At 35.3% G+C, this 57,671-nt stretch carries 32 protein-coding genes (2 of these 32 cut by a window edge); 20 read left to right on the forward strand and 12 right to left on the reverse strand.

Going from position 1 to position 57,671, the window contains the following annotated elements; all coding sequences use genetic code 11:
* The 6 genes from ACNFIH_RS13630 to ACNFIH_RS13655 all read left to right on the forward strand — a co-directional run.
* Window positions 1-400: the 3' portion of a TraB/GumN family protein gene (locus ACNFIH_RS13630; RefSeq protein ID WP_426483561.1), read on the forward strand. Its footprint begins 464 nt before the window's first position; only the last 400 of its 864 coding nucleotides appear in the window; its start codon lies off the left edge, out of view; its stop codon occupies window positions 398-400.
* 7 nt (window positions 401-407) lie between these two features.
* Window positions 408-911 carry an RNA polymerase sigma factor gene (locus ACNFIH_RS13635; protein ID WP_426483562.1) on the forward strand — a complete coding sequence of 168 codons (504 nt, stop codon included), beginning with the start codon at window positions 408-410 and terminating at the stop codon, window positions 909-911.
* The gene (locus tag ACNFIH_RS13640) at window positions 901-1,518 is read left to right on the forward strand and encodes a hypothetical protein (RefSeq protein WP_426483563.1); all 618 of its coding nucleotides are present in this window, start codon (window positions 901-903) and stop codon (window positions 1,516-1,518) included. The genes ACNFIH_RS13635 and ACNFIH_RS13640 overlap by 11 nt, the downstream gene beginning before the upstream one ends.
* A gap of 175 nt (window positions 1,519-1,693) precedes the next feature.
* Window positions 1,694-2,311 (forward strand): dethiobiotin synthase, encoded by a 618-nt coding sequence (bioD, locus tag ACNFIH_RS13645; RefSeq protein ID WP_426483564.1) that lies wholly within the window; start codon window positions 1,694-1,696, stop codon window positions 2,309-2,311.
* 99 nt (window positions 2,312-2,410) lie between these two features.
* Complete coding sequence (gene bioA / locus ACNFIH_RS13650; protein ID WP_426483565.1) at window positions 2,411-3,682, forward strand: adenosylmethionine--8-amino-7-oxononanoate transaminase; 1,272 nt, start codon at window positions 2,411-2,413, stop codon at window positions 3,680-3,682.
* 146 nt (window positions 3,683-3,828) lie between these two features.
* Window positions 3,829-4,998: a beta-ketoacyl synthase N-terminal-like domain-containing protein gene (locus tag ACNFIH_RS13655; RefSeq protein WP_426483566.1), complete on the forward strand. Its 1,170-nt coding sequence runs from the start codon at window positions 3,829-3,831 to the stop codon at window positions 4,996-4,998.
* Between the two features lie 68 nt (window positions 4,999-5,066).
* Here the strand turns inward: ACNFIH_RS13655 and ACNFIH_RS13660 are convergent, their stop codons facing one another.
* Window positions 5,067-11,228 (reverse strand): T9SS sorting signal type C domain-containing protein, encoded by a 6,162-nt coding sequence (locus tag ACNFIH_RS13660; protein ID WP_426483567.1) that lies wholly within the window; start codon window positions 11,226-11,228, stop codon window positions 5,067-5,069.
* 484 nt (window positions 11,229-11,712) lie between these two features.
* On the reverse strand, window positions 11,713-12,183 hold the full coding sequence (locus ACNFIH_RS13665; RefSeq protein ID WP_426483568.1) for a regulatory protein RecX: 471 nt from the start codon (window positions 12,181-12,183) through the stop codon (window positions 11,713-11,715).
* A gap of 285 nt (window positions 12,184-12,468) precedes the next feature.
* Between ACNFIH_RS13665 and ACNFIH_RS13670 the strand changes: the two genes are divergently transcribed.
* From ACNFIH_RS13670 to ACNFIH_RS13685, 4 genes are all read left to right on the forward strand, one after another.
* Window positions 12,469-18,858 carry a T9SS sorting signal type C domain-containing protein gene (locus ACNFIH_RS13670; RefSeq protein WP_426483569.1) on the forward strand — a complete coding sequence of 2,130 codons (6,390 nt, stop codon included), beginning with the start codon at window positions 12,469-12,471 and terminating at the stop codon, window positions 18,856-18,858.
* A 151-nt stretch (window positions 18,859-19,009) separates the two neighbouring features.
* Window positions 19,010-22,864, forward strand: a complete 3,855-nt coding sequence (locus ACNFIH_RS13675) for a T9SS sorting signal type C domain-containing protein (protein ID WP_426483570.1) — start codon at window positions 19,010-19,012, stop codon at window positions 22,862-22,864.
* Between the two features lie 607 nt (window positions 22,865-23,471).
* Window positions 23,472-28,814 (forward strand): fibronectin type III domain-containing protein, encoded by a 5,343-nt coding sequence (locus ACNFIH_RS13680; RefSeq protein ID WP_426483571.1) that lies wholly within the window; start codon window positions 23,472-23,474, stop codon window positions 28,812-28,814.
* A 474-nt stretch (window positions 28,815-29,288) separates the two neighbouring features.
* A complete protein-coding gene (locus ACNFIH_RS13685; RefSeq protein WP_426483572.1) occupies window positions 29,289-33,029 on the forward strand; it encodes a T9SS sorting signal type C domain-containing protein in 3,741 nt (1,246 codons plus the stop codon).
* Between the two features lie 70 nt (window positions 33,030-33,099).
* Here ACNFIH_RS13685 and ACNFIH_RS13690 read toward each other — a convergent pair whose 3' ends face one another.
* The 5 genes from ACNFIH_RS13690 to ACNFIH_RS13710 form a co-directional block, all read right to left on the reverse strand.
* Window positions 33,100-33,966 (reverse strand): cupin-like domain-containing protein, encoded by an 867-nt coding sequence (locus tag ACNFIH_RS13690; RefSeq protein ID WP_426483573.1) that lies wholly within the window; start codon window positions 33,964-33,966, stop codon window positions 33,100-33,102.
* A gap of 81 nt (window positions 33,967-34,047) precedes the next feature.
* Window positions 34,048-35,136: a biotin synthase BioB gene (gene bioB / locus ACNFIH_RS13695; protein WP_035652916.1), complete on the reverse strand. Its 1,089-nt coding sequence runs from the start codon at window positions 35,134-35,136 to the stop codon at window positions 34,048-34,050.
* A gap of 172 nt (window positions 35,137-35,308) precedes the next feature.
* Window positions 35,309-35,746 carry a hypothetical protein gene (locus tag ACNFIH_RS13700; RefSeq protein ID WP_035652919.1) on the reverse strand — a complete coding sequence of 146 codons (438 nt, stop codon included), beginning with the start codon at window positions 35,744-35,746 and terminating at the stop codon, window positions 35,309-35,311.
* A gap of 164 nt (window positions 35,747-35,910) precedes the next feature.
* Window positions 35,911-36,558 (reverse strand): hypothetical protein, encoded by a 648-nt coding sequence (locus ACNFIH_RS13705; RefSeq protein ID WP_426483574.1) that lies wholly within the window; start codon window positions 36,556-36,558, stop codon window positions 35,911-35,913.
* A gap of 14 nt (window positions 36,559-36,572) precedes the next feature.
* A complete protein-coding gene (locus ACNFIH_RS13710) occupies window positions 36,573-37,502 on the reverse strand; it encodes a bifunctional riboflavin kinase/FAD synthetase (RefSeq protein ID WP_426483575.1) in 930 nt (309 codons plus the stop codon).
* Window positions 37,503-37,697: 195 nt separating this feature from the next.
* Here ACNFIH_RS13710 and ACNFIH_RS13715 point away from each other — a divergent pair, with 195 nt between their 5' ends.
* Window positions 37,698-40,370 carry a reprolysin-like metallopeptidase gene (locus tag ACNFIH_RS13715; protein ID WP_426483576.1) on the forward strand — a complete coding sequence of 891 codons (2,673 nt, stop codon included), beginning with the start codon at window positions 37,698-37,700 and terminating at the stop codon, window positions 40,368-40,370.
* Window positions 40,371-40,441: 71 nt separating this feature from the next.
* Here ACNFIH_RS13715 and ACNFIH_RS13720 read toward each other — a convergent pair whose 3' ends face one another.
* Window positions 40,442-41,125, reverse strand: coding sequence for a ComF family protein (locus ACNFIH_RS13720; protein ID WP_426483577.1), 684 nt, complete (start codon window positions 41,123-41,125; stop codon window positions 40,442-40,444).
* A gap of 98 nt (window positions 41,126-41,223) precedes the next feature.
* On the opposite strand from ACNFIH_RS13720, the gene ACNFIH_RS13725 reads away from it, so the two are divergent.
* The 5 genes from ACNFIH_RS13725 to ACNFIH_RS13745 all read left to right on the forward strand — a co-directional run bounded on the left by ACNFIH_RS13725 (window position 41,224) and on the right by ACNFIH_RS13745 (window position 47,175).
* Window positions 41,224-42,765, forward strand: a complete 1,542-nt coding sequence (locus ACNFIH_RS13725; RefSeq protein WP_035652929.1) for a glycine--tRNA ligase — start codon at window positions 41,224-41,226, stop codon at window positions 42,763-42,765.
* A gap of 253 nt (window positions 42,766-43,018) precedes the next feature.
* Entirely contained in the window at window positions 43,019-43,918 is a 900-nt protein-coding gene (locus ACNFIH_RS13730; RefSeq protein ID WP_426483578.1) for a LytR/AlgR family response regulator transcription factor, read from the forward strand.
* Window positions 43,919-44,096: 178 nt separating this feature from the next.
* Window positions 44,097-44,333 carry a hypothetical protein gene (locus ACNFIH_RS13735; protein WP_426483579.1) on the forward strand — a complete coding sequence of 79 codons (237 nt, stop codon included), beginning with the start codon at window positions 44,097-44,099 and terminating at the stop codon, window positions 44,331-44,333.
* A 96-nt stretch (window positions 44,334-44,429) separates the two neighbouring features.
* Entirely contained in the window at window positions 44,430-46,487 is a 2,058-nt protein-coding gene (locus ACNFIH_RS13740) for a tetratricopeptide repeat-containing sensor histidine kinase (protein WP_426483580.1), read from the forward strand.
* Window positions 46,477-47,175 (forward strand): response regulator, encoded by a 699-nt coding sequence (locus ACNFIH_RS13745; protein ID WP_426483581.1) that lies wholly within the window; start codon window positions 46,477-46,479, stop codon window positions 47,173-47,175. Before ACNFIH_RS13740 ends, ACNFIH_RS13745 begins: the two co-directional genes overlap by 11 nt.
* An 89-nt stretch (window positions 47,176-47,264) precedes the next feature.
* Here the strand turns inward: ACNFIH_RS13745 and thiL are convergent, their stop codons facing one another.
* Both thiL and ACNFIH_RS13755 read right to left on the reverse strand, forming a co-directional pair.
* Window positions 47,265-48,311 carry a thiamine-phosphate kinase gene (thiL, locus tag ACNFIH_RS13750; protein WP_426483582.1) on the reverse strand — a complete coding sequence of 349 codons (1,047 nt, stop codon included), beginning with the start codon at window positions 48,309-48,311 and terminating at the stop codon, window positions 47,265-47,267.
* Window positions 48,312-48,443: 132 nt separating this feature from the next.
* Window positions 48,444-52,418, reverse strand: coding sequence for a choice-of-anchor L domain-containing protein (locus ACNFIH_RS13755; protein ID WP_426483583.1), 3,975 nt, complete (start codon window positions 52,416-52,418; stop codon window positions 48,444-48,446).
* Between the two features lie 327 nt (window positions 52,419-52,745).
* On the opposite strand from ACNFIH_RS13755, the gene ACNFIH_RS13760 reads away from it, so the two are divergent.
* Window positions 52,746-53,225 carry a DinB family protein gene (locus ACNFIH_RS13760; protein ID WP_035652942.1) on the forward strand — a complete coding sequence of 160 codons (480 nt, stop codon included), beginning with the start codon at window positions 52,746-52,748 and terminating at the stop codon, window positions 53,223-53,225.
* A 46-nt stretch (window positions 53,226-53,271) separates the two neighbouring features.
* On the forward strand, window positions 53,272-53,772 hold the full coding sequence (locus tag ACNFIH_RS13765; protein WP_426483584.1) for a DinB family protein: 501 nt from the start codon (window positions 53,272-53,274) through the stop codon (window positions 53,770-53,772).
* A gap of 47 nt (window positions 53,773-53,819) precedes the next feature.
* Here ACNFIH_RS13765 and ACNFIH_RS13770 read toward each other — a convergent pair whose 3' ends face one another.
* Window positions 53,820-54,782 (reverse strand): helix-turn-helix transcriptional regulator, encoded by a 963-nt coding sequence (locus ACNFIH_RS13770; protein WP_426483585.1) that lies wholly within the window; start codon window positions 54,780-54,782, stop codon window positions 53,820-53,822.
* 186 nt (window positions 54,783-54,968) lie between these two features.
* Between ACNFIH_RS13770 and ACNFIH_RS13775 the strand changes: the two genes are divergently transcribed.
* Window positions 54,969-55,487: a hypothetical protein gene (locus ACNFIH_RS13775; protein ID WP_426483586.1), complete on the forward strand. Its 519-nt coding sequence runs from the start codon at window positions 54,969-54,971 to the stop codon at window positions 55,485-55,487.
* 16 nt (window positions 55,488-55,503) lie between these two features.
* The gene (locus tag ACNFIH_RS13780; protein WP_426483587.1) at window positions 55,504-55,998 is read left to right on the forward strand and encodes a hypothetical protein; all 495 of its coding nucleotides are present in this window, start codon (window positions 55,504-55,506) and stop codon (window positions 55,996-55,998) included.
* Between the two features lie 73 nt (window positions 55,999-56,071).
* On the opposite strand, the gene lepA is transcribed toward ACNFIH_RS13780, so the two are convergent.
* Window positions 56,072-57,671 carry the 3' portion of a translation elongation factor 4 gene (gene lepA, locus ACNFIH_RS13785; RefSeq protein ID WP_035652957.1) on the reverse strand. It continues 197 nt past the right edge of the window, so the window shows 1,600 of its 1,797 coding nt (coding positions 198-1,797); the start codon falls outside the window, past its right edge — the gene reads right to left on this strand; the stop codon is at window positions 56,072-56,074.

Raw genomic sequence — 57,671 nt, forward strand, 5'->3', positions numbered from 1 at the left:
GGAATTTATAGAGATGGCTAAAAAAAGAAATATTCAGGTTGGCGGTTTGGAAACGGTAAAATCTCAATTTGAAATGTTTGAAAACGCATATTCAAATGATGAAATGATTGATATGTTAGGACAGACAAATCAGGAAGAAACTGCTAAATTAGTAGCTGCATATAAAAGTGAAAATGTTGAAAATTTGTTTGATATCGTAACAGACAAGAAAATTACAAGCGAGAAAACAAGAGGAATAATTCTGGACCAGAGAAATTTAAACTGGGTGAAAGAAATGCCACAATTGATGAAAAAGGAAAGTGTATTCTTTGCAGTTGGTTCGGCACATTTGGGAGGTGAATTTGGAGTGATTAATTTATTAAGAAAAGCAGGATATATTGTAAAACCAGTAATGAATTAAAACTATTTTGAAAGAGAAAGAACAAGAGTTTTTAAATCGGATAGAAAGTCACAAAGGAATTCTGTACAAAGTCTCGAAAATGTACATGGACAATTATGATGATCAGCAGGATTTATTTCAGGAAATTGTCTGCCAACTTTGGAAATCGTATGATACGTTTCGAAACGAGAGCCAATTTTCGACCTGGATGTATCGAGTGGCCGTTAATACCGCTATCGTTTTCCTTAAAAAAGAAAAACGAAAGGTTGACAAATATGAAATTGCTTCAGAAAATATTAAAGATGACGAAGGCGACTCGCATATAAAAGAAAGTCAGCTGGATCATTTTTATAAAGCAGTTCAGAAATTGGAAAAAATTGACAAGGCCATTATTTTCTATCAGTTAGAAGGCTTTTCTCATAAAGAAATTGGCGAAAATCTAGGAATTTCTGAAGGAAATGCGAGAGTGAAATTAAATAGGGCAAAAGAAAAATTAAAAGAAATAATTAAAAATCAGGGATATGGATTTTAACGATATACAAAACGCATGGAAAAATGAACCAATAGAAAATGTTGTTCTTCCAAATAATTTAGAAAAAATTCAATCGGTTAATATGCCTTTGGATAAAATTAGAAAAAATTTAAAAAAAGAATTCATCGTTCAGGTAATTTCGATGATTTTAGTCCCGATAATTCCGTTATTTATCAATTTGAAATATAGTTTTTTTCTTGCTTACTATTTGCTGTATGCAGTTTCAATAATAATCTCAATTGCATTTGCAATAAGATTACATATCTATTATAAAAATTTTGCAAATGTTGCGGCAACAACCAAAGATAATTTATATGAAATATATTACAATATAAGGTTGTTTATTGAGACCTATAAATCTGCTAGTTATACCTTTTTTCCTTTTGGATTGTTTTATATGTTTTTATTGCCTTTAGGTAAAAAATCAGGAAAACTGTTAAATCTTATTTCAAATACAAATCAAGAATATGTGTTAGTAATAGTTATTTTGATTGTATTTGTATTTGTCATTTTGATGTGGTTTATGACTGAAGGACATACAAAATTATTTTACGGAAAATATGCGAAGGAAATTAGAAAAGTTATAGACGAATTAAAAGAAGAATAAAACAGAACCCATCGTAATTGATGGGTTTGTTGTTTTTATTGGTATTTTTGCATGACAGCCCACAGATAAAACGGATACTACGGATTTACACGGATTGTCAAGTAGCTGATTGATTGAAAAATAAAAAAAATCCGCGATAATCGGTTTAATCTGTGTTATCTGTGGTCTATTAATTATGAAAATATTTATTACAGGAATCTCTACTGATGTTGGTAAAACAGTGGCTTCGGCAATTGTTGTTGAAGCTTTAGAAGCTGATTATTGGAAACCTATTCAAGCTGGTGATTTAGATCTCAGTGACACACATAAAGTAAAATCTAAAATTTCGAACTCTAGATCTCAATTTTTTCCAAATGCATATGAATTAAATACACCTGCAAGTCCGCATTTTGCTGCTGAAATTGATGGAATTGAAATTGACCTGAAGAATATTCAGGAGCCAAAAACTGAAAATCATTTGGTGATTGAAGGAGCGGGAGGGTTTTTTGTTCCGTTAAACGAAAAAGATACTATTGCCGATTTGATTCAGAAAGATTATAAGATAATTGTAGTCTCAAGGCATTATCTCGGAAGCATCAATCATACTTTACTAACTATTGAAGCAATTCAGAATCGAGGTTTTAAAGTTGACGGAATTATATTCAGCGGAAGCGAAAACAAATCGACCGAAAGTTTGATTTTGAATAAAACCGGAATTAAATCCATTGGAAGAATTGACGAAGAACCTTATTTTGATCAGAATGTAATTAAGGAATATGCTGATTTGTTTCGCGAAAATCTATTGAATTTATAGAGTAAAGAATATAGAATTAAGAAAATAGACTTTCTTATCTTTGTAAAAACTATAGAGTTTAGTCTTTTTTCTATACTCTATTTTCTATCTTCTTAAAAAATGACTTTACAAGAAAAAGACAGCCAATACCTTTGGCATCCATATACACAGCACAAAACTTCACAAACACCAATTGCAATTTCAAGAGGCGAAGGCGCGTTGCTTTGGGACGAAAACAATAAAGAATATATAGATGCAATTGCATCTTGGTGGGTAAATCCGTTTGGGCACAGTAATAAATTTATTGCCGATGCGATTTACAAACAACTGACGACTTTGGAACACGTTTTATTTGGAGGTTTTACTCACGAACCTGCAATAAAAGTGGCTGAAAAACTGATGGAAATTTTGCCTAAAAATCAGCAAAAAATCTTTTTTTCAGATAATGGTTCAACCGCAGTTGAAGTTGCAATTAAAGTTGCCTTGCAGTATTTTTTTAATAAAAATGAAAAGCGTACTATAATAATTGCTTTTGAAAATGCTTTTCACGGAGACACTTTTGCGGCAATGGCGGCAAGCGGAATCTCATTTTATACGCAAGCTTTTCAGGGAATGTTTATTGATGTTGTCCGAATTCCGGTTCCGGTAAAAGGGCAGGAGGAAGCAAGTTTTAATGCATTGAAAAATGTAATTCAAAAACATAATTGCGCTGGATTTATTTTTGAACCTTTGGTACAAGGCGCAGCCGGAATGGTTATGTACGAGCCAGAAGCATTGGAAAAGCTGATTGAAATTTGTAAAGAGAACAATGTTCTAACAATTGCAGATGAAGTAATGACAGGCTTTGGTAAAACAGGAAAAACCTTTGCAATGGATTATGTAAATGCTGATCCTGATATGATTTGTTTGTCGAAAGCATTGACGGGAGGAACAATTCCAATGGCGATTACAACTTTCACTCAAGAAGTTTTTGACGCTTTTTATGATGACGACATTAATAAAGCTTTATTTCATGGACATACTTTTACTGCAAATCCAACAGGTTGTGCAGCAGCTTTAGCAAGTATTGATTTATTGCAGACGGAAGAAATGCAGGATAATATCATCCGAATAAATAAAAACCATTTAGCGTTTCAGAAGAAAATTGAAAATCATCCAAAAGTAATTACTGCGAGAACACTCGGAGTTATTTTTGCGGTCGAGATAAAATCAGATTCTGAGGAAAGTTATTATGGTTCAATGCGTACCAAATTGTATAATTTCTTTATTGAAAAAGGAGTTGTTTTAAGACCGGTTGGAAATATTGTTTACATATTACCGCCTTATATAATGACAAACGAACAACTTCAGAAAGTTTATAAAACAATCGAAGAAGCAATTGAAATGGTTTAATTTTGCCTACAGATAACGCGGATTAAACGGATTTTCACAGATTAATCTTTTTAAATCCGTTTAATCCGCGTTATCTGTGTGCCATTTTTTATAATTCTTTTGCGACCTTTGTGGTTAGAAAATGCAATAGGCATAAAATCAATATTTTGAATACAAAGAAAATCTCCATAACCGCTTTTTCATCTATTTCGCCATTAGGAAATAATGCTGAAGAAGTTTGGACAAACTATCTGAACGAAAATCATTGCTTTTCAAAACAATTTTTGGATCAGCAGGAAACTTCAACGGCAGCACTTGGTGCGAAATCAAAAAAAATTATCGCCGAAATCAGGGAATCAGATCCTAAATATAATTTTTTGGATGACTCTGTTTTATTCGCTTTAGCGGCTTCTCGACAAGCTGTGAAACAAGCAAATTGGAGTTCGGAAGATGTTTTCGGAATTAATATTGGTTCTTCGAGAGGAGCAACAGATTTATTCGAAAAACATTATAAGGAATATATCGACACAGGAAGAGCACAGACTTTAGCATCTCCAACCACAACTTTAGGGAATATCTCTTCTTGGATTGCTCATGATTTGCAAAGTTCTGGTCCCGAGATTTCACATTCTATAACTTGTTCAACGGCACTTCATGCTTTATTAAATGGAGTTGCGTGGTTAAAATCTGGAATGTCAGATAAGTTTTTAGTGGGTGGAAGTGAAGCACCTTTAACGGACTTTACGATTGCTCAAATGAGAGCTTTGAAAATCTATTCGCGTATTGATCAGGATCAGGAAGCCTGGCCAAATCTGGCTTTTGATTTTGAAAAAACACAAAATACAATGATTTTGGGCGAAGGCGCGGCAGTTTGTTGTTTAGAGACCGGAGAAAAAGATAATGCAATTGCGTATGTAACAGGAGTTGGCTATGCGACTGAAGTTTTGGAACATAACATTTCGATTTCTGCAGAAGCAACCTGTTTTCAAAAATCGATGAAAATGGCTTTAGAAAATGAAGATTTAGAAAGTGTTGACGCAATCGTAATGCATGCGCCAGGAACGATAAAAGGAGATTTAACAGAGTTGCGTGCGATTGAAAAAGTTTTTGGAATCAATTTACCATTACTAACAACAAATAAGTGGAAAATCGGACATACGTTTGGAGCTTCAGGGATTTTGAGCTTAGAATTGGCGCTGTTGATGATGCAACATGATACTTTTATTGGAGTTCCGTTTGGAGAAAAACAAAAACAAAGCAAACCAATAAAAAAGGTTTTAATCAACGCTGTAGGTTTTGGCGGAAATGCTGTTAGTGTTCTGATTGAAAAACGATAATTAAAATATACTTCTAAAAAAAAATCCAGTCTGTTTTAGACTGGATTTTTTTTGAAACTTATATTTATCTATTGAAAAATAACCTTTTTAGAAACTGTAAAGTCATTTTCTAAAGTCACCTTTACAATTAAAACCTGATTACTTGACTGTAGGTTTGAAATTTGTAAATCGGTAGAATTTACTTTTGTTTTGTTGTAAAGTATTCTGCTTGAAACGTCATAAATTGAAATTTCTTTTAAGTTTTCTTTAGATGATAGCACTTTTACAGTTTTATCTTTTACAGAAATTAAAACGCCGTTTTCGATGTTTTCAAAATCACCAGTTCCTAACGATTTATTAGTGTAGCGCAGAACGAAACGATCTGTAAAAGTTCCTATAGCTGTTGTAAAAGTATAATTACTCTGCGTTAAGTCATGAATTGTATTTGTTGTTTTGTCTTCCAAATAGATTTTCTGAGTAGCTAATTCTCCATCGGCCTCATCAATAGCAATCGTGAAATCTCCTGCAATTGTTGTTTTATATCCTAAAGGAACTGTATCTGTGTCTGAAAAAGGTAAAGCTCTTCCTTGAATTACTAGTTTACTACTTTGACTAATACTGTAAAAGTCCAGATATTTATTTCCGTCAAAAGTTGCGCCATCAAAACCAGGTTCTACATCGTTAGTTGCACCGTCTATGTATCCAACTAATAATTGCTTGAAGGCTCCACCAGCATTCGTCATATTCAGCCATACGCGATGTCTTTCAAAACTCTCTGATTTAGAAGTTTTTCCAGGTTTGAAAAATTGACCGTTGTTGTCTGCTCCTGATCGCATTGTATTGTTGAAAGTAATAGTACCTGCAGCTTTTGTGCCAACAAAAAACGATTGACCTGCTGCAATTTGACCGCTAGGTTTTTCATTGTTATTTGAAGCATTTCCGCTTAGTGCCGCCGTTCTTACACCTCCACTAACATTGTAGCTGGCATAATCATCTGTATTATATTGATATGCACCACCTAAAACTACTGGAGTGTTATGCGTCCAAAAATATAAGGTTCCTTTTAATATATCTTTATTGTTAACATCAAGTATAAATTTATTAGCATCTAAAGCTGATGGATATGGATTTCCAACTAAATAATACTTACTAGCTGCTACTGTTTCGCCAGATAGTGTTCCGTTATTAGGTGTTCCAATAAATGTTGCAGGGTAAGCTTGTCTAGCTGTATTAGAGAAGTATTCAGGACCGCGAATAATATAACCTTTACCAACGGTCATTACAGTTGCTCTTGGCACAGCTACCCATTGTGAACTATTGTATGTTAAATATTTGTCAATATAAGTCGCTGGTGAAATGCCACCAAGAGTTTGACCTTTTACTGGTGTCGACCAATATACATAATCGGCTTGACGAATAGGAAGGGTTGTTCTTAGATATGTGATATTTCCACTGTTAATATTTGGATCGGTATCAGTTTGAATTAAACTTGAACTGTTTTTAAATAAAAGTGTTCCTGATGTCGTAGCAGATGAAAGAACTTTCACAGCACCGTAAACTCTTAGAGTAGTTGCAGATTCAACAGTTAAAGAGGCTTTGTCATTTACAGTAAGTGTATAAGCATATGATGGTAGGTTTACATCTGAAATAACTGGGCTATTTGCTACACCTGTTGGTATGATAACACAGTCAGTTGCAGTTGGAATTCCCGAAGGACTCCAGTTGCCTGCTAAGTTCCATACAGTATTTGTGGCTCCTGTCCATGTTTTAAATACAGGTATGTTGACTTGCAAAGAAGTGCCCGGTTGTGAAATACAGCCTGAAGCGTTTTTAGCAGTTACAATATAAGTTCCAGGATCTAGAGATCCAAATACAGTCTGATTGTAATAGTCTGTTCCGTTAATGCTGTAAGTCAATCCGCTTACTCCAGTGATTGTAATAGTACCTTTGACTCCAGAGCAAGTTGGTTGTGTAGTAACGCTTGCAGTTGGAGCTGTTGGATTTGCATTTGTAATAAAAGCTCCTGAAACAGCGCTTGTTGCAGTACTACAATTCCCTGTAACAATACAATAATAATAATATGATACTCCGGCAGTTCCTGCTTGTGGAGTATAAGTATTAGTTTGTGCTCCATTTGCAGCAACTAATGATGTACCACCTGTAGTGCTGTTTGTTGTATTTCTGTACCATTGATATTCAACAGAAGATTGTCCTCCTCTTGGAGTTCCTACTGCAGTAACAGATATTGGAGTAAATGCTGTCCCGCTACATACTGACTGACCAGCTGTTGACTGACCTGTAATTGCAGTTGTTACGTCGATATCTATTGCACTGTATATAGATGTGTCGGTGCATGTTCCATTATCAACCATAACTCGATATTGTCTGGTTGTACCTGAAATTGCTGATGGCGTATAAGAAGTTAATCCGGCTGTACCTGGGATGTCTTGATAGTTAGTGTTGTTTCCATCACTATATTGCCATTTTACAATTACGGATGTATCTGGATAGCGAATACTAGAATTAGCATAAGTATTAAATGTTAATGTTGGCATTGTATCACCAGGACAAATATGTTTTCCTCCATTAACTTGGCCTTTGTCTAAAATTACAATTTCTGTTGTGTATGTACCTGGAGCAGAAGTGCTGCAGCCAGAAGGATTAGTATAATTAACACTTACTGTTTTTGATCCTATAGTTAACCATTCAATCACAATATAATTGTCAGTAGCGGTACCTCTGTCAATAATTTTATAATCCGTATTAAGCACACCTGAAACAGACCAAATGTAATTCGATTTTCCTCCTTGAGTAGAATATGTCACATGTCTGTTTGCACAGGTTTTGGCTTGTGCTGCATTAGTAATTGTGGGAGCATATACGGTTACTGTTCTGGCAGTTGATGTTACTGCTGAGGCACAAGTTCCAGTTACAACTACGTCATAGCTTCCTGCGTCAGCAGTTGTAGGGTTAGTTAAGGTTAGAGTTGCTGATGTTGCCCCGCTTATAACACCTCCGTTTGTAATTGGAGTTAAGTCTTTTCTCCATTGATAAGTTAATCCTGTTCCTGTAGCTACAACAGTCATTGACTGTGTGCCACTTCCTGAACAAGTTGCTGCAGGAGTTGCTGGATGTGTTGTTATTGATGGTGCTGTGTTTATCGTTACTGCTACTGGGGTTGAAGTTACAGCTGGTGTACAAGTGCCACTGATATCTACAGTATAATTTCCTTGATTTGCTGTTGTAGGATTAGTTAAAGTAAGGCTTGCTGATGTTGCCCCGCTTATAACACCTCCGTTTGTAAGTGCAGTTCCGTCTTTTTTCCATACATATGCCAAATTAGTTCCAGAGGCTACAACAGTAATTGTTTGTGTGCCGCTTCCTGCACAAGTTGCTGCAGGAGCTGTTGGCTGAGTTGTTATTGATGGTGATGTGTTTATCGTTACTGCTACTGGATTTGAAGTTACAGCTGATGTACAAGTACCACTGATATCTACAGTATAACTTCCTTGGTTTGCTGTCGTAGGATTAGTTAAAGTAAGAGATGCTGTTGTTGCCCCGCTTATAACACCTCCGTTTGTAAGTGCAGTTCCATCTTTTTTCCAAACATAAGCCAAATTAGTTCCAGAAGCTACAACAGTAATTGTTCGCGTTCCAGTTCCTGAGCAGGTTGCTGCCGGAGCTGTTGGCTGCGTTGTTATTGATGGTGCCGTGTTTATCGTGACTGTTACTGCAGTTGAAGTTATAGCTGGTGTACAAGAACCACTTATGTCTACAGTATAATTTCCTTGGTTTGTTGTCGTAGGATTAGTTAAAGTAAGAGATGCTGTTGTTGCTCCGCTTATAACGCCTCCGTTTGTAACTGCTGTACCATCTTTTTTCCAAACATAAGTTAGGTTTGTTCCTGTAGCAGTAACAGTCAGGGTTCTGGTGCCATTGCCGGAACAAACTGCTGCTGGAGCTACAGGTTGAGTAGTAATTGCTGGTGCAGAATTTACAGTGATTGTTCCTGTCGCATTTACTGCGTTTGAGCAACCAGTTAATGGAATGCTATATGTGAAAGTTCCAGTTGCATTAGGTGTTCCACTAATTGTTATCGTATTATTATTCCAACTTGCAGTTATTCCGGCAGGTAAGCCAGTAATACCGCTGCTATTTATTCCGCTCGCATTTATTGTTGTGTGAGTAATAGATGTCATATTAACTCCAATACATGTTGTTGGCGTTGAAGAAGCGGCGCTAACGATGTTACCAGCATTGACGATTACTTCATTAGAAGTTACAGTACAGCCACCATTTGTTGATGTGCAGACTACATACCATGTCCCGACTCCTAGTGAAGCAGTTGTTGGGGTGTATGTTGTAGAAGTTGCTCCCGAAATTGGAGTTATTGTTCCTCCTGAAACCGATCTTTTTCCCCATTGTCTTGAGGTTATAGTGCCTCCTGATTCAGTAACAGTTAATAGGTTACCTGTTGTACAAAAATTTTGAGTTGTTGTTGGAGCTATTGATACAGATGAGATTTGAGCAGATACAGTGACAGTTACAGGATAGGTTACGCTCGTACAAGATGTAGAATAAATAAATACTCTAACAGTTGCATTATAGGTACCGACAGCTACGCCATAAGGCACATTTATGGCAATTGTCCCTGCACCAGCGGTAAAGGAACCACCCTGATCTCCAAAGCCAGCCGACTTAGCTGCACTGTCAAAAACTAATGCATATCCATTTGGAGAGCCGGTTGTGGCGCTATAAGTTAAAGTACTACTTACGCCATTTTTACAAACTGGAGAGTTGGTCGAATTAAATGTTACAGTTAATTCTGGACGTATTTCGACTTGTAGAACGCCTGTATAAACTGTCCCACAGTTAATATCTCCAACCATTACTCTATATTCCCAAGTTCCTGCAGTTGCAGGTGTTTCTGTGTATGAATTAGTTGTGTTAGCAATAGTTGTCCATGTAGTGGATGGACTTAATCTTTTTTCCCATCTAACAACTTCTCCTACAATAGTTCCTGTTAAGTTGATTGTAATTGGAGAATTAAAGCAAGCTGGGGCAACATAAGCTAAATATCCAGATTGTGGTGAAGGAGGTGTTTGTAAAGTTGCTGTATTGCCACTTGAAATTGTATTACTACATGAGTTACCACTTGAGCCACTTGCTAAATTTGTAATTGTTATTGTGCTAGAGTTAACTGTGGTTAAATCTGTAGTTGTAAAAGTTCCACTTCCAGTTGTATTAACAGTCATTGTTGCTGTTTTGGCTGTTGCGGATGGATTAGTTGTGTTATAGGTTACAATGTAGGTTCCAATCGGTAAACCAGATGCGGTTGAATTTAAGGTAACAACGGGAGTCGTTGAAGAAGTACATTTTACAGCAGTTACTGAAGTAATACTAAAAGCTTGACTTACTGCTACAGTAATTGTGCTTGTACTTGTATATAAATCGCTTCCATAGTATGTTGTACAAGTTAAGATTGCCGTATAATTACCTGTCTGACTTGCAGTCAAATTATAATTTTGTGCATTACTTGTAGTTGTAGTTCCATCAGGTGCTTTCATGCTCCAAGAGTAATTTACGCCTGCTGAACCTGATGAAGTTTTTGTTCCTGCTGAGCCTGAGTAAGAACCGATTAGATTAATCGTACCATTTTGACAAACTGGAGAATTTGAATTTGCAATTGCATTCATTGTTCCACCACCACTATTAAAAGCATCAAAATCATACACTGTACCGCCACCATTTCCTGTACAAGCTGCAATTTTGGTACTTCCGATATAAATGGCGACATTGTTTGAACATTTACTTTTATCAACTTTTCCTGGAGAATTAATTTTTACGGCCGTGCCAGATGGCAGGTGTATATTACTATTGTTGTCTGCAAAACTAAGTAAACCGTTAATTGTTACTTGAGTTACTGAGTTAAGCGTCACAGTGTTAGATACTATAAGATTCCCGTTGATTGTCAGTGTCTTAGCGTTAATGGTTCCGGCACTGGTTATTGTCGCGGCACTAGCTATTACAACATCATCTGTTGCTGTGGGAACTACGCCACCAACCCATGAACTAGCATCACTCCAATTTCCTCCTGTACTTGTAGAAGTTATTGTGCCTGCGACAATGGAAATTTTGTTGGAAAAGTAATTGGCTCTAAGAGAGGTGATGTTGAGTGTTGATGTATTTTTTCCAAAAGTAAAAAGTGACAACAGGAAAAATAAAAAACTTAAAAGTAATTTTCTAATCATAATTAAATCGTGGCATTTAATTTTTAAAAACTGTTTTTTTATTTTGTTTTGTTTAACGTTCGCATGCCATTAATTACTTAAAAAAGCAACATCCAAAAGAAGCCAAAGTAGTCATGTTAAGTGGTTTCTATCAGGATGTTATGCTGGCATAGGATTTAACCCAACAAAGATATAGACATATACGAGTTAGGAAAAAGGATGGTTTTAGAATGGCCGAATAATCGATGAAGTGTGAAAATTACTCGTTGAAATGCATGAAGAAAATCGTGTTTTTGTGGAAATTCTTATAAATACGAATTTTTAAATATAAGAAAAATCGCAAAATATAATGTCTATTTTACAATTATTTAAATTTTTTTATATAAAAACGCGAGTTGAGCCTATATATTCGCAAGAAAACGACATTTGTATAGGAAAGTATTTTCTGATGTTTTAGAGGTGTTTGAGAATGATTTAGGTCTATAGTTCTCAAAAAAAACGGAGCTTATTCTAGCTCCATCAATTTTACTTTTTCATAAACAAAATTGCTTTCATATCCACGACGAAGAAGATAGTCGCAGAACTTTTTTCTTTTCTTTAAAATATTATTTTCATGAATACTATTCCAACATCTTTCAGCAAGATTATTAAAAGTGTTTTCGTATTCTTCGGCAGAAATTTCTTTAAGCGCCAAAGTGATATTTGTCGAAGAAATATGTCTTGCTTTGAGTTCGTTTGTAATTCTGATTTTTCCCCAATGTTTGATTCTGTGTTTTCCTCGGGCAAAACTACAGGCAAAACGTGTTTCATTGAGAAAGTTATCCTCGATTAATTTTACTACTATAAAATCAATTTCTTCAGAAGTCATTTTTAAACTTTGCAATTTCGCAATTACCTCATCATGGCAACGCTCCTGATAGGCGCAAAAGTGTTCTAATTTCTGTAAAGCTTCTTTTGGAGTGTAACTTGGATTCATGAGTTTTTTCTTGCTTTTTAACTATAATTGCTAAAAATAGTTATTTTGATGTTAAATTTTAACCGATTTTTACATTATTTCTAAAAAAGAAATTACCTAAAATGTTGTGTGTGTGCGGAATTATAATATTTTTGTACGATAATATCGCAAGTTTAAAGCCGTTTGAAAAACAGTGTTTTAACATAAAAAATCAAAGTTTAAAAGCCAAAATTAAAGTATTGCCCCAAAAAATGCTATACCATTTAGTTTTCTTTTAACGCCAAAAACAAATATAATACCACGCCTATGCTTCGAAAACTACTTTTATTCGTTCGTTCTTTATTTTGTTCTGATGAAAAAAGCTACAATGCAGTTTATACTAAGAAAGATTTTTCTTTTAAAGTGAAAACTGTTAAGGTTCTTTACGCAGCTTTTTTTACATTTTTATTTGTGAATTTTGCTGAAGCACAGACTGTAGATTTATTTCAATTTAATTTTGAGAATACAACTGCTCCAAACATTAATAATACGTTGGGTACCCCTACTTTTAGTTCAAATGGTTTGACCGCTGCAAGTTTAGGGTTTAGCACAACAACTCCTTGTGGAGGTTCATATATGTATACTGGAGCAGGTTGGGATACGGGGGATTATTATAGATTTACTGTTAACACAACAACTTATTCTAATTTGAAACTTACTTTTTGTAGTAGGAGTAATACCGGAGGTATTGGAGAATTTCATGTTAGGGTTAGTACTGATGGTACTAATTGGACAGTTGTTGATGATTTTGATGCAGTGACCGGCAATTTAACACAGACAACAAGTATTTTTCCTGCATTTGCAAACAACAAAACAACGCTTTATATTGATATATATAAATCTGAAGCGAGTGGAGGTAGTACAAGAACATTTTTAATTGATAACGTAACTTTAACAAGTTATGCAATACCAACTATAACTAGTTTTACGGGCTCACCAGTTTGTAGCGGGGCTACTCCTACAGTAGTAATAACCGGTACAAATTTAACAGGAGCGACGGCAGTTAATTTTAATGGTACCCCTGCTACATCTTTTACAGTAAATAGCAGTACTCAAATAACAGCGACACTACCAGCAAGTGCATCAACTGGATATATTACTGTGACAACGCCAGGAGGTACTGCAGCTAGTTCAAATGCATTTGTTGTAAATCCGCTTCCTACAATTACAGCATCTGCTTCGCCCACTTCAGTAATTAGTGGAGGCGCTTCAACATTGACGGCAAGTATAACCGAAAAAACTATACTGCTTCAAGAAGGGTTTAATGGACCAACTAATAGTTGGAACCCCTTAAATAGTTCAACTGGAGGAAGTACGACCGAGAATGCAAATGCTGCTTGGATGTTACAACCAGCAGGATATTACTACTACTATGGAGCTGGTTATCCTGGATACCAATTCAAATCTAATGATAACAGCCAATTTTATTTAACTAATAGTGCTATCCAAGGAAGTTCGGGGAATACGCTTACCTATTTGCAGTCACCTGCAATGAATACTACAGGATATACTTCACTTTCTTTAGAATTTTATCAATTTTTCTTGAAGTTTACGGATGGTACGGATAATAGTTATGTTGAGGTTTCTACCAATGGAACAAGTTGGACACAGGTATTAAGTAATACCTCAACTCAAGGTGGACAAAGTGCCTTTGCGGTAACTACCGTTTCTTTGAATAGTTATATTAACCAGCCAACACTTTATATAAGATTTAGATATGTGGCTAAGTTTGACTGGTTTTGGGCTATTGATAATGTTACAGTTTCTGGTAATAAAGCTATTTCTGGTAATTACAGTTGGTTAGCATCTCCGGCAGCTACAGCAGGCTTACCGGCAAATGCAGGAACAGCTCTTTCAACAAATAATAGTATAACTGTAAATCCAACTCAAACAACAAATTATACGGTAACAGCAACTAATACTACTACCGGATGTAGTACAAGTGGAACTCCAGTTACAGTTACAATCTTGCCACCAACAATTACTAGCTTTACTGGTTCTCCAGTTTGTAGTGGAGCAACTCCTTCAGTAGTAATTACAGGAACGAACTTCATTGGCGCAACAGCCGTAAATTTTAATGGTCTTGCAGCGACTTCTTTTACAGTAAACAGTAACACGCAAATTACCGCGGTATTGCCAGCTACTGCAACCACGGGAACAATTACTGTAACAACAGCTGGAGGGACAGCAACTAGTGGAAGTAATTTTGTAGTAAATCGTGCTCCAGCCAGTTTAAGTTACACGACTTCAACAGCAAGTTATTGCAGAAATGCGGTGATTACAGCAAATACACCTTCATTTGGAACTGTAGGTTCACCGGCTCCTACATTTGGTGTTTCTCCAGCATTGCCTACAGGATTAGCATTAAATCCTACAACGGGTAATATAACAGGTACACCTAGTGTTGCTACACCTGCTGCAAACTATACGATTACAGCTACAAATTCTTGTGGAAGTACATCAACTATTTTAAACATTACGGTAACTGTCGGAGCAGTAACGGCTACAGGAACAATTACAGGAACTTCTGCTGTTTGTCAAGGCGCTTCTGGAGTTTCTTATTCAGTTCCCACAATTGCTAATGCCACAGGATATAATTGGACTTTGCCATCGGGCGCAACTATTGTATCTGGAGCAAATACAAATAATATTACTGTTGATTTTTCTGCATCAGCTTCTTCTGGAAATATTACTGTTCAAGGTACAAGTGGATGTGGTAATGGGCCAGTTTCTACGAATTACGGAGTTACTGTTGTTGCTGTTCCAGTAGGTCCGGTAATTGCGAAGAGTTCAGGTGCATCTGCAGCGACAGTGTGTGCAGGTACGACACTTACTATGACGGTAACCACAGCAGGGACTGGGGGTACAGGAACATCACAGGATGAATATCGTTATAATAACGGATCCGGCTTTACAGCATGGAGCACAACAGTTCCAAGTTTTACAGCACTTGTTGGAACCAATACCATAGAATCAAGAAGAACCTCAACAGGAACGGGCTGTACAACAGCATCAGGAAATACATTAAGCTGGACAGTTGTTGCAGCTCCTGTAGGTCCGGTAATTGCGAAGAGTTCAGGTGCATCTGCAGCGACAGTTTGTGCGGGCACAACATTAACAATGACTGTCACTACAGCAGGGACTGGGGGTACAGGAACATCACAGGATGAGTATCGTTATGATACTGGTTCAGGTTTTGGTTCTTGGAGCACAACGGTTCCAAGTTTTACAGCAGTAGTCGGAACAAATATCATAGAATCAAGAAGAACATCAACAGGAACAGGCTGTACAACAGCATCAGGAAATACATTAAGCTGGACAGTGGTAGCTGTTCCAGTAGGTCCGGTAATTGCGAAGAGTTCAGGAGCATCTGCAGGGACTGTTTGTGCAGGTACAACACTTACCATGACTGTTACTACAGCAGGGACTGGAGGTACAGGAACATCACAGGATGAATATCGTTATAATAATGGATCCGGCCTTACTGGATGGAGCACAACAGTTCCAAGTTTTACAGCAGTAGTTGGAACCAATACCATAGAATCAAGAAGAACCTCAACAGGAACAGGCTGTACAACAGCAGCCGGAAATACATTAAGCTGGACAGTTGTAGCTGTTCCAGTAGGTCCGGTAATTGCGAAGAGTTCAGGTGCATCTGCAGCGACAGTGTGTGCAGGTACGACACTTACAATGACTGTAACTACAGCAGGAACAGGAGGTACTGGTACATCACAGGACGAGTATCGTTATGATACTGGTTCAGGTTTTGGTTCTTGGAGCACAACGGTTCCAAGTTTTACAGCAGTTGTTGGAACCAATACTATAGAATCAAGAAGAACCTCAACAGGAACAGGCTGTACAACAGCATCAGGAAATACATTAAGCTGGACAGTTGTTGCAGTTCCGGTAGGTCCAGCAATTGCGAAGAGTTCAGGTGCATCCGCAGCGACAGTTTGCGCAGGTACGACACTTACCATGACGGTAACCACAGCAGGGACTGGGGGTACAGGAACATCACAGGATGAATATCGTTATAATAACGGATCCGGCCTTACAGCATGGAGTACAACGGTTCCAAGTTTTACAGCAGTAGTTGGAACCAATACCATAGAATCAAGAAGAACCTCAACAGGAACAGGCTGTACAACAGCATCAGGAAATACATTAAGCTGGACAGTTGTAGCTGTTCCAGTAGGTCCGGTAATTGCGAAGAGTTCAGGTGTATCTGCAGCGACAGTGTGTGCAGGTACAACACTTACCATGACGGTTACTACTGCAGGAACAGGAGGTACAGGTACCTCACAGGATGAGTATCGTTATGATACTGGTTCAGGTTTTGGTTCTTGGAGCACAACGGTTCCAAGTTTTACAGCAGTTGTTGGAACCAATACCATAGAATCAAGAAGAACTTCGACAGGAACCGGCTGTACAACAGCATCAGGAAATACATTAAGTTGGATTGTCAATCCACTACCAACTATAACAACATCCTCAACACCAGCAGAAGTTACAGTAGTATGTGCAAGTACATCAGTTCAAACTACAGATTTAGTTTATACGGCTTCAACACAAAATGGAACTAGTTACAGTATTGATTGGGCAACATTAACTGATCAGGGCTCTACTTCTTACACTTTTGCTACAAGTGGTGGTTCTGTAACAGGAATAAATGTTCCAGCTAATACTGCCGCAGGGACATATACTGGAGTTATGACAATTACAAACGGAAATACTTGCTCTGTTAATTTAAATATTACTCTTACGATAAAACCAAATTATCCAGCACCAACTGTTGGCACAATAGTATATCCAAATTGTACTACAGCAACGGGAAGTGTAACACTAACTGGTTTGCCAGCTTCAGGAAATTTACTTCAATCTGATGGTACAACAACAACAACAATTCCTTTTTCAACAACTACTTTAACAATTTCAGGACTAGCTTTTGGAACTTATAGATTTGGCGTTGATAACGGATGTATTGTGACTTATTCAACTCCTGTAACAATTGGAGCTAATACTTGGAATGGAACTGCATGGTCTTATACTACAAATCCAACATCAACTGAAATGGTTAATTTCGCTAGTGGTTATACTATTAGTGCAGATGTAACATATTGTTCTGTTACAGTAAGTAATGGTGCAGCAGTAACAGTTGCATCAGGAAAAACATTGACAGTTACTAATGGAGTTCATGTTGTTTCAGGAAGCTCGTTAACTTTTGAAAATAGTTCAAACTTATTACAAACTAATACAAGTAATACTTTAAATACGGGTAATATTTTTTATAATCGTATAGCGCCAAAAATTCGTCAGGCCGATTACGTGTATTGGTCAACACCAGTTAAAAACCAGACGTTGGCAGCGCTTTCACCATTAACTTCTATTTCTAAACTGTACGCATATGATGGTAACCAATGGGTATTTACACCTAGAACTACTATTATGGCTACAGGTAAAGGATATATTGTACGCGGACCAGAAAACTATTCCAATACAAGTAAAGCTGATTTTCCAGCAAGTTTTTGGGGAACACCTCAAAATGGAACTTTTACAGGTGAAGCCATGGTTGGAGGGAAATATTATTTACTTGGAAATCCATATCCTTCAGCATTAGATGCTACCACATTTATAACTGATGTTGATAATAGGGATTTATTAAGTGGAACACTTTATTTCTGGACACATAATACACCGGTTGTTCTTACAGGCAAATATCAATATAAAACAGATGATTATGCCACATGGAATTTAAGTGGAGGAACAGGAACACGTCCCGCTATTTCTGCATCTGATCCAGATCTTAGTGGTGATGATCCTAACGATGATACGCCGAGCGGTCAAATTGCATCAGGACAAGCTTTCTTTACAGGTACTGTCATGTCAGGTAATGTGACTTATAAAAATTCAATGAGAATTGGAGGGAATTCAAACGGTCAGTTCTTTAAGCCTGGCAAAACAGCTAAAACTGCCGAGGTAGAAAAACATCGTGTATGGCTGAATATGACAAATGCAGGAGGTGCTTTTAAGCAATTATTGGTAGCATACATTGAAGGAGCAACTAATGGTTATGAAAGATTGTATGATGGAAAAACGTTTGACGGAAATAAATTTGTCGATTTTTATAGTATTAACGAAGATAAAAAATTAGTAATTCAAGGACGTGGTTTACCATTTACTGATGTTGATGAAGTACCATTGGGTTATCGTACAACAATTGCAGGAGATTTTACAATCGCTATAAATAAAGTTGATGGAAATATGAAAACTCAGGCGATTTATCTTGAAGATAAAAAGACGGGTACCCTTCATGATTTAAGAGCAAGTAATTATACTTTTGCAACAGAAATTGGAACCTTTGCTGATCGTTTCGTACTCCGATATACTAATAAATCTTTAGGAACGGGTGATTTCGAAAATATTGAAAAAGGTATTACGGTTTCTGTAAAAGATAAAGTAGTTAAAGTAGTTTCATCAAACGAAAATATTCAAGATGTTTCGATTTTTGATGTCGCAGGGAAATTGCTTTATAATAAAAAGAAAGCAGGAACATCAGAATTACTGATTTCAAATTTGCAATCTAGTAATCAGGTTTTATTAATTGATATAACATTTGAAAACGGATATAAAACAACAAGAAAACTTATTTTTCAATAAATAAAAAATAAGTTTAGCACTTAAAAAGCCATTTCTCTCTTTGAGAAATGGCTTTTTGTTTTTTACTAAATATCACCAAAAGTGGGTATTGCACACATATGAAGTTATTTATAATTTAGGAAAATTCGTATAATTATTTATTGACTTTATTTTGATTAGAAAATTACTTTATGCAGTGATTCTGACTGTGTTTTTTGGAAATTTTGAATTTTATGCACAGCAAGGAAAAATTGATGTTACTTTTAATACTCTGGATGACGGTTCAATTGGAGATGGATTTGACGGTCCAGTACAAACGTTATCTTTACAATCGGATCAAAATCTTATCGTTGGTGGGGAATATTTAAATCTTAACGGAATATCTTCTCCGTATTTCACTCGCTTAAAACCGGACGGTACAATCGATGAAAGTTTTCACACAGGAAGTGGTTTCAATGGAAAAGTATATGCAACGTATATTCAGCCAGATGGAAAAATTATAGTTGGAGGAAGCTTTACTACTTACAACGGCATAAATGCAGGACGACTTATTCGCTTAAATACAGACGGAAGTTATGATGCATCATTCAATACTTCAATTGGTGCGACAACAGGTATTATATACGATATTACGCTTCAGTCCGATGGCAAAATAATTATCTGTGGAAGCTTTACAAAATATAATAATGTAACAACAAATCGTATTGCAAGAATTTTATCCACGGGGGCTTTAGATACTTCTTTTTTAATAGGTTCAGGTACTACTTCTAATATTAATAATGCAAAAGTTTTGGCCGACGGAAAAATATTGCTTTCAGGAAATTTTACTTCTTTCAATAATACTCCGCACAATAGATTTGTTCGTTTAAACAATAATGGAAGTGTTGATTCAAGCTTTAATATTGGGGCAGGCTTTGATGATGATGTAAATGCAATGGAAGTTCAGTCCGATGGGAAAATTATTTTAGGAGGAAAGTTTGTCACTTTTAATGGAAATAGCGCAAACAGAATTATCAGAATAATGCCCGACGGAACTATCGACTCTTCTTTTTTTACAGGATCTGGATTTAATTCGGGAGCAGTTTTAGCCTGTAAAATAGATTCTGTTGGAAATATCATGCTTGGAGGATCATTCACTGGAAACTATAACGGAATTAGTGTCAACCGAGTTTGTTTTTTAGATAGCTCAGGTTTCCTAAAAGATGAAATTGATTTTGGATCAGGTCCGGCTACGGCATCGGTTTTTGCCTTGGAAAACGATGCTGAAGGCGCATGGTATATTGGAGGCTCATTTTCAGTTTTTGATGGTTTAAATCAAGGACGATTGGCAAAAATTGATTCCGAAGGCGAATATGATACAAGTTATTTAACATCCGGAATCGGGTTTGATAATTCAGTCTATAGCATACTGTCTTTAGAAAATGCGAAAACAATGGTATTTGGCAATTTCAAAAAGTTTAATGGAACAAACGCTTTCCGAATAGCTAAGCTTTTAGAAGACGGCTCATCAGATCCAGAATTTAATTTGAGACAGGCAGGTGCAAATAATTTAATAAAAACTGCAGTTTTGCAGCCAGATGGCAAAATTATACTCGGAGGAAATTTTACAAAATATAATGAAACGTTGATTAATCGCATTGTAAGGATTTTGCCTGATGGAACTGCAGATGCTTCTTTTAATATAACCTCTGGATGTAACAGTCAGGTTTATGCGCTCGCTATACAACCAGATAGGAAAATAATTGTAGCGGGAGGTTTTACGAAATATAATGATATAAATGTTGGTCGAATTGTTAGGCTTACTTCAGATGGTTCAAGAGACACTAGTTTTAACCCAGGATTGGGTGCTGATGCGATTATTGAATCGATTTTGATTCAGTCTGATGGAAAAATTTTATTAGGTGGACGATTTACAACTTTTAACGGCATTCCGTTTTCGCATCTCGTTCGTTTAAATAGTGATGGCAGTATTGACTCAACGTTTACGATCGGCGACGGATTTGATAAAAATGTCTATACTATAGCATTGCAATCTGATCAAAAAATAGTTGTCGGCGGTAATTTTTTGAGCTTTAATAAAGTACCACAAAAAAGAATTGTAAGGCTTAATCCAAATGGAAGTTTAGATAATGCGTTTGATTCAGGTTCTGGTTTTAGTAAAGGAGATGTGCGAAGTATTTTAGTGCAGCCTGATGATCGTATTTTAGTGGCGGGAACTTTTTCCGGAACATATAAAAATACCTCAGCTTTAAGATTGGCAAGATTATTAAAGTCGGGTGGTTTAGATAATTCTTTTAGTGCTACGCTAAATAATAAAGTATTTTCGATTAGTTTTTCATCAGATCATAAACTTTTGATTGGTGGAGATTTTAATTCCGTTTCTGGGATTTCCAAACATAGAATTGCGCGCTTGAAACTCTGCTTAGAATCAACAACATGGAATGGAACTTCATGGTCAAATGGTTTTCCGTCAGGCGGAAAAGAGTTATTTTTTAAAGAAGACTACGCTACTTTGACAACAGCAAATATTTGTAGTTGCACTATTGATGAAGGTAAAAAAGTTACTTTGCAGAGCGAAAATACTTTAAGTATCGAATTTTCGTATTCAGGTTTAGGAACTTTAGTTTTAGAAGATTCGGCAAATTTATATCAGTCAGATGATGATATTGTGAATACAGGAATTATCCATTTGAAACGAAATTCATCACCTATTTTAAAATCAGATTATGTGTATTGGTCGTCTCCAGTTGAAAATCAAAAGTTATTTGATCTTTCGCCAAATACAATATCGGATCGCTTTTTAACTTATAATCCCACAATAAAAAATTGGAAAGTTGAAAATGTAGCTAATACAATGGCAACTGGAATTGGTTATATTATTCAAGGCCCTAGAGATTTTTCCGCGGTAACTCGCGAATCTTATCCTGCAACTTTTAAAGGAGTACCTCATAATGGAAAAATAGAAGTGAACTTAGGACCAGCGAATAGTTTTAATTTAATTGGAAATCCCTATCCATCCACATTAAATGCTGATGTTTTTTTAAAAGAGAACTCATCAAAAATTAAAGGGACAATATACTTTTGGACTCATAATACTCCGATAACAAATAATAAATATGCATCGGATGATTATGCTGTTTATAATTTGCTTGGAGGAGTAGGAACTCGAGGCGCTTTGTCAAGCGGTGTAAATGAAATTATACCTGATAAAACAATTGGCGCCGGACAAGCCTTTTTTGTAGCGAGCCAAAATTCGGGTGTGATTGAATTTAATGACAAGATGAGAATGAAGGAACGTAATACGTCCTTTTTTAAACCCGCAAAAAGTAAAGATTTTGAAGAAAACGACATAAAAAAACGAAGAATTTGGCTGAATCTTAAAAATCAGGAAGGCCTCTTTAAACAAATCCTGATTGGATATATAGAAGGCGCAACAAACGAATATGATATAAGTTTTGACGCTGAATCTTTTAGTGGAAATAAATTTGCAGATTTTTATAGTATATCAGAAAATAAAAACCTGGTTATTCAAGGCAGGGTTTTTCCTTTTGAAAGAACGGATTCCATTATACTTGGGTATATGTCAAAAATTGAAGGTAATTTCAATTTAAGTATTGATCATTTTGATAATGAATTTTCTGAAACAAACATTTATCTTGAAGACAAGGAATTAAAGATATTACATAATTTAAAAGAGTCACCTTATATTTTCAAAACAGAGAAAGGGACTTTTGATAACAGATTTGAATTAAAGTATGTCGACAATGAATTAAAAGTTGATGATTTTAAAAATGATTCGAATGTCATTTTAGTTGCAGTAAAAGACAAACAAATTAATATTAATGCTTCACAGGAATCAATTAAAGAAATTGAAGTTTTTGATTTGACAGGAAAAGTTCTTTACAAAAAAACTAAAATTAATGCACCTCATTTTTCTATTCAGAATCTGAATTGTGGAAATCAAATTTTATTTATAAAAGTTACTTTAGAAAATGGTTCTGAATCTACAAGAAAAGTAATTTTTTAGAAGCGTTTTTTCACCAAAAAAAAATCCGTTTAATTCTTTTAAGCGGATTTTTTTTTGAATTTTTTTTCTTGAAATAACCGTTTGCCTGACGTTTTTTTTCCTCAATTTTCTTTAACCGATTCAAAATTTTTTAAAGTTGTTGAAAAACTCAAAAAACTCAAATTTAGTTATTCAGACGATTAGCAAAATTTAAAAGACCAATTACATCAAAAAATATAATTCATGAGAATTTACTTAAATATTTGTGTTTTAGAAATAAAATCAAATTATAACGGTCTGTTTTTTAGATATTTATTAAAAATTTGTAAATTGTTTAAGGATGTTTTCAAATAATTTACACTATTATTTTATACTTCATTTTATGCCTTTTCAATTGAAAGCAGACAAAAAATAATTTGTTTTTCTAGTGCCCCTCTGCCAGATTTAAATACTGAGTGTTACAACTTTAAAATACCAGATTTAAGGAACAGAATTACTTTTATACGACTTCTTTTTTCTCACTACTCAGGCCTGTTAATCAAGTTCCTGCAAATGTGGTATTTATTAATTGCAGAATAATTTTTCAGTTGAATCTGAATTTAATTTTTGTCATTTAAAATGCTACAGTATGAAAAGAACATTACTTATTTCGGTATTAGTTTGCCTTCCTGTTTTTCTTTTGGCACAAACTACAGCAACATTTACATTAGGAGGTACACAAACATTTGTTAGTCCAGCAGGAGTTACGAGTATTACAGTGCAGGCATGGGGTGCCGGTGGAGCTGGAGGAAGCTCAACAAACCCAGGTTTTAATGGTGCATATGCTGGTTCAGGTGGTGGAGGTGGTGCTTTTGCAAGTTCTGTTCCTTTGACTATCACTTCAGGAGAAACTTTGACCGTTAATGTGGGTGTTGGCGGAAAAGGTGTAGCCAGTGCAAATGGTGGTGCAGGTGGATCATCTGGAATAACAGGATACTCTATTTTGGCAGAAGGTGGAAAAGGAGGTTTGGTAAATAACGGAAGTTTGGTTTTAGGTGGAGCTGCAGGACTTGCTGCAAATTCTACAGGAGCAACAAGAATTTCTGGTACTGCAGGAGGAAATGGCGAGTTCGGATTTACTGACGACACAGGTTCAATTATTAGTTCTGGTGCCGGAGGAAATGGAGCCAATGGAGGAGGAACTGGTGGAGCTGGTATTGCAACGGCTTTTACTTCGAGTGTTGGAAACGCTGGAAACGCTCCGGGAGGTGGAGGAAGCGGAGGAAGATCTTCTTTTTTAGCAGCAGCAAGACGCGGAGGCGATGGTGGTGATGGAAAAGTTACTATAACTTATAACTGCCCTACTTATAGTTTGACCAACACAACGGCAACAGCTGTAAATGTTTGTTCTGGAGATGCTTCTGAAGTAACATTGACAGGAAATTTGCCTATTGGACTCTACTCTGTTTCATATAATATTCAGGGCGCCGCTCAAACTCCAGTTTCTATGAAAGTGACGACAGCAGGAACAGGAAGTTTTATTGCTTCAGGTTTTACTACCGTAGGAACAAGAACGATTGTAATAACTGCTTTATCATCAGGATCAAGTTCTGTAGCTTCTGAAAACTGTACTTCAACAATTAATACAGGTAATTTCACAACTGTTACAGTAAATTCATCAGGAACTGCTCCAGTAGCGACTGCAGGAACTAATGCTACTTGTAATCAAATTACAGCAAATTGGCAAGCTGTTGCAGGAACAGTTTATTATGAACTTGATGTTTCTACAGCAAGCAATTTTTCTAGTTTTGTGACTGGTTATAATGCTTTGAATGTAGGTAATGTATTAACTTATAATATTACAGGCTTAACAAATAATACTTATTATTATAGAGTTAGAGCGTATAACGGAAATTGTATTAGTGCTAATTCTAATACCATAACTTATGCAACGGCTGTAACGCCTGGGACAGTAACTTCTTTAACGGGAACAGGCGCAATTTGTACTGAATTTATTGCACGTTGGAATGCATTGACAGCCGCAACAAGTTATTTATTGGATGTTTCTACTACGTCTACTTTTAATGCGGGAACTTTTGTGGGGAGTTATAATTCTTTAGATGTAGGTAATGTAACAACATATGATGTTGTAGGTTTGAACGCTAACACACAATACTATTATAGAGTAAAAGCAAAAAATGGTTGTGGGCAGAGCGTAAATTATTCAGCAGTTCAACCCGTTACAACCTCGAATACTCTTCCTGGAGATGTAACGTCCAATACGGCTAACAATATTCTTTGTAATTCATTTAATGCTAGATGGAATTCGACAACACAGGCATCTAATTACTTGTTGGATGTTTCAACGTCATCAACTTTTGCAAGTTTCTTACCGGGGTATCAATCTTTAGATGTAGATAATGTTAATGTTTATACAGTTACGGGATTAAACGGTGGTACACAATATTATTATAGATTGAAAGCAAAGAATGGATGTGGTGTAAGTGCAAATTATTCAGTAACTAGGATGGTAACAACTTCAAATGCAGCTCCTACAGCTCCTGTATTGTCAATTTCCTCGGCCTTATGTAACCAAATCGCTGTGACTTGGACGGCTCCTAATGGAACACTAACCTATACAGTTCAAATGTCAACATCTAATACTTTTCCAGCAACTACAGCAACTCAGACAGTAACTGGGCTTACAGCTACTAATTATACTTTTACAGGCTTAACTTCTGGGCAAACTTATTATTTTAGAGTTTATGCAAAAAATGGATGCGTAGCAGGAAATGGAACTGTTTCTACTACAGTTACAAGTGCTACTTTAACACCGACGGTGGCACCAACAATCAGTCAAGATGGAGCATTAACATTTTGTCAGATAGATGGAGTGAATCTTACTTCTAGCACAGCTCCACCTGGTTATGGTTATCTTTGGTCAACTGGAGCAACCGGTTCAAGTATTTTTGTAACTGCTGCGGGTAGTTATACGGTTCAATTTACAAGAGCTGGTGGTTGTAATAGTGCTTCATCAGCTGCTAAAGTAGTTGTAGTTGAGGATTTACCAACAGCAACAACACCAAGTGGAGCTGTAACAATTTGTTCAAATGGTTCAGCAACGGTAAGTGGAGCATCGGCTTCTAACGGAACTATTAAATGGACTTTTAGTGGAGGTTCAGGAACCTTAACAGGAGATACTTCCCTTACTCCAACTTATACTCCAACATTAGGAGGTGCAGCGCGAACCGTTATTTTAACGATGACAGTAACCAGTAATAATACATGTGCACCACAAATTGCCACTGCTACTTATACAATAAATATTCAGGCAGCACCAACAGCATCAATTACGGGATCTAAAATTATTTGTTCCAATGGTTCAGCTACAGTTGGAGCGGGAGAAGCAAATGCTGCAAATGGTACAGTTTCCTGGACACACGACGGACTTGGAACACTTTCAAATAGTACAACTTTGACGCCAACTTATACCGCAGTGGCTGGTGATGCAGGTAAACAAGTTACTTTAACACTAAATGTAACAGCTTCCCCAGCTTGTGCAACAGCTTACACCGTGTCTGATGTTTATACTATTGCTGTTCGTCCGGAAAATACGGTAACTGCAGCTTCATCATCACCTGTTTTGTGTGTGAATACTTTGATGCCAAATATTACGCATACAACAACAGGAGCAACAGGAATAGGAACTCCGTCAGGTTTGCCGACAGGGGTTACTGCCTCATGGGCTTCAAATACTATTACAATCAGTGGTACTCCAAGTAATACAGGAACATTTAATTACAGTATACCTTTAACAGGAGGTTGCGGAACATACAATGCCACTGGAACTATAGTCGTAAATTTAAACACTGCTGGAACAGCATCTTCTTCTCCAACAGTTTGCAGTCATACTGTAATGACAGATATCACACATACAACAACTGGCGCAACAGGTATTGGTTCGCCTAGTGGTTTGCCGCCCGGAATAACAGCAAACTGGTCTTCAAATACTATTACCATCAGCGGAACACCAACAAATGTTGGAACTTACAATTATACTATTCCGTTAATCGGCGGTTGCGGAACAGTTAATGCTACCGGAACTATAACAGTCAATCCTTTGCCTGTAACTCCTGGTTTAGGAACTATTGTTCAGCCGACCTGTGCTAATCAAAAAGGTAGCATAACATTACAAGGTTTGCTTTCGGGAGTAAATTGGACTATTACTCAAACAGGAACAGTTTCGCAGACTTATAATACGACTGATACAGATTTTACAATTTTAAATTTAATTCCGGGAACTTATAATTTTACAGTTCATGAGGGTGCTAATTGTCCATCAATGGCAACTGTAAATGTTGAAATTAAAGCACCAGTAACAAATATTTGGAGCGGTAGTTGGTCAAATGGAAATCCAGTTAGTACAGATATAATTGAATTTGCAGCTGATTATCAATCAACAGGTGATTTAAGCGGATGTTCTTGTAAAGTAGATGCCGGAAAAAAAGTTACCATTAATTCTGGTCATACCTTGACAATCGAAAATGATGTTGTTGTTGAATCTGCTAGTGGCGCATTATTGACATTTGAAGATAGTGCAAGCCTTATCCAAGTGAATAATGTAGCTAATACCGGAAGTATAATTTATAAACGTAATAGCATCCCAATTCGTCAGGCTGATTATGTTTATTGGTCTACACCTGTGCAAGGTCAAACTCTTGGTGGCGTTTCACCAGCGACTTATATTGATAAATATTTAGCCTACAATGGTTCACAATGGGTAGCTGTGCCAAGAGCAACTGTAATGACTATTGGTAAAGGTTATATTATTCGCGGACCAGAAAATTATTCAAACACTGTTCGAACTGCCTTTACTGCTTCTTTTAAAGGAGTGCCAAATAATGGTGATATAAATGGTGAAGTTGTAAGTGCAGGTAAATATTATTTAGTTGGAAATCCATATCCTTCAGCACTGGATGCTGATGATTTTATTAATGCCAATAGCATTTTAGAAGGAACGCTGTATTTTTGGACACATAATACTCCTGTCGTTTTAGGCGGTGCATACCAATATGCGACAGATGATTATGCAACTTATAATTTGAGTGGAGGTGTTGGAACTGCTGCTGCTCCATCAGGTACCCAAGCTCCAGGTAATAATGCAAGTGTTCCAAGTGGTCAAATTGCAGCTGGACAATCTTTCTTTGCAGAAATGTCGGGTTCTGGAACAATTAAGTTTAATAATTTAATGCGAAATGGGGGCAATAATAATGGTCAGTTTTTTAAACCGAAAAACAACTCAAAAGCTAACGCTTCCGAAAAACACCGTGTATGGCTGAATATGACTAATGAAGGAGGAGCTTTCAAACAATTAATGGTTGGATATATTCAGGGAGCTAGTAATGATTTCGAAAAAAAATATGATGGTGTAACTTTTGATGGAAATAAATATATTGATTTTTATAGTGTAAATAATGAAAAACATCTTGCAATTCAAGGGCGTGCACTGCCATTTTTAGATATTGATTTGGTTCCTTTGGGATATCGAACTACAATTGCTGGAGAATTTACAGTCTCAATAAGTCAGGTAGATGGTAATATGAAAGATCAGGCAATATATTTAGAAGATAAAATGACGGGAAAAATTCATGATTTGCGCGAGAGCAATTATACATTTAAAACAGAAGCAGGAACTTTTACAGACCGTCTCGTATTACGCTATACTAATAAATCTTTAGGTACACCTGATGTTCAAAATACAGATAGTAAAGTTTTAATTGCAGTAAAAGATAAAGTAATCAAAATCACTTCGACAGTTGAAATACTTGAAAAAGTCTACATTTTTGATGTTTCGGGAAAACTTCTCTATGAGAAATTGAATATTGATGAAAAGGAATTACAAATTGATAACCTTCAGGCATCTAATCAGGTCTTATTGATAAAAGTTGCTCTTGAAAACGGAAGTATAACAAATTCGAAAGTTATTTTTTAAAAAACTAAAAGTTATTTTGGTAAAGAATCCATTCCATATCCGGAGTGGATTTTTTGCGTTTAGAGGAATGCATAAAATTAAAATGAAGCTTTAACATCTTACAATTCTTTTTTTAGAATTTGAATAATTTGTAAGTGCGAAATGTTAAAGTGCTGATTTCTAAGTTAAAATTTTTAATTGATGTAAATAAAATCGTACCTTGTTGTTGTTTTGATTCGACAAACAACATAAAAGCCCGTTGTAATACGATTTTTAGTTACTTCTGCAGAAAACTAATCAAGTTTTTTATTTGCCAAAATTTCGATAATTAATTTAATTCCTCGTTTTGAAAACGCGAGCCAGTGGCTTTTGTTTTCGAAATTCGATGTACATTTCTGTATATAAATTTGTATTCAGGCTTGGTTTGAGGTTTTAAAAAGTTGGAGATAATTCTAATATCCGCAAAAATCTTTTTTTAATTTAAAATGCCGGTGTATGAAAAAAATTCTACTTAGATCACTACTTGCTTCGATTTATTTAAAACAGCAAAATATGCATGTTTGGATAAAAAAAATACAGTTTTTTGGGCTGATGTTGTTTTTTTGTAACTCATTGTGGGCACAGCCACCACACACTTATTTATCAGATGGTTGTTTGTATGTTCCTGCTGGAGTCACTTCAATGACTGTTGAGGCATGGGGTGCAGGAGGTTCAGGAGGAGGAGCAAAAGAATCTATTTTAAATGGTCGAAGTGGCGGTGGCGGTGGCGGCGGTGCTTATGTAAAAGGAAAAATTACAACAGTGGCAGGATTGACATTAGCAATAAAAGTTGCTGGCCTCACAGCTGTTGGAGCTGCAGGTGGAAATACTACTATTACAGGATATGAAACTATTCTTTTTGCTGCAGGTGGAAAAGCAGGTATTGAAAATAATTCTGGAGGAACTCCTGCAGGTGGTAATGGTGGATTAGATACTGATTCATATGGTTCAATCACAAAAACTTCAGGTACAAATGGTGGCGCTGGAAGTACAGGTGCTATAGGATTATTGCAAGGATCTGGCGCTGGAGGCAAAGGTGGTGGTGCCGCCGGAGGCAATGGAGGAGCAGGTATTCAAAGTGTAGTTTTAGGAAATGCACCAGGTAATAACGGATCACCACCGGGTGGTGGCGGTGGCGGGGCAATGAATTCATTAATTGGTATTATTTTGGGAGGCCCGCAAGCAGGAGGAACTGGTGGAGCTGGTCAAATGATCATAAGTTATACATGTCCAACATATAATATTACAGGAGTATCTGCTTCTCCTGGATGTACATCATCTGGAAATTCTACTATTACACTTACTTCATCCCAAACTTCTCTGCCTATTGGAGTTTATAACGTAACCTATAATCTTACGAATCCAACAAGTAATGGGCTAACAACTACAATGACTGTAACTACAGCAGGTACAGGAAGCTTTATATTATCAGGCTTTAATACTGCTACTACCAGAGATATTACAATTAGTAGATTGACATCTGGAGCTTGTTTTGCAGATATAACTTCAAATAATACGGCAAGTATTGTCATTTCTTCACCATCTGTTGGGGGAACTGTTGGAGGAGGAACAACAATCTGCAGCGGTTCACCAAGTGGTGTCTTAACTTTGACTGGAAATACAGGAGCTGTTTTGAATTGGGAATCTTCAGTTAGTCCATTTTCTGTTTGGACTCCAATTTCAAATACATTGACTACTTATACTTCAGGGACGTTGACACAAACCACACAATTTAGAGCTGTAGTGCAAAATGGGGCATGTTCTTCGGCAAGTTCTGTTGCAACTACTGTTACGGTCAATCCAACTCCAATACCAACTTTTTCTGTTCAGCCAGCTTCTTCTGTTTGCGTTAATACAGATGTTACTTATACAACTCAATCCGGGCAAACAAATTATATTTGGAATGTTCCTGGAACTGTAGGAACCGATTATACTATTATTTCTGGCGGAATTGCACTGACGGACAATACCGTCACATTGCAATGGCTGACTAGCGGAAATAAAACGGTTACAACCAAATATTCCTCAAATGGCTGTCCTGCAGTCATAAATGCCAGTAATACAACAACAGTAACAAAAACGGATCGTGGCACAGTAAACGGAGGAACACATATTTGCCAAGGAAGCCCAAGTCCTTTATTAACATTCAACAATTATGTAGGTACAATTGTGAGATGGGAATATGCTGAAGCAATACCTTATGTTTGGCAACCAATTAGTCATACCGGAGTTACTTATCAACCTGGAGTATTAACAACAAGTACTAGTTATAGGGCTGTTGTTAAAAATGGAACGTGCCCTGAAGAATTTGCAATAGAAACTAGAATTGATGTAGATCCTATTCCGCCAACACCAACTATTTCAAGTTTTGTGCAGCCCAATTGTACTGTTCCTACCGGAAGTATTGTATTGACAGGATTGCCAGGTTCAGGTAATATTTTGCAATCAGATGGTGTAGTTATTTCTCCTCGTCCTTACTCTGGAAATTCAATAACTATTTCAGGATTGATTCCCGGCAAATACAAATTTGCAATCGATAATAACTGCTCGATAATATATTCGAATGAGATTACAATACAAGCAAATACATGGAACGGAACAAATTGGTCATACGGAACTGCACCAACAATAGACAACCTTGTAGATTTTCAGGAAGATTACAATGTAAGTGCTGATGTAAATGCCTGTTCTTGTACAATAAGCAATGATGCTGCGGTTATGATTCAGCATGGAAAAACGTTAAATGTAGTAAATGGAGTTCATGTTGATTATGGCACTTTGACTTTTGCTGATGGAGCAAGTTTGTTGCAGACAAGCCCTGATAATAATTTGAATACCGGAGTTATTAAATACAAAAGAAACAGTCAGCCCATTCGTCAGGCAGATTTTGTTTATTGGTCATCACCAGTTAAAAATCAGCGGTTAGTTGATGTTTCTAATCTAACGGCAGATGATAAATATTTTAGCTTTGATGGAACAAAATGGGTAGGAGTTCCTAAAACAAGCGTAATGATAACCGGAAAAGGATATATTATACGCGGACCTGAGAATTTTTCTAATACGGTTCGATATCCTTTTGCTACAACTTTTATAGGAGTGCCGAATAACGGAGATATTACGGGCGAAACAGTAAATGCAGAGAAATTTTATTTGATAGGAAATCCATATCCATCAGCTTTGCATGCCGATGATTTTATAAACGGGAATTCAGTTCTTGAGGGAACTCTGTATTTCTGGACACATAATACCCCAGTCGTTTTGGGAGGAGCTTATCAATACGCAACTGACGATTATGCAACTTATAATTTATCAGGAGGTGTTGGTACCAGTTCATCAGCTCCTTCAGGGAATAATTCTGGTAATAATAACGCCCCGCCTTCTGGTGATATAGCTGCTGGACAGTCCTTTTTTGCAGGAACAGTTGCATCTGGTACAATTGTTTTTAACAATTCAATGCGAAGAGGAGGAAATACCAATTCTCAATTTTATAAATTCGATAAGGAGTCTAAAGAATCAGCACTTGAAAAAAACAGGATTTGGTTAAATATGACCAATACCGAAGGGGCTTACAAACAATTGATGGTTGGATATATTCAGGGAGCTACGGATGAATACGACAGAAGATATGACGGAAATAGTTTCGATGGAAATAAATATCTGGATTTTTATAGCATAAATAAAGAACATAAACTTGCAATTCAAGGACGTGGACTGCCTTTTAAAAATACTGATGCTGTTCCGTTAGGATATCGTACTACAATTGCAGGCGATTTTACGATTTCAATATATCAAGTAGATGGCTCGCTTACTGTACAGCCTATTTATTTAGAAGATAAGATGCTAAATAAAATTCAAGACCTGCGTGCAGGCAATTATACATTTAAAACTGAAATCGGAACTTTCTCAGATCGATTCGTACTGAGATACACCGATAAATCTTTAGGTATTGACGAGGTTGCGAATGATGAAAATAAGATATCGGTTTTAATAAAATCAAACGACATGAAAGTAATATCAACTAAAGAAGCAATAAGTCAAGTCGCAGTTTTTGATCTTTCCGGAAGACTTCTTTTTGAGAAGAAAGACATTAATGCAACAGAATTGCAAATATTGAATTTCCGCTCTGCCAATCAGGTTTTACTGGTAAAAGTGACTTTAGAAAACGGAAATATAACAACTAAAAAAGTTGCCTTTTAATAATTATGGAGAATAAAAAAAGCAGTTAGAGTTTGATTCTTTAACTGCTTTTTTTATTTCTAAATCATTTTTATGCACTCTTTCGGAGATTCTCATGCGTATTTGTGATTGCTTTTTCATTCTTATAATCAATCCATTTCTGTCCTTTAAATTTTCGCATTAAAATATCAAAATAACGCATAATAAAAACATTGTAAGCTGCTTTTGATAAGTTGCCAATATTTTTTGGAAAAGAACGCAGGCTCATAGAAAAACCTGGAGTTAAATATTTCATGTAATGCCAATATCCTTCGGGCATATAAAGCATTTCCCCATGTTTCAAATTAGTGATATAACCTTCGGCATTTTTTAACGCCGGAAATTTTTCATAATCAGGATTGTCAAAATCAATATCTTCTCTCGAAATCAAGGCATGAGGAACCTTGTACATATATTTGGATTGATCTGGAGGAAAAAGCATGCACTGCTTTTCTCCATGAAAATGAAAATGCAGAATATTCGAATAATCAATATCAAAATGCATAAAGACTTTCGAGTTTTCTCCGCCAAAAAACAACATTGGCATTTGCTTGACTAATCTTAAGCCAATTTCAGGCCATTTAAAGTCATTATTTAACGCAGGAACTTCTTTCATGAAATTATAAAGGAAGATTCGGTAATTGGTCGGTTTTGATTCTAAAAGAGCGATATAATCACTCATTTTCATTTTCAGATGTGCTTCATTGAAACCTTCTTCATGATTGACAGGTCTGTTATCATACAATGGTACTGTAATGTCGCCTGCTATTTCATTGATGTAGGAAAATTTCCATTTTTCATAAGCAGGCCAATCTTCAGTGAGTTGCTCAACAACAACGGGGATTTGTTTTTTTACATATTGGGAAATAAAATCAGTTTTGGAGATTTTTTTTACCCTTTCAATTTGTTTTAACTTCATCTTTCTAAATAAAAAAATTGCTTATAACTCAGAGTCATAAGCAATTTATGTGTATTTATTAAGATGGATGAACTCTAAAAATTAAATTTTTGATTTAATCGAATGTTCAACGTTTCTTTCAATTGTGTGTCCTGGTCTAGACCATTTTGGTTTTTCGCCAAGTGGAGCAAATTGTGAATCTTCTGCTTCAACTGTTTTTGGCTGCGAAACTTTTGTAAATGGTTTTTGAGGATTCAAACCTAAAAGTTCAAACATTTTCATGTCTTCATGAACATCAGGATTTGGTGTTGTAAGCAATTTGTCTCCGGCAAAAATTGAATTTGCCCCAGCAAAAAAGCACATTGCTTGTCCTTCGCGACTCATATTTGTTCTTCCTGCAGATAAACGAACCTGAGTTTCTGGCATTACGATTCTGGTTGTAGCAACCATACGAATCATTTCCCAGATTTCAACCGGTTTTTCGTCTTCCATCGGCGTTCCTTCAACTGCTACTAAAGCATTAATTGGCACTGATTCTGGCTGCGGATTTAAAGTTGAAAGCGCAACAAGCATTCCTGCTCGGTCTTCAATACTTTCTCCCATTCCGATAATTCCTCCACTGCAAACCGTTACATTAGTTTTACGAACATTTTCGATGGTTTCTAAACGATCTTCAAATGCACGTGTCGAAATAACATCTTTATAATAATCTTCAGAAGTATCTAAATTATGATTGTAAGCATATAAACCAGCTTCTGCCAAACGTTGTGCTTGGTTTTCAGTAATCATTCCAAGTGTACAGCAAACTTCCATATCAAGTTTGTTAATAGTACGCACCATTTCTAACACCTGATCAAATTCTTCGCCGTCTTTTACATTTCTCCAGGCAGCTCCCATACAAACACGAGAAGATCCATTTGATTTTGCACGCAAAGCCTGAGCTTTAACCTGACTTACACTCATTAGATCATTTCCTTCAACTCCTGTGTTGTAACGTGCCGCTTGCGGGCAGTAACCACAGTCTTCAGGACAGCCTCCGGTTTTGATTGATAATAATGTAGATACCTGAACAACGTTCGGATCGTGTTTTTGCCTGTGGATACTTGCAGCTTCATAAAGAAGATCCATCATAGGCTTGTTATATATGGCGATTATCTCGTCTTTGGTCCAATTGTGTTTTGTAATGCTCATTGATACATTGTTTTTGAAGCTTCAAAAGTAGTTAAATTGTTCTAATCAACCAATGATGTATTCTGCAAATGAATATATGGTAACTATTTTCAAAAAAGAAACACCCTAAAATCATTAAAATATCTAATTCTATGATTTTAGGGTGCTAAAATGTTTGATTTATTTTGAAATATTAATCGGCAGCATATTTATTGTTCCAATAGAGCATCATCATTAAAGTAACAATGACCGAAGAAGCAACGCCTTCAAAAAGCAGGCAAATACAATATGTTGGAACTGAAGGATTTCCTCCAAACATAAAAGTCTCAGATAAGGTTTTTACATAGGCATCTCCGCCTCGTGCATAGCTATAAACTAATAATCCGAAAACACTCATTGACACGCCAACTACTGAAGTTGCCATGGCAGAAACGGCATTCGACACAAAATTGGTTTCTCCTTCACGCAAGTTCATTTGCATGGTTCTGTTCACGCCATAAAAGATAAAAAAGACATTTAGGGTACGTAAATAAAACAAATTTGCTAGTCCTAATACATTCATCAACAAAAAATAAATGCCTATTCCGAGAAATATCAGAAACCCGTTGGTAATTTCTTTAGGTAATTTCATAGTGGTTATTTTTAAAGAAGTTAATAGTAAATGTTTGGAAAACAATGTTCTATATCAAATTTACTAAAAAAATAACTACGATGATTTAAAAAGGCCGAAAAGTATTTCTTTGTAAGTTTTAAATTTGGTAATCTTGAATTGTTGTAGTAATGCTCTTAGTGTTTTTACAAAAATTTTGGATTGATTTTATATAAGCTACTATAAATCTTTCCGTTTTCGATTATTTGGAATTCGGGCATATAGCAGACAAGTGTAATTATCGTTATAATAAATATAAATATTGTAATTATATCAAACGGAATTGGATAACGCTTGCTGTTAAAAGTATAATAAGGTCTTTTTTTGAAGAATTGTACTATTATGCAAATAGGAATCATTGGAATGAATAAATATCCAAAGAAATAAATTACTAATCCGCGATTTGTTTCTGCTTTGGCAAAATCGAGATAATCATAATTGTTTTTGGATAAAGAGTGAATTTTAGTCAAACTTCTGGAAATGTCTAATGTATCGCCAGATTTAATATTTTGAATAAAATTGTTGTAGCGCAAAAAATTATAGTCGATACTTTCAATTCTATACTCGCGATTATCTCCTTTGAAATTTAATTTTACGAAATAATGCGTTGTTTTTCCATGATTTTCATGATCAAAAACAGGATTGGTACTTAGAATTACAGTTTCTTTTACAAAATTTTCTTGTGAAGTATTAATCTTATTTCCAGGGAAAATTAGAGAAGCAAATACAATAATTGAAGAAACTATTAACCCAGTTCTAAATTGTTTTTTAGTTTCTAACCATTCATCATACATCTTCTTGCAGATTTTTAAAGCTGGCTAATAAATGCTTTCGCATTAATTTTATCCTGATTTAATTGTTCTTTCAACAAATCGACTGAACCAAATTTTTGTTCTTCACGCAAATATTTCAATAAAGAAACTTCAATCTGTTTTCCGTAAATGTCTTCATCAAAATCAAAAAGATTGATTTCAATAGTTTGTTTTTGACCATTTACTGTTGGATTAAATCCAATATTCATCATTCCGAAAACTTCTTTTTGATCAACGATTGCTTTTACGGCATAAACTCCGATTTTCGGAATTAATTTGTAATCTTCTTCAATTTGAATATTTGCAGTCGGAAAACCAATCGTTCTTCCTAATTGCTTTCCTTTTACTACTTCTCCAGATAAAAAATAGTCATATCCCAGATAATCATTGGCCAAAGTCATATTTCCTTCGTCCAACGCTTTTCTGATTTTAGTAGAACTTACAGAAACATCCTGAATTTCCTGAGCTGAAATTTGCTCAACCTCAAAACCATATTCGGCACCAAAAGCAATTAAATCATCAATATTGGCAGTTCTGTTTCTTCCAAAGCGGTGATCATGTCCAATAATTATTTTCTGAATCTGAAATTGATCAACTAAAATGGAATGCACAAACTCTTCGGCTGTAAGTCGTGAAAAACTTTCGTTAAACGGATGAATAATAAGATTTTCAATTCCTGTTGCTTCTAGCAGTTTTGTTTTTTCAGCAATTGTATTTAAAAGTTTTATTTCTGATTTTTCTTGCAAAACCATTCTTGGATGCGGAAAAAAAGTAAGCACTAAACTTTCATATTTGCCATTTTCAGTATTCTGCGTAATTCGTTCGAGAATTTTTTTATGACCAATATGCACGCCATCAAAGGTACCAAGCGTTAAAATAGTTTTCTTGGTTGAATGGAAATCGTTTATAGAATGAAAGAGCTTCAAAACAAATAATTTAAGATGCTGCAAATTTATACTATCTATTTTGAATTTGGCACCAAGCCGAATTGATTTTTTTGAACTAACATTACTTCTTTTTGTGAAAATCGGCCAACTCGTCGACTAAAAAACGTTAATTGTCGTTTATATGTAAGAATTTGATTTAATTAAATTAATTTTGATACATCAACGCCCACAAATATGAAAAAACAATTACTCTTTTTATTTTTTACTTTTTACTGCGCTATTTTAAATGCCCAAAACAATGAATTGTGGCAAAAAGTAAGCGCAAATTCTGTGTTGAGTAAAAGAATAAATACTTCAGACGCTGATAAATTATACTATAAATTAAATTCAGAACGTCTTCAGATTCAACTGGCTTCAGCGACAGGCAAAGGTTCAAAAAGCAACACTGCAGAAATCACAATTCCAAATACTTCCGGAACTTTAGAACGTTTCATTGTTTGGGAATCTTCGAATTTTGAACCGGAACTTCAGGCTAAATACCCAGAAATCAGAGCGTATGAAGGAAGTGGTTTAGACGATAAAGCCGCTAAAGTACATTTTAGTGTTTCACCACTTGGATTTCAGACAATGGTATTTCGTGCCAACAAATCAACTGAATTTATCGAAGAAAATCCAGATGATAAAACCGAATATGTTTTGTTTGCAAAAAATACTTCGACTTCAAAAAGACTTGTTTGTAAGACTGATGAGGTAGTTTCAAATCAAAATATTAGCGGGAAAACAGCAAAAGAGGCATCAAGTGCAAAAATTTTCAAAACAATGCGTCTCGCTTTGTCATGTACAGCAGAATATACAGCTTATTTTGGAGGAACAAAAGCACTTGCGCTTGCAGGAATGAATGCAACAATGACTCGTGTGAACGGTGTTTTCAATAAAGACTTGGCCGTAAAATTAGTTTTGATTGATAATAATGATGCCATAATTTATACTGATACACAGACGGACCCATATTCTGCAGCTAAAGAAGGAGCTGATGGTGCATGGAATCAAGAAGTTCAGACTACTTTGACAAATGTTATTGGAAATGCAAATTATGATATAGGACATTTATTTGGTGCTTCTGGTGGTGGCGGTAATGCCGGCTGCATTGGGTGTGTTTGTACAAACCCGACGACAAATGTTCCTTTAGGAAAAGGAAGTGCATATACATCACCATCTGATGCAAAACCACAAGGAGATACTTTTGATATTGACTTTGTTGCGCACGAATTTGGTCATCAATTAGGAGCAAATCACACTTTTTCCTATGATTCTGAAGAAAGAACAAGTGTAAATGTTGAACCAGGAAGTGGTTCGACGATTATGGCTTATGCAGGAGTCACTGGTGATTATGATATTCAGAATACTTCTGACGATTATTTTGCTTATGTTAGTATCAGACAAATTCAAAATACTTTGGCAAATAAAAGCTGTCCGGTAAATACCGCAATTTTAAATAATCCACCAATAGTCGATGCTGGTAATGACTTCACAATTCCAATAAGTACCGCTTTTGTCTTAACTGGAACAGGTTCTGATCCCGAAGGAGATTCAGTTACGTACACTTGGGAAGAAAATGATAATGCGATAACTACTTCAGGAAGTACAAGTATTGCTTATCCCACAAAACCTGACGGGCCTTTGTTTCGATCTGTAATTCCATCAACGAGTACAGTGCGTTATATGCCAAGTTATAATTCTGTTCTTCAAAACAAACTTACAACAACTTGGGAATCTGTTTCCTCAATTGCAAGAACATTGCATTTTACTTTAACAGGACGTGATAATGCAGCGCAAGGAACGGCGCAGACGTTTACAGATGACATGACTGTAAATGTTGTGTCAACTGCAGGACCTTTTGAAGTAACTTCTCATACAAATGACAATGTGAGCTGGTGGCAGGGATTATCTGAAACTGTAACGTGGAGTGTAAACAATACAAACACACTTGCAGGTTCATCAGTGGTTAATATTAAATTATCTATAGATGGAGGTTTAACATTTCCTATTATTTTGGCTTCAAATACACCAAATGATGGTTCTGAAACAATTGTGCTTCCGACAAGTGTTCCTTCATCAAAAAATTGCCGAATTTTGATTGAGCCAACAGGAAATATTTTTTATGCAATAAACAGTAAAGCATTTGCAGTTGGTTTTACATCGACTACAAGTTGTGATACTTATAGTTTTGGAAGTTCATTTTCGATTCCAAATACAACGACTTTTGTTACAAGAACGATTACTGTTCCTGCATCTGACGAAACGGTTACAGATGTAAATGTTTCTGTAAATATTACACACGATAAATTTTCTGACATTGAACTTCAAATAGTCAGCCCTGCCGGAACTGTTGTTCGATTGTTTAATAGAAACTGCGGATCGACAAAATCTACATTAGCAATGCAATTTGATGATTCCGGTGCCACTCTGAATTGTGGCATAACGACTGAACAAATTGTTTTGCCAATTGATGCTTTGAGTGTTTTTAATAATGAAAATGCGCAAGGAACCTGGACTTTCAGAGTTAGAGATGCTGTTGTTGGAAATTCCGGAATATTAAATTCAGCTTCAATCAATATCTGTGGACAAACGTACACTTTAGCAACACCAGATTTTGAAAGTATCGATTTTAGCCTTTATCCAAATCCGAACAAAGGAAATTTCACAATTCAGTTTGAAAGTCAGTCTGAAACAGGAGTTAAAGTTTTTGTACATGATATTTTAGGAAAAACAGTTTATTCAAAAACTTTTGAAACTTCTTCAAGTTTTAATCAAAACATTCAGTTGCCTAATAGCGCTGCAGGAGTTTATCTGGTAACGGTTATTGACGGAAATAGAAGAACAGTGAAAAAAATAATTGTGAATTAAAAATTCAAAAACTTCAAATAAAAAAATCCAAATTCCAAAAGCTAATCAATTGGAATTTGGATTTCTTCTTTTTATGAGTTCGCCATCGCCATACAAACAATACTAATTTTGGCGCCTGGAATTTTCAAAAGTGCTTTTGAGCAAGCTTCCAAAGTTGAGCCTGTTGTCAGGACATCATCAACAATTAAAAAATGTTTGTTGTGATTTTCTTTAGAGAATTTCACATCAAAAATGTTTTCTATGTTTTCAGTTCTTCCTAAAAGATTCTTTTTTGATTGTGTTTTAGAGTATTTCTTTCGAAACAAAACACTATCATCAAAAGTGAGATTTAATCCTTCTGAAAGTGCTTTTGCAAAAGTCGTGACTTGATTATAACCTCTTTCTTTAAATTTTTTTGGATGAAGCGGTACTGGAATAACAACTTCAAAAGGATTATCCAGTTTTAATTCTTTTAGATCTTCGGCATACCAGCTGCCTAAAACAGTGCCAATTTCTTCATGTCCTTTGTATTTCAAATTGTGGATCAATTCCTGAACAATTCCCTTTTTTATGAAATACAATAAAGCTGATGCATGCTGAATTTCAACTTTTCCATAAAATTTTTTAGTCGCTTCGTTTTCTGAATCAAGATGATATTGCGTCAGAGGCAATTCATGACGGCATTTAGAACAAAAAACAACTTCATTGGTCTGTAAAATTTGGCGGCATCCGGCACAAACTTTTGGAAAAAACAGATTTATTATAGATTTAAACACAAATAGAAAGAATTTAGTTACAAAACTAACGAAATTCAAACTCCAATCTTTATTATTTTTCTTTTTTTTAAAAGTACTTTTTATATTTTTGCATCACTATGGCAAAACAAGACGATTTATTTAAGAATGTGGTTTCGCACGCAAAAGAGTACGGATTTATTTTTCCGTCGAGCGAAGTATACGATGGATTGAGTGCAGTGTATGATTACGCACAAAATGGTGTCGAATTAAAAAAGAATATTAGAGAATATTGGTGGAAATCAATGGTTCAGATGAATGAAAATATTGTCGGTTTAGACGCGGCAATATTGATGCATCCAACAACCTGGAAAGCTTCAGGCCACGTTGATGCCTTCAATGATCCTTTGATTGACAATAAAGATTCTAAAAAAAGATATAGAGCTGATGTTTTAGTTGAAGATCATGCTGAAAAAATTAATCTGAAAGCTAAAAAAGAAATCGAAAAAGCTAAAGCACGTTTTGGAGATGCATTCAATGAAGAAGAATTTGTAACTACAAATGCTCGTGTTATTGAATATTTGGCTAAAGAAAGAGAAATCAGAGAGCGTTTAGGACGTTCTTTAGGTGCTGGAGATTTAGCCGATGTTAAAGCATTAATTGAAGAACTTGAAATTGCTGATCCTGAAACGGGTTCGAAAAACTGGACAGAGGTTAAGCAATTCAACTTGATGTTTGGAACAAAACTTGGTGCTTCTGCAGAAAATGCAATGGATTTATACTTGCGTCCGGAAACGGCACAAGGTATTTTCGTAAACTTTTTAAATGTTCAGAAATCGGGTCGTATGAAAGTTCCTTTTGGAATTGCTCAAACGGGTAAAGCGTTCAGAAATGAAATCGTTGCAAGACAATTTATTTTCCGTATGCGTGAATTCGAACAAATGGAAATGCAATTTTTTGTACGTCCAGGTGAAGAAATGAAATGGTACGAGCACTGGAAAACGACACGTTTAAACTGGCATTTATCTTTAGGATTAGGAAAAGAAAACTATCGTTTTCACGATCACGAAAAATTAGCGCATTACGCAAATGCAGCTGCAGATATTGAATTCAATTTCCCATTTGGTTTTAAAGAATTAGAAGGAATTCACTCTCGTACAGATTTCGACTTAAAAGCGCACGAAGAATATTCAGGAAGAAAACTGCAATACTTTGATCCTGAATTGAATGAAAACTATGTGCCATACGTAGTAGAAACTTCAGTTGGTTTAGATCGTATGTTTTTAGCTGTTTTTGCAACATCGTTGCAAGAAGAAACTTTAGAAGATGGTTCTACAAGAACAGTGCTGAAATTGCCTGCAGTTTTAGCGCCAACTAAAGCAGCGGTACTTCCATTAATTAAAAGAGATGGATTGCCAGAAGTTTCAAGAAAAATCATCGAAGATTTGAAATGGGATTTCAATGTTGCTTATGATGAAAAAGATGCAGTGGGTCGTCGTTACAGAAGACAAGATGCTCTTGGAACTCCTTTCTGTATCACAGTTGATCACCAAACTCTTGAAGACGAAACAGTAACAATTCGTCATAGAGATACAATGAAACAAGATCGCGTTAAGATTTCTGAATTAAAAGGAATTATTGAAAACGAAGTTTCGATGAAAAACTGGTTGATGAAAATGTAATTTTCTTAATTAACACTATATAGATCCCAAATTCCTCGCTGGAGTTTGGGATTTTTTTAATTTTGAAAAATGCATTTCATCGAACTTTTATGCATTTCATCTTTATGTATTAACATTTTAATGTAATGTGTTAACAATGAATTATTTGCGTAAATAAATTATGTAAATTTAATTGCGCATCATACATTAAAATTAGAAAATGAATTTGGAGGCGAAAAGCTTAGGTTCATTTTAAAAACTGCTTAAAACCAAATTGAAAAAATATTCCTACATTATAATTGACAATGACGCTGAGAGTGTTTTGAAAACCAGAATTGTTGCAGAAGGTTTTTCAGAATTGACTTTTATAGGATCGGCTACGAATTATCAGCAGGGATTAAATCTGGTTTTAGAGTATAAACCTTCTTTTGTTTTTTTAGAAATTGATTCTGAAAATTCTTCAGGCAATTTATCACTTGCTTTTGTTGGCGAACTTTACCGTTATTTGTCAGTTGTTCCAAAAATAATTGTTACAACTTTAAAAAAGGATCTGGCTTTTGACGCAATTCAATATGGCGTTTTTGATTATATTTTGAAACCTCTGACACATGTTGATCTTGTAAAAACACTTTTAAAACTAGAAAAGCTTGCAATAGAGTCAAAAACGCAAAAAAATGTCGAAGTTGAACCTTCGGTCGAGATTGTTAAAGAAAATCCTTTAGAGGCTCAAATAATGCCTTTAAAAGAAGAAATGAATACAATTAGCGTTGAGCAAGAAACTCCAATTGTTGTTAAAGAAGTCCAAGTACCTCAAATAATTGAACAACCACTTATACTTTGTATAAAATCGTACGGTGATTATCGCTATATGAATGCAGCCGATATTTGCTATTTTCAAGCAGATAATAATTCGACAGATATTTATTTAAATTCTGGTGAAATGGTGACGGCCTTTAAGACTTTAAAGCATTTTGAAAGTATTTTAGTACATCCTTTTATACGAATTCACAACAGTTATATCATCAATCAAAATTACATTTCCCGAATTCATAACGGAAACTCAGTTTGTTACATAAAAAACTCGCCTAAAAAGGTCCCTTTTTCCAAAACTTATAAAGCAAATGTAGATTTAATCATTGCAAATTTTTCCGCTGGAAATTACATAGAGGTCTAAATATTAAGTGTTTACATGAATTTGACGCCCAGTGACTATCATTTGGGCATGATCTACCATAAACTCCATTTTTCATGTAAATTTTTTTCGTTGACGGGTATAATTTTACACCAACGATTCGCAGAGAGCGGTCAGCCCCAAAAACAAAAAAATCAAAAAAAACTTAATACCTCAGATCATGAAAAAAACAGCTTTAACATTCGGATTATTTTCTTTAGTAATGGTTGCAACTTCTTTTGCAGCTCCAGAAAATCCAACTTATTTAGCAGATTCTGATACAATAATTGACGGCGGTGCGACAGGAAGAACAAAAAAACTTGATTTTCACGGAACAAACGATCAAACATTAAACAATAGCCAATCAAACTTTTCTAGTGTGAATCAAGCTTTTGGATCAGAAAAAAAAATAGATTAAACGTAAGTTTAGATGTGCAGAAAGGCTGTCAATTTATTGACGGCCTTTTTTTGTGTCTATAGTTTTATTATTTTTGGTAAAACTCAAAAGAAACAATTGAAAAAAAAATGTAAAATACTATTACTTTTATTTTTTGTTTTGTTTGCATGCAATAAAAATGCAAAATCAGATCAAGATTTAACTTCTCCCAAGGATAGTCTTCCTATTTACCTTTCGTTGGCAAACGAAAATAATCTTCCTTTAAGTGTCAAGCAAAATTATAATCAAAAAGCGCTCCGCGTAATTTTAGATCAGGAAGACGACTCGCTTAATAAAGTGAATCTTTTTAAAATTGCCAATCGTTATTACAATATGAGCGATTGGAAAGGTTATCTTAAAACGACGAATTTAATTTTAGAAAGAGCGCAAAAGTCTAAGGATTCTGTCCATATGGCAAAAGCCTATACTTATCTGGGGGATTATTATGATTCTCAGTCTGTTTCTGATAGTGCCTTTTTGTATTATTTTAAAGCTGAAAAGTTTTATCTGAAAATGAATGATCAGTATAATTTGGCAAAAACATTTTTAAATAAAGCGAGTCTGCAATACAATGAAGGTGATTTTTTTGAAAGCGAAATAGCTGTTTTTAAGGCTTTAAGCAGTTTGAAGAAACAAAAAAAAGTAAACGACCTTTATTACGAAAGCTATAATCTTTTAGGAATTCTGTACAATGAAAGAGAAGAGTTTGAAAAAGCTTTGGAATTTCAAAATAAAGCTTTGCAGATTTTAGACGATAAATCAATACCATTAGAGTTGCAATACAGAGCAGCTTCATTGAATAATATTGGTTTTATCTATATGAATATGAAGAATTACAGTCAGGCGAAAGTTTTTTTTGAACGTGGTTTAAGAGAAAAAAACCTTTTTGAAGACAGGGCTGGTTTGTATGCTATTCTGCTGGATAACTTAGGTTACTCTAAATTTAAGCGAAAAGAATCGGCGCAACTACCTGATTTGTTTTATAGATCTTTAAGAATTAGAGATAGCCTTGGTCTTTCTTCCGGAGTTGTATCTTGTAAAATACATTTGTCTGAGTATTTTGCTTTTAAAAAAGATACTTTTAAGGCGCTTCAGTTTTCAAAACAAGCTTTGGCGTTGTCTCGTACATCAAGTAAATTGGTCAATACATTAGAAGCACTAAAACAGACAGCTACTATTGATCCAAAAAACGCCTCCATTTATTCTGTCGAATATATTCAGTTGAATGACAAAATGTTGAAAGCAGAACGAAAAATGGGTGAGAAATTCTCCAGAATTGAATATGAAACCAATGAAATAAAGGATCAGAATTCAAATCTTCAGGAAAAAAACAGGACTTTAGTTTATGTATTCAGTATTTGTACTTTAGTGGGTTTGTTTTTTTATGTTTATAAAACACAACAGGCAAAAAACAGAGAATTACTTTTTAAGCAGCAACATCAAATTGCAAATGAAGATATTTACAATCTGATGATTTCGCAGCAAAATGAAATTGAACTAACCCGAATTAAAGAAAAGAAAAAAGTAGCACAGGAATTGCATGATGGCGTTTTAGGCAGAATGTTTGGGGTTAGAATCAGTTTAGACAGTCTCGACAAAGTTGATGAAGCTCAGGCTGGCGCGAAAAGAAAAAAGTATTTAACTGAGCTTAAGCATATTGAAGAAGATATTCGCGAAATTTCGCATGATTTAAATAGAGAAAAATCAGAATTAATTAATAATTTTGTTGCGATTTTGATGAAACTTTTTGAAGATCAGAGAAATACGTATGATTCAAAATTAATTACGACATTTGATTCTAATATAAAATGGGATCTGGTAAGCAATATCGTCAAAATTAATTTGTACAGAATTATACAAGAGGCGCTTCAAAATTGTAATAAATATGCAGATGCGGATACCATTACGGTTGAGTTTAAAAGTGAAATAAATTATTTAGTTTTGTCAATCGCAGATGATGGAGTAGGTTTTAATGCAAAACGAACTAAAAATGGTATTGGGTTGCACAATATTCAATATCGGGCGACGGAATGTAAGGGTACAGTTACTATAAAATCTGCCAAAGGAGAAGGTACACTTCTTGTTGTTAAAGTCCCAATCGATCAAAAAATTAACCTGCATAATAATGACATTTGATTTATCTGCTCCAATTTCGCACTTAATCACGCGAAACATTTTAATTGTCGACGATCATCCCTTTATTATTGAGGGATACAAAAACGCTATAACGCGTTATAATCCTAAAGAATATGAGTTTCATATTGCGCAGGCTTATGATTGCAGATCTGCTTATGATTTGTTGGAAAATGAATCAACACCAAAATTTGATGTTGCATTTTTAGACATCAGTATGCCTGCTTATGAAGAAAAAGAAATTTTTTCAGGCGAAGATCTGGCAAAATTGATTTTGAAAAAAATACCAGACTGCAAAGTGATTCTGCTTACGATGTATACTGAGCTGTTGAAAATAAAAACGATTATCCGGACAATTAATCCAAATGGCTTGATTATTAAAAATGATCTGACTTTTGATGAACTTCTTTTTGCGTTTGATAAAGTGATGAAAAACGAAAAATATTACAGTCAGTCGGTAGTGAAAATGGTAAATCAGTCTCCGCATAACTCTATTGAAATCGATGAGTTTGATAAACAGATTTTGTTTCATTTATCAAAAGGCACACAAACGGAAGACATGTCACAATATATTCCGATTTCTTTAGCAGCGATTGAAAAACGAAAAACCAACCTGAAAGAATTGTTGAAAGTAAGGACCGGATCTGACGAAGAACTTTTGAAAGAAGCGAAAAGCAAAGGGCTTTTTTAGATATAAAATCCAAAAAATAAAATTCCAAATTCTAAATGCTAATTAAGTCATTTTGAATTTGGAATTTTTTTATTTGAGTCTTTTCAGAATTATTCGCTCAAAGCGTCCCATCCTCTGGCTTTTAACGCAATTTTTGTGTTTGCACGAGTAACAAGATGAATTCCTTCATTTTCTTCTGCCATATGGCCAATAATTGAAAAATTTGGATTTCCTTTTATTTTATCAAAATCGTTGATGTCGATTGTAAACAAAAGCTCATAATCTTCACCTCCATTAATGGCAACAGTTGTACTGTCAATATTGAATTCTTCACAAGTCGAAATAAATTGTGGATCCAATGGCAATTTATCTTCATATAAATTACAACCCACTTTTGATTGTTTACATATATGAATAATCTCTGATGATAATCCGTCAGAAATATCAATCATCGAAGTTGGTTTTATTTCAAGAGCATGTAAAAGTGTGCGAACATCTGTTCTTGCTTCTGGTTTTAACTGTCTTTCGACTAAATACGTATAAGGATCTAAATCCGGCTGACTGTTTGGATTTACCTGAAAAACCTGTTTTTCGCGTTCTAAAACCTGTAATCCCATGTATGCCGCACCGATATCTCCGGTAACAACTAATAAATCGGTTTGTTTTGCTCCATTTCGGTATGCGATTTCGTTTTCATCAGCTTCACCAATTGCAGTGATGCTGATAATTAATCCTTTTTGAGATGAGGTCGTGTCTCCGCCAATAACATCAACTTTATATTCTTTTGCAGCATGCGTAATTCCTTCGAATAATTCTTCTAAAGCTTCCAGCGGAAAACGATTAGAAACAGCAACAGAAACCGTAATTTGAGTTGGTTTTGCATTCATCGCACAAATGTCAGACACGTTTACAACAACTGCTTTGTAGCCCAAATGTTTTAAAGGCATATAAGCCAAATCGAAATGTACGCCTTCAATCAATAAATCAGTAGAAACAACAACTTTTTTATCCTTAAAATCTAACACTGCTGCATCGTCGCCAATACTTTTTAAAGTAGATTCCTGTGTTACATCAAAGTTTCGGGTTAAATGGTCAATAAGGCCAAATTCGCCTAATTGTGCTATACTGGTGCGTTGCGGATTTTTATCTTCTATCATTTCTTCTAAGTTCCAAAGTTATTAAGGCGCAAAGGTACAAAGGTTTTTTTTAAAGATGCTAAGATTCTGAGGTGCTAAGGAACTAAGTTTTTTTGTAGAGATGCGCTTCGATGTGTAACTACATTTGTCAGATTACCGTTTTAAGCTAAAATGAGATTTGAAAACCTGATCGATTTGGTCTTCTTTGTAAAAAACCTGAAACCAATAATCAGAAGAAGGAAGCGGATTTCCGTTGTAATTGCCATCCCAGCCCGGACCTGCAGGACGAAGTTGTTTTAAAAGCTTGCCATAACGATCAAAAATATTGATAACTGCATCTGGCTGAATGGTAAGATCTGTGATGTTCCAAGTGTCGTTATAACCATCGTTATTTGGAGTGAAAAATTTAGGGTATTTTAGAACATTGGCAAATAAAATCAAACTGTCGCAGTTGCCTTTTATATCTTTTATCGTAATTGCGTGTTTTCCGGAATCTACATCTGAAAAAGTACTATTCGTTTGAAAATTACCATCGTCTAATTGATATTCATACACTCCAAAGCCATTTATTACGGTTACGATAATGTCTATATCATCTTCAAAAGCGTCCGTCACGGTTAGCGTTGCAATTGCAGGACTAGATTTTTCGACCGTTACGGTGGTGGCATTATAACCGCAATCAGCACCAATAATTGAACCGATTTTTGTGGGGACGACTGTATAAATTCCTTCTTTAATTGCAGTATAAGAGGATCCTGTATTTATTTTATCGCCATTTAAAAACCAGTCAACTGTATATTCATTTGGATTAAGCCCTGAATTCAGTTGCGTTGGCTCAAGCAATGTTCCTGTTAGATAGTCGACGCAGATTACGCCATTTTTTATTGTAAAATCTTTTAAAGGATAAATGGTAATAGTAAAATCATCTTGCGAAACACAATTTTGATTTGTCGCAGCAACTGCATAAATGTACATTTGCTGAGTTGAGTTTATCTGTTCGCCAGGGCTATAACGGATTCCGGTTGCATTTGGTCCACTATAATAATTTCCAACAGTTAAAGTAGGCAAGGTGTAGCTTTTGCAAACTGCAATATCTGGAAGTGGAGTCAATATTGGTGTCGAAGAAATAGTCACAGTAAAACTCTTTTCGCTGGAACAAGTTAGGCGAGTCCCAACAGTGGCATAAACATAAATAGTTTGTGAGGCCGTTAAAATTGTTCCGGCAGGAATAATGGAGCCTTTTCCTTTGGGTTGTGAATAGTAATTGCCTAGTTTTAAAGGTGGCAACGTATAACTGTCGCATGTAGTGATATTGTCAAAAGTCCCAACGTCAATTCCGTTGACATTAATTTTAAAAAAAGTTTCATTGCTGCACTTTGCAAAATCGGGCCATTCGTTATAAATGTAAATAGTTTGGGTTGTATTTATTATTGTTCCTTCGGCAAGCTGATTCCCTGTCCCATAAGGCCCTCCTGAAGCAGAAAAATAATGCCCGTTTTTTAATTTAGGAAGCTTAAAATTTGTACAAGTAACTACATCTGTAAAATTGTCAACCAGAGGTAATGGTCTGATTTCGACAACAAAACTATGTTCATTGGTGCAATCAGTTCCTACCGAAAAAACATAAATTGTCTGTGTTTCTGTAATAACATCTCCAGCGTGTAATGGAGTTCCGCCGCCATTTGTATCCGTAAAATAATTACCATTAACCAATGGAGGCAATGTATAACGATTGCACTCCAATCTATTATTTGGCATATCCACCAAAGGCAAAGGTTTTATCGTGATTTGATATTTTAAATCATAAGTACAATTGGGAGAAGTACTTGTAGAGGCAAAATAATATACGGTTTGAGATGTAGTAATAATTGTTCTAGGCGGAATATTTTTACCCTGACCTCCAGGGCTGTCGTAATAACCACCTATTTCAACTGATGGCAGCTCATAACTTCCGCATTGTGTTATCGGAATAAAACGTGACGAATCTATAATATCGATTTTGAACAAGTGCTCATTTGTACATCTTCCATCATTCGAAAAGATATAAACAGTTTGGCTAGATGTTATTCTGTCTCCTGCATTTAAAGGAATTCCTAAACCACCAGACTGCGAAAAATAGTTTCCATTTGTCAAAGGAGGCAATATATAGGAATCGCAAGTAACTATATTGCTGGGCTGATCTACTAATGGCAAAGGATATACAATAAAAGGTACAGCTATATCAGTGCAGACTGCTCCGTCAATCACGGCATAATAGTAAATAGTTTGACTTGTTGTAAATGATGTTCCGCTCGGAATAACATTTCCTTTTCCTCCTGGTTCAGTAAAAAAACCGCCGGCAACTACATTAGGAACAATGTATCGGCCACATGCTTCTTTTGAAAATTCTAGTTCATAAATAAGAGTTACACTAAAAGTGTTTTCATTGGTACAATTGTTTGCGGTTGGTCCGCTGTAAATGTAATAGGCTCCCGATTTTGTAATGACATCTCCTGCATTCATTCTTGTTCCTGTGCCATTTGGGCCTGTATAATAAAAGCCAAAATTTATTGGAGGCAGCGTATAACTTTTGCAGGCGATAACGTCAGGAATATCATTTACTGGCGGAAGTGCATAAATTATGATATTGAAATTTATTGTACGATAACAAAAAGAATTTTGAAGAGTTTCAACTCTAACCCAAATTGTTTGCGGTGATTGTGATAAAGAAGTAATAAAAGCATCCGGATTTAAAATCGGATTTGTGGCGTTGTTTGCTTCTGCCTGACTTGTATGGTAGGTAATTTTATATTCTGATGGATTTAAACCGTTTAGAATCGGGCTTTCCTGAGCAGTCAAATCAACTCTGACTCTTCCGGAATTGTTGTTACAAAAACTCAAATCAGGAGGTTTTGTAATATTTATGGGAGCTGTTACAAGCAATTCAAAGGAAATCAAATTATTGCAAAGCGTATTGTTGTTATTGATTGACACGGCTTTTATATAAATAGTTTGATTACCAACGCTTGTAAAAGAATTCAATTGATTTTGAGGAATCACAGGTCCGTTTGCATTTGCCGCAGCCAAACTACTAAAATATAAAAGAGAATATTCTGCCGGATTAATACCCAAAGTGTTCAAATTGTTCTGCGTTAAATCATAACTATAAATGCCATTTGTTGTATAACAAGCAATTAAATTTTTGGCAGGTTTAATAACCAAATCACTAATCACGACTTCATCTTTTATAATACAGCCCGAAAGTGTAGCCGTAACTCCATATGTCCCCGATTTATTCACAGTCAATGAATTGCTTGTTTGGCCAGAAATTGTGGTACCGTCTAAAGTCCAAACATAATTGTAGTTTCCTACAAGCCCAGATCGTAGCGTGATTGTTTCGCCTTCGCAGATGTTTCTGTCGGGGCCTAAATCCATAGAAGTCATGAAACTTCCTCCTTTTATGAAAACGGCGGAATCATAACTGCTGTCGTTGTAATCGCCAATCGCCAGTTTTATGCTGTAGGTTCTATTTGGAATTACCGTCGAAGAAGCCGTCAAAACTTTGGTTTCTCCTCTCATATTTATAGCCGATTCTGTTGGATTGTTTACATTATAACGGCCAAATAAATTGGCATTTGCCGATAAACAGGAAGAATTGTACTGTCCGTCTCTGATATTTTTGACCGAAACTGGCGTTGCTGTTCCGGGAACTACTGCCAGATTTGTAGAAACTCCCGTCGTCAAATCGGTTAAAATAAAAGCGAATACATCGCTGAAACCGCACTGAAATTCACCGTATTCATTAGACGCAAAAAGAAAATCAAAACTAAAATTGCTGGACAAAGGAGTAAAATCAAACTGTATATAATTCACATCTGTAATTGGAACCGTTTGTCCATTGCTGTCGCTTATTGTCTGAAGATCGTTGTCGCCGGCATCATTCAATTGACTGCTTTCATTATTGCCTGTATAACTTCCTTCTGTATATTTTGCAATTCCATTTCGAATAATAATACCTTCTGAAATTGGAAAATTCGGATTTGTATTTGTGAATTTGCCAATTCCTTGATGTGATGAAAATTTGAAGTTGTTTTCGTTAGCACAGGCATTTTGCATTAATTCTTCCCGAACCAGTTGAGGTATGCTCAAGGAGATCGTGTCCACTATGATCCCCTGTGAAAAAGATATAGTCGAATAAAATAATAAAAATAGAAATAGAGATGTTCTCATAATTCTGATTTTATTGACTGAGGGGACGTAAAGGTACAAATGATTTTTATTTAATTTGATGGAAATCAATAATTTAAGATGTTTTCGATTTGAGATTTTATTTTTGAGCTAAATTTAATTTTGTGACTTTTTAAAAATGAATCAGGCAGTTTAGAAAGAAATTTAAAAGTTTTTTTTCCTGCTGACAAACTGTTGTCACCAGCCCATTTTACTTTTGAAGTATCAAAACTTTAAAACCTTAAAATCATGAAAACATTAGAAGCACAAGTAATTACTTCAGAAGATTTATTGAAACACTGGCAAGGTCACCGCGCTCTTACACGTCGTTTAATTGAGATTTTTCCAGAGAAAGATTTCTTCGAATTTTCGATTGGCGGAATGCGTCCTTTCGCAAAATTAGTTGACGAACTTTTAGCAATTGCAGCTCCAGCATTAAAAGGAATTGTAAACCGTAAAAGCGAGCCTTATACTGAAGCAGAAGAAAAACTGATTTTTAAAGCGCAGTATCTTGAAAAATGGGATGAAGCGACAGCAGAAATCAACAAATATTGGGAACAATTATCTGTAGAAGATTTTAGCGAAACCTTTAATCTTTTCGGACAATATGAATTCCCGATCATTCAGAATATTTTGTATTTTATTGATAATGAAGTGCATCACCGTGGACAGGCTTATGTTTATTTAAGAGCCTTAAATATTGAACCTCCATTTTTTTGGGAAAGATAATCGCGCAAAATTGTAACTTTATTGAATAAATCTAAAATTAATGGCTATGAGCTTAAAAAAGATAATGACCAATTATGCAGATTATAATTTATGGGTAAACCAGCAATTTGTGAATTGGCTTTCGCCGAAATCAGATGAATTGTTGTATGCAGAAGTACCTTCAAGTTTTTCAACTATTGTGAAAACATTAGATCATATTTGGTCTACCGAAGAATATTGGTTTTCTGTTATTTCTGAAAATGATATGTCACAAAAGAAATCAGAAAATGAATTATCGAAAGAAGAAATCTTCGCAGGCTTATTAAATTCATCTACAAAATTGAAACATCTGATCAATTCATTGTCTGAAGAAGATTTAGCGAGAGAAATTAAAATCATTAATCCGTGGTTTGAATGCGAACTGCCAATTGCTGATTATTTGCTTCAGGTTATCAATCACGGAACTTATCACCGAGGGCAAATTGTAACTATTGGAAGAAATGTTGGCATAACCGACGCCTCAAATACAGATTATAATTTTTATAATGTTGTAAAAAATCAGAAATAAAAATTAAAAAACTCCTAATGCAACTTAGTTTCTTTAGGAGTTTTTTTCTATAAAAGCCTTTGTTTGTTGACTTCTAGCAATTCCAAAGTTCTAGTTTTTAGACTTTCTGGTTCGAGAATTGTGGCATAATCGCCAAACATCAAAAACCAGCGCGGAAAACCTTCTTCCACACTTCGGGACATAAAAGTCATTTCAATTTGATTGCCTATTTCTTTTTCGGAAACGAAACCATGATATTTGCGTTCTGTTGTCAAATATCTTGCAATTTTTTTCTCTACTAAAATCCTCACTTTTGTTGTTGGACAGTTTTCTGTTTTGGTTAAATACGTTTCCAAAGCATCATGTTCAATCGTAAAGTCAAATTCCGTTTTTTTAATTTCCTGAATTCGGTCGGTTCTAAATTGACGGTAATCCTGACGCAAATGGCAATATCCTAGAAAATACCAATTATTATTGTCGTGAAAAACGCCAACAGGTTCTATGTTTCTTTGTGTAGTTTCGTCAGTTTCATACGTTTTGTAGGAAAGCAAAATTTGTTTTTTCTCTGCAATACCTTCAAAAAGTAGCGCTAAAGTATTGGGAGAATTATCATTAAACATGGGTTGTTCAATGGTCTGCATGACAACTCGCGATTCAATATTGGAAAGATAATCTTTATCAGTACTTCTTAAAACCGATTTCAGTTTATACATCGCCGAAGCATAATGGCTTCCCAAAGACGGATCAGTAAATTTTTGCATTAATTTCTCGGCAGCAATAAAACTGCTTACTTCTTCGCGCGTAAACATCACCGGCGGCAATCTGTAACCGTCCATTAAGGCGTAACCAACTCCAGCTTCACTGTAAATTGGAACTCCAGACGCTTCAAGTGTTCGAATATCTCTGTAAATCGTTCTCAGACTACAGTCAAAACGATCAGCCAATTCCTGTGCTTTTACAATTTTTTTAGATTGTAATTGGATAAGAATGGCAACAATTCTATCAAATCGTTTTGGAGTTTCGTCGAGCATTTTTTTTAAAGGTTCTAAGGTTCAGAGGTTCAAAGATACAAAGGTTCAAAATTTTAGTAAGTAAAAAAGCTGTCCCAAATTGAGACAGTTTTGAAATATCAGGAACTATCTTGTTAATTATTTTTATTCCCTTTAGTAGCTGATTTAAAAAAAGATGTATTTTTAACGCAACTAAAAACAAACCAAATGCAGACTGATTTTTCGTATGCGAAGCAAGAAGAAATTAAAAAAAAGCTTCGTGCTGGAACTTTTGATGCGAATCAGGAACTGATTGATTTAATTCGGTTAGGTTATGATCCTGTTACAGCAAAAGAACTTTTAACAAAAGTAATCAAAAGCCATAAAGATGATCTTTATGAAGAAACCAAAGAAGCCAAAGCAACTGAAGAAAGAAGCAATGTTGCTTTTGGTGCTGTGATTATGATTACAACTTTCTTGGGTATGTTTGGTGGAAATGATGGTTTAGTAATTCTAATATCTATCGTGGTTGCTTGTTTTTGTGGGTACTATGGAAACCAGGAGAATCCAATTCCTGGAATGGTTGGTTATGCTATAGCCGCTGTGATTATGCCTTTTGCCTGCGGTTTCTATTTTAAAGGAAGAAGTACTATTTTGAATTTAGAAATTCTTATTCCGTTATTGTTTTCTTTCGGTCCGGGTTTATTGATTAAATATATTTTATCCCAAATTTTACCTTCAGACTAATTTAAAAACTAAATTTATGATTGAAAATTACTCTTTTAATGAACATTATAAAAGATTCGAACCGCACGAAACCAAATGTACCTACTGCGAACGAGATCATATGAAAAGCATGAGCGAGTGCTATTTCGTACCGCTTTTTGTAGAAGCAGACAGAACTAATATTATCGTATACCGATCGGTTAAATATTCTAAAATTTTAATCGGAATTCCAAGATGTTCTTCTTGTAAAACAATTCATGAAAAATCAACTTCGAAGTCACAGTTAATAACAGGAATTGCTATTGTGGCGGCAATTTCTCTTTTGGTTTATAACTTCATGGTGCTTAATCCGTTTGTTGTAGTGGGAGGAATTTTTGCAATGATTTTTGGAGGTATTTATGGATCAAAGAAAATGACAGAGTCTTTTGTTGTCGGACATGATATTTATACGCTGGAAGATGGAGCGGAAAGAAACGAAGTCGTTCGGGATTTAATCATAGCAGGTTGGTCTTTTACACAACCTTCAGCATAAAAACAAAAAACCCGATAACGAAAGTTATCGGGTTTTTTCTATAATCTTGTTTCTTGATTCTTTCTTCTAAAGCTTAGTCGTTAAGTTTTAAAACAGCCATAAATGCCTCTTGTGGAATTTCAACATTTCCTACCTGACGCATACGTTTTTTACCTTTTTTCTGTTTTTCAAGAAGTTTACGCTTACGCGAAATATCTCCACCATAACATTTTGCGGTAACGTCTTTACGAAGTGCTTTAATCGTTTCACGAGCGATAATTTTAGCACCAATTGCAGCCTGAATCGGAATATCGAATTGCTGTCTTGGGATTAACTCGCGTAATTTCTCGGTCATTTTTTTACCGATATTGTATGCGTTATCTTCGTGAATCAATGCAGAAAGTGCATCAACTGTTTGTGCATTCAAAAGAACGTCCAATTTAACTAATTTCGAAGTTCTCATTCCAATCGGAGAATAATCAAAAGAAGCATAACCTTTAGAAACTGTTTTTAAACGATCGTAAAAATCGAATACAATTTCCGCCAATGGCATGTCAAAATTTAATTCAACACGTTCTGTTGTTAAGTATGTTTGGTTGGTAATTAAACCACGTTTTTCGATACATAAACTCATTACGTTTCCAACAAAGTCAGATTTTGTAATGATAGTTGCTTTGATAAACGGCTCTTCAACTCTGTCTAGTTTTGAAGGTTCCGGTAAATCAGAAGGGTTGTTTACAACTAATGGCGTTTCTGGGTGTTTTTTGGTATAAGCCAAATAAGAAACGTTAGGAACTGTAGTAATTACAGTCATGTCGAACTCACGCTCTAAACGTTCCTGAATAATTTCCATGTGAAGCATTCCTAAGAATCCGCAACGGAAACCAAATCCTAATGCCGCAGAACTTTCAGGTGCAAAAACTAATGAAGCATCATTCAGTTGCAGTTTTTCCATAGAAGAACGCAAATCTTCGTAATCTTCAGTATCAACTGGATAAATCCCGGCAAAAACCATTGGTTTTACATCCTCAAAACCCGTAATCATATTCGTTGTCGGCACTTTTGCATCAGTAATTGTATCACCAACTTTTACTTCGCGTGCTTCTTTAATTCCTGAAATTAAATATCCAACATCTCCCGCAGAAACCACATTTTTAGGAACTTGGTTTAATTTTAAAGTTCCAATTTCGTCAGCAAAATATTCATTGTCCGTAGCCATGAATTTAATTTTTTGCCCTTTTTTGATTTCACCATTTACAACTCTAAAGATTACTTCGATTCCACGAAACGGATTGTAAACCGAGTCAAAAATCAAAGCCTGTAATGGTTCATCAGGATTTCCTTTTGGAGCTGGAATTTTTTCGATAATGGCAGCCAAAATATTTTCAACACCAAAACCAGTTTTTCCAGATGCATGAATAATATCTTCTAATTTACATCCAAGTAAATCAATAATATCGTCACTAACTTCTTCTGGATTTGCACTTGGTAAATCGACTTTGTTCAAAACCGGAATAATTTCCAAGTCATTTTCTAAAGCCAAATATAAGTTCGAAATAGTTTGTGCCTGAATACTTTGAGCAGCATCAACAATCAAAAGCGCACCTTCGCAGGCAGCAATCGATCTTGAAACTTCGTATGAAAAGTCAACGTGACCAGGAGTGTCAATTAGATTTAAAATATATTCTTCCCCT

The sequence above is a fragment of the Flavobacterium sp. 2 genome (assembly GCF_049949195.1).
Classification (GTDB): domain Bacteria; phylum Bacteroidota; class Bacteroidia; order Flavobacteriales; family Flavobacteriaceae; genus Flavobacterium.

Bases quoted from the DNA above. Each gene is read 5' to 3' on its own strand.
- ACNFIH_RS13640 (WP_426483563.1), top strand. From the start codon at position 901: ATGGATTTTAACGATATACAAAACGCATGGAAAAATGAACCAATAGAA.
- bioD (WP_426483564.1), top strand. From the start codon at position 1,694: ATGAAAATATTTATTACAGGAATCTCTACTGATGTTGGTAAAACAGTG.
- bioA (WP_426483565.1), top strand. From the start codon at position 2,411: ATGACTTTACAAGAAAAAGACAGCCAATACCTTTGGCATCCATATACA.
- ACNFIH_RS13660 (WP_426483567.1), bottom strand. From the start codon at position 11,228: ATGATTAGAAAATTACTTTTAAGTTTTTTATTTTTCCTGTTGTCACTT.
- ACNFIH_RS13665 (WP_426483568.1), bottom strand. From the start codon at position 12,183: ATGAATCCAAGTTACACTCCAAAAGAAGCTTTACAGAAATTAGAACAC.
- ACNFIH_RS13670 (WP_426483569.1), top strand. From the start codon at position 12,469: ATGCTTCGAAAACTACTTTTATTCGTTCGTTCTTTATTTTGTTCTGAT.
- ACNFIH_RS13680 (WP_426483571.1), top strand. From the start codon at position 23,472: ATGAAAAGAACATTACTTATTTCGGTATTAGTTTGCCTTCCTGTTTTT.
- ACNFIH_RS13685 (WP_426483572.1), top strand. From the start codon at position 29,289: ATGAAAAAAATTCTACTTAGATCACTACTTGCTTCGATTTATTTAAAA.
- ACNFIH_RS13690 (WP_426483573.1), bottom strand. From the start codon at position 33,966: ATGAAGTTAAAACAAATTGAAAGGGTAAAAAAAATCTCCAAAACTGAT.
- bioB (WP_035652916.1), bottom strand. From the start codon at position 35,136: ATGAGCATTACAAAACACAATTGGACCAAAGACGAGATAATCGCCATA.
- ACNFIH_RS13700 (WP_035652919.1), bottom strand. From the start codon at position 35,746: ATGAAATTACCTAAAGAAATTACCAACGGGTTTCTGATATTTCTCGGA.
- ACNFIH_RS13705 (WP_426483574.1), bottom strand. From the start codon at position 36,558: ATGTATGATGAATGGTTAGAAACTAAAAAACAATTTAGAACTGGGTTA.
- ACNFIH_RS13715 (WP_426483576.1), top strand. From the start codon at position 37,698: ATGAAAAAACAATTACTCTTTTTATTTTTTACTTTTTACTGCGCTATT.
- ACNFIH_RS13725 (WP_035652929.1), top strand. From the start codon at position 41,224: ATGGCAAAACAAGACGATTTATTTAAGAATGTGGTTTCGCACGCAAAA.
- ACNFIH_RS13735 (WP_426483579.1), top strand. From the start codon at position 44,097: ATGAAAAAAACAGCTTTAACATTCGGATTATTTTCTTTAGTAATGGTT.
- ACNFIH_RS13745 (WP_426483581.1), top strand. From the start codon at position 46,477: ATGACATTTGATTTATCTGCTCCAATTTCGCACTTAATCACGCGAAAC.
- thiL (WP_426483582.1), bottom strand. From the start codon at position 48,311: ATGATAGAAGATAAAAATCCGCAACGCACCAGTATAGCACAATTAGGC.
- ACNFIH_RS13760 (WP_035652942.1), top strand. From the start codon at position 52,746: ATGAAAACATTAGAAGCACAAGTAATTACTTCAGAAGATTTATTGAAA.
- ACNFIH_RS13765 (WP_426483584.1), top strand. From the start codon at position 53,272: ATGAGCTTAAAAAAGATAATGACCAATTATGCAGATTATAATTTATGG.
- ACNFIH_RS13770 (WP_426483585.1), bottom strand. From the start codon at position 54,782: ATGCTCGACGAAACTCCAAAACGATTTGATAGAATTGTTGCCATTCTT.
- ACNFIH_RS13775 (WP_426483586.1), top strand. From the start codon at position 54,969: ATGCAGACTGATTTTTCGTATGCGAAGCAAGAAGAAATTAAAAAAAAG.
- ACNFIH_RS13780 (WP_426483587.1), top strand. From the start codon at position 55,504: ATGATTGAAAATTACTCTTTTAATGAACATTATAAAAGATTCGAACCG.